At 48.0% G+C, this 57,671-nt stretch carries 42 protein-coding genes and 1 tRNA gene (1 of these 43 only partly in view); 18 read left to right on the top strand and 25 right to left on the bottom strand.

What is annotated here, in order from left to right:
* Positions 1-224 precede the first annotated feature (224 nt).
* On the top strand, positions 225-2,417 hold the full coding sequence (locus BUQ91_RS14600; protein ID WP_074209799.1) for a fibro-slime domain-containing protein: 2,193 nt from the start codon (positions 225-227) through the stop codon (positions 2,415-2,417).
* 94 nt (positions 2,418-2,511) lie between these two features.
* Here BUQ91_RS14600 and BUQ91_RS14595 read toward each other — a convergent pair whose 3' ends face one another.
* From BUQ91_RS14595 to BUQ91_RS14585, 3 genes are all read right to left on the bottom strand, one after another.
* Complete coding sequence (locus tag BUQ91_RS14595) at positions 2,512-3,729, bottom strand: hypothetical protein (protein WP_175566648.1); 1,218 nt, start codon at positions 3,727-3,729, stop codon at positions 2,512-2,514.
* 576 nt (positions 3,730-4,305) lie between these two features.
* Positions 4,306-5,139, bottom strand: a complete 834-nt coding sequence (locus tag BUQ91_RS14590; protein WP_074209797.1) for an aldo/keto reductase — start codon at positions 5,137-5,139, stop codon at positions 4,306-4,308.
* Positions 5,140-5,249: 110 nt separating this feature from the next.
* Complete coding sequence (locus BUQ91_RS14585) at positions 5,250-6,179, bottom strand: cation diffusion facilitator family transporter (RefSeq protein WP_074209796.1); 930 nt, start codon at positions 6,177-6,179, stop codon at positions 5,250-5,252.
* A gap of 93 nt (positions 6,180-6,272) precedes the next feature.
* On the opposite strand from BUQ91_RS14585, the gene BUQ91_RS14580 reads away from it, so the two are divergent.
* Positions 6,273-7,574: an efflux RND transporter periplasmic adaptor subunit gene (locus tag BUQ91_RS14580; protein WP_074209806.1), complete on the top strand. Its 1,302-nt coding sequence runs from the start codon at positions 6,273-6,275 to the stop codon at positions 7,572-7,574.
* A 14-nt stretch (positions 7,575-7,588) separates the two neighbouring features.
* On the opposite strand, the gene BUQ91_RS14575 is transcribed toward BUQ91_RS14580, so the two are convergent.
* A complete protein-coding gene (locus tag BUQ91_RS14575; RefSeq protein ID WP_074209795.1) occupies positions 7,589-8,461 on the bottom strand; it encodes a prepilin peptidase in 873 nt (290 codons plus the stop codon).
* A 71-nt stretch (positions 8,462-8,532) separates the two neighbouring features.
* Between BUQ91_RS14575 and BUQ91_RS14570 the strand changes: the two genes are divergently transcribed.
* The 3 genes from BUQ91_RS14570 (at position 8,533) to BUQ91_RS14560 (ending at position 9,806) form a co-directional block, all read left to right on the top strand.
* Positions 8,533-8,991 carry a DUF6941 family protein gene (locus tag BUQ91_RS14570; protein WP_074209794.1) on the top strand — a complete coding sequence of 153 codons (459 nt, stop codon included), beginning with the start codon at positions 8,533-8,535 and terminating at the stop codon, positions 8,989-8,991.
* A gap of 152 nt (positions 8,992-9,143) precedes the next feature.
* The gene (locus BUQ91_RS14565) at positions 9,144-9,644 is read left to right on the top strand and encodes a hypothetical protein (protein WP_074209793.1); all 501 of its coding nucleotides are present in this window, start codon (positions 9,144-9,146) and stop codon (positions 9,642-9,644) included.
* Positions 9,645-9,732: 88 nt separating this feature from the next.
* Positions 9,733-9,806: transfer RNA gene (locus BUQ91_RS14560), tRNA-Val, on the top strand.
* A gap of 85 nt (positions 9,807-9,891) precedes the next feature.
* Here the strand turns inward: BUQ91_RS14560 and BUQ91_RS14555 are convergent.
* From BUQ91_RS14555 to BUQ91_RS15440, 3 genes are all read right to left on the bottom strand, one after another.
* Positions 9,892-10,932, bottom strand: a complete 1,041-nt coding sequence (locus tag BUQ91_RS14555) for a hypothetical protein (protein WP_072830163.1) — start codon at positions 10,930-10,932, stop codon at positions 9,892-9,894.
* Positions 10,933-11,198: 266 nt separating this feature from the next.
* The gene (locus tag BUQ91_RS14550; RefSeq protein ID WP_074209792.1) at positions 11,199-12,827 is read right to left on the bottom strand and encodes an SLC13 family permease; all 1,629 of its coding nucleotides are present in this window, start codon (positions 12,825-12,827) and stop codon (positions 11,199-11,201) included.
* A gap of 46 nt (positions 12,828-12,873) precedes the next feature.
* Positions 12,874-18,198: a T9SS type A sorting domain-containing protein gene (locus BUQ91_RS15440; RefSeq protein ID WP_083601301.1), complete on the bottom strand. Its 5,325-nt coding sequence runs from the start codon at positions 18,196-18,198 to the stop codon at positions 12,874-12,876.
* Positions 18,199-18,390: 192 nt separating this feature from the next.
* Between BUQ91_RS15440 and BUQ91_RS14535 the strand changes: the two genes are divergently transcribed.
* Positions 18,391-19,221 carry a hypothetical protein gene (locus BUQ91_RS14535; RefSeq protein ID WP_072830157.1) on the top strand — a complete coding sequence of 277 codons (831 nt, stop codon included), beginning with the start codon at positions 18,391-18,393 and terminating at the stop codon, positions 19,219-19,221.
* Between the two features lie 157 nt (positions 19,222-19,378).
* Positions 19,379-20,146 (top strand): hypothetical protein, encoded by a 768-nt coding sequence (locus BUQ91_RS14530; RefSeq protein WP_072830155.1) that lies wholly within the window; start codon positions 19,379-19,381, stop codon positions 20,144-20,146.
* Positions 20,147-20,199: 53 nt separating this feature from the next.
* Here the strand turns inward: BUQ91_RS14530 and BUQ91_RS14525 are convergent, their stop codons facing one another.
* The 9 genes from BUQ91_RS14525 to BUQ91_RS14485 form a co-directional block, all read right to left on the bottom strand.
* Positions 20,200-22,026, bottom strand: a complete 1,827-nt coding sequence (locus tag BUQ91_RS14525; protein WP_074209791.1) for an extracellular solute-binding protein — start codon at positions 22,024-22,026, stop codon at positions 20,200-20,202.
* Between the two features lie 142 nt (positions 22,027-22,168).
* Entirely contained in the window at positions 22,169-22,981 is an 813-nt protein-coding gene (rnc, locus tag BUQ91_RS14520) for a ribonuclease III (RefSeq protein WP_072830150.1), read from the bottom strand.
* Positions 22,982-23,192: 211 nt separating this feature from the next.
* Positions 23,193-23,432, bottom strand: coding sequence for an acyl carrier protein (gene acpP / locus BUQ91_RS14515; protein ID WP_014546672.1), 240 nt, complete (start codon positions 23,430-23,432; stop codon positions 23,193-23,195).
* Between the two features lie 47 nt (positions 23,433-23,479).
* Positions 23,480-24,208, bottom strand: a complete 729-nt coding sequence (gene fabG, locus BUQ91_RS14510) for a 3-oxoacyl-[acyl-carrier-protein] reductase (RefSeq protein WP_014546671.1) — start codon at positions 24,206-24,208, stop codon at positions 23,480-23,482.
* A gap of 194 nt (positions 24,209-24,402) precedes the next feature.
* Positions 24,403-25,386, bottom strand: coding sequence for a phosphate acyltransferase PlsX (gene plsX, locus BUQ91_RS14505; protein ID WP_072830149.1), 984 nt, complete (start codon positions 25,384-25,386; stop codon positions 24,403-24,405).
* A gap of 14 nt (positions 25,387-25,400) precedes the next feature.
* A complete protein-coding gene (gene rpmF / locus BUQ91_RS14500) occupies positions 25,401-25,589 on the bottom strand; it encodes a 50S ribosomal protein L32 (protein ID WP_014546669.1) in 189 nt (62 codons plus the stop codon).
* 2 nt (positions 25,590-25,591) lie between these two features.
* Positions 25,592-26,119: a YceD family protein gene (locus tag BUQ91_RS14495; protein WP_014546668.1), complete on the bottom strand. Its 528-nt coding sequence runs from the start codon at positions 26,117-26,119 to the stop codon at positions 25,592-25,594.
* Between the two features lie 39 nt (positions 26,120-26,158).
* Positions 26,159-26,380 (bottom strand): hypothetical protein, encoded by a 222-nt coding sequence (locus BUQ91_RS14490; RefSeq protein WP_074209790.1) that lies wholly within the window; start codon positions 26,378-26,380, stop codon positions 26,159-26,161.
* Positions 26,370-26,825 carry a PIN domain-containing protein gene (locus BUQ91_RS14485; protein ID WP_074209789.1) on the bottom strand — a complete coding sequence of 152 codons (456 nt, stop codon included), beginning with the start codon at positions 26,823-26,825 and terminating at the stop codon, positions 26,370-26,372. Before BUQ91_RS14485 ends, BUQ91_RS14490 begins: the two co-directional genes overlap by 11 nt.
* A gap of 287 nt (positions 26,826-27,112) precedes the next feature.
* Here BUQ91_RS14485 and BUQ91_RS14480 point away from each other — a divergent pair, with 287 nt between their 5' ends.
* On the top strand, positions 27,113-28,804 hold the full coding sequence (locus tag BUQ91_RS14480) for an Ig-like domain-containing protein (RefSeq protein ID WP_254842388.1): 1,692 nt from the start codon (positions 27,113-27,115) through the stop codon (positions 28,802-28,804).
* Between the two features lie 177 nt (positions 28,805-28,981).
* Here BUQ91_RS14480 and BUQ91_RS14475 read toward each other — a convergent pair whose 3' ends face one another.
* The 5 genes from BUQ91_RS14475 to BUQ91_RS14455 form a co-directional block, all read right to left on the bottom strand.
* Positions 28,982-30,877 carry a glycoside hydrolase family 5 protein gene (locus tag BUQ91_RS14475; protein WP_074209787.1) on the bottom strand — a complete coding sequence of 632 codons (1,896 nt, stop codon included), beginning with the start codon at positions 30,875-30,877 and terminating at the stop codon, positions 28,982-28,984.
* A 27-nt stretch (positions 30,878-30,904) separates the two neighbouring features.
* The gene (locus BUQ91_RS14470; RefSeq protein WP_074209786.1) at positions 30,905-32,131 is read right to left on the bottom strand and encodes a carboxypeptidase-like regulatory domain-containing protein; all 1,227 of its coding nucleotides are present in this window, start codon (positions 32,129-32,131) and stop codon (positions 30,905-30,907) included.
* On the bottom strand, positions 32,131-32,940 hold the full coding sequence (locus tag BUQ91_RS14465; RefSeq protein WP_254842387.1) for a TIGR02147 family protein: 810 nt from the start codon (positions 32,938-32,940) through the stop codon (positions 32,131-32,133). Before BUQ91_RS14465 ends, BUQ91_RS14470 begins: the two co-directional genes overlap by 1 nt.
* 117 nt (positions 32,941-33,057) lie before the next feature.
* On the bottom strand, positions 33,058-34,449 hold the full coding sequence (locus BUQ91_RS14460) for a LamG domain-containing protein (protein ID WP_074209784.1): 1,392 nt from the start codon (positions 34,447-34,449) through the stop codon (positions 33,058-33,060).
* Entirely contained in the window at positions 34,439-35,290 is an 852-nt protein-coding gene (locus BUQ91_RS14455) for a TIGR02147 family protein (RefSeq protein WP_074209783.1), read from the bottom strand. The genes BUQ91_RS14460 and BUQ91_RS14455 overlap by 11 nt, the downstream gene beginning before the upstream one ends.
* A gap of 193 nt (positions 35,291-35,483) precedes the next feature.
* Between BUQ91_RS14455 and BUQ91_RS14450 the strand changes: the two genes are divergently transcribed.
* Positions 35,484-37,874 carry a DUF4859 domain-containing protein gene (locus tag BUQ91_RS14450; protein WP_074209782.1) on the top strand — a complete coding sequence of 797 codons (2,391 nt, stop codon included), beginning with the start codon at positions 35,484-35,486 and terminating at the stop codon, positions 37,872-37,874.
* A 169-nt stretch (positions 37,875-38,043) separates the two neighbouring features.
* The gene (locus BUQ91_RS14445) at positions 38,044-40,278 is read left to right on the top strand and encodes a rhamnogalacturonan lyase family protein (RefSeq protein WP_074209781.1); all 2,235 of its coding nucleotides are present in this window, start codon (positions 38,044-38,046) and stop codon (positions 40,276-40,278) included.
* 66 nt (positions 40,279-40,344) lie between these two features.
* On the opposite strand, the gene BUQ91_RS14440 is transcribed toward BUQ91_RS14445, so the two are convergent.
* Positions 40,345-41,757, bottom strand: coding sequence for a CotH kinase family protein (locus tag BUQ91_RS14440; protein ID WP_074209780.1), 1,413 nt, complete (start codon positions 41,755-41,757; stop codon positions 40,345-40,347).
* A gap of 434 nt (positions 41,758-42,191) precedes the next feature.
* Here BUQ91_RS14440 and BUQ91_RS14435 point away from each other — a divergent pair, with 434 nt between their 5' ends.
* Entirely contained in the window at positions 42,192-44,831 is a 2,640-nt protein-coding gene (locus BUQ91_RS14435; protein ID WP_074209779.1) for a hypothetical protein, read from the top strand.
* A 76-nt stretch (positions 44,832-44,907) separates the two neighbouring features.
* Here the strand turns inward: BUQ91_RS14435 and BUQ91_RS14430 are convergent, their stop codons facing one another.
* Complete coding sequence (locus BUQ91_RS14430; protein WP_074209778.1) at positions 44,908-45,756, bottom strand: TIGR02147 family protein; 849 nt, start codon at positions 45,754-45,756, stop codon at positions 44,908-44,910.
* Between the two features lie 290 nt (positions 45,757-46,046).
* Between BUQ91_RS14430 and BUQ91_RS14425 the strand changes: the two genes are divergently transcribed.
* The 5 genes from BUQ91_RS14425 to BUQ91_RS14400 all read left to right on the top strand — a co-directional run bounded on the left by BUQ91_RS14425 (position 46,047) and on the right by BUQ91_RS14400 (position 55,245).
* The gene (locus BUQ91_RS14425) at positions 46,047-48,416 is read left to right on the top strand and encodes an Ig-like domain-containing protein (RefSeq protein WP_254842386.1); all 2,370 of its coding nucleotides are present in this window, start codon (positions 46,047-46,049) and stop codon (positions 48,414-48,416) included.
* 61 nt (positions 48,417-48,477) lie between these two features.
* Complete coding sequence (locus BUQ91_RS14420; RefSeq protein WP_074209776.1) at positions 48,478-50,148, top strand: LamG-like jellyroll fold domain-containing protein; 1,671 nt, start codon at positions 48,478-48,480, stop codon at positions 50,146-50,148.
* A 129-nt stretch (positions 50,149-50,277) separates the two neighbouring features.
* Positions 50,278-51,408 (top strand): glycosyltransferase, encoded by a 1,131-nt coding sequence (locus tag BUQ91_RS14415; protein WP_074209775.1) that lies wholly within the window; start codon positions 50,278-50,280, stop codon positions 51,406-51,408.
* Positions 51,409-51,410: 2 nt separating this feature from the next.
* Entirely contained in the window at positions 51,411-53,939 is a 2,529-nt protein-coding gene (locus tag BUQ91_RS14410; RefSeq protein WP_074209774.1) for a DNA topoisomerase III, read from the top strand.
* A gap of 13 nt (positions 53,940-53,952) precedes the next feature.
* Entirely contained in the window at positions 53,953-55,245 is a 1,293-nt protein-coding gene (locus tag BUQ91_RS14400) for a glycoside hydrolase family 3 N-terminal domain-containing protein (RefSeq protein ID WP_139299756.1), read from the top strand.
* 106 nt (positions 55,246-55,351) lie between these two features.
* Here the strand turns inward: BUQ91_RS14400 and BUQ91_RS14395 are convergent, their stop codons facing one another.
* Positions 55,352-55,918: a 3'-5' exonuclease gene (locus BUQ91_RS14395; RefSeq protein WP_072830118.1), complete on the bottom strand. Its 567-nt coding sequence runs from the start codon at positions 55,916-55,918 to the stop codon at positions 55,352-55,354.
* A gap of 6 nt (positions 55,919-55,924) precedes the next feature.
* Positions 55,925-56,512: a hypothetical protein gene (locus tag BUQ91_RS14390; protein WP_072830117.1), complete on the bottom strand. Its 588-nt coding sequence runs from the start codon at positions 56,510-56,512 to the stop codon at positions 55,925-55,927.
* 165 nt (positions 56,513-56,677) lie between these two features.
* On the opposite strand from BUQ91_RS14390, the gene BUQ91_RS14385 reads away from it, so the two are divergent.
* Together BUQ91_RS14385 and BUQ91_RS14380 are read left to right on the top strand one after the other, a co-directional pair.
* Positions 56,678-57,547 carry a glutamate--tRNA ligase family protein gene (locus BUQ91_RS14385; RefSeq protein ID WP_074209772.1) on the top strand — a complete coding sequence of 290 codons (870 nt, stop codon included), beginning with the start codon at positions 56,678-56,680 and terminating at the stop codon, positions 57,545-57,547.
* Between the two features lie 94 nt (positions 57,548-57,641).
* A protein-coding gene (locus BUQ91_RS14380) for a hypothetical protein (RefSeq protein ID WP_254842385.1) crosses the window boundary here: on the top strand, positions 57,642-57,671 show its start. 4,044 nt of this gene lie beyond the right edge of the window; only the first 30 of its 4,074 coding nucleotides appear in the window; the start codon lies at positions 57,642-57,644; its stop codon lies off the right edge, out of view.

Below are 57,671 nucleotides of genomic sequence, written 5' to 3'. Positions count from 1 at the left end.
ATCATTCATAAATCCGTGCCTTTGAGAAAAGCGCGGATTTTTTTTCGTCTTAATGCAACGCTATGTTGCATATACTTTATATGATACAGCAATGATACGCGGACCGCCTTTGGCGGTACGTTAATTTTCAATTAACAGAATAAAAACAGATTTTTACAACAAACTAACTTTTTTGAAAGAATTTATTTTCATAGTAAATTATTTATATACAAAGGAGGAAACATATGAGACTAACTAGAATTGTAGGCTCATCAATCATTGCGTTAGGATTATCCACCGTTTGGGCAGAAACAGTCCGTGAACTTCACGTATTCTTGCCCGATAACGCAACTTGGAACAGTTCCACGCCAATGATTTACGAAGACGGGCAAAGCCACGCTTTAACGCCGGACCCCGATCACTGTGGATGGTTCATCCGCAAATACGTCGACGAAGAAATTCCAAACAAAGTTGTATTCCATACCGATGATGACGAAGAACTCAGAAACAGTATCGGCATGGGTGGCGAAAACAGCGACTCTCTACAAGCCATCCCTCTAGCCGACGTCTTTCAAGTTTTCGCTTCTGAAGCCACATTCATTAACGCTCTTTATTTTGTCGCAGACGGAAATCGAGCAAGCGAACTTCCCTCAGCTACAAAAGGTTGGTTCACAGAAAGGCCTATGATTACAGGCACCTGTTCGTTCAACCTTGCAGCCACTATTTACGACACAGACGCAAGCTTGCACCCGTCATTCTCCTGCTACGCTGCAGGCGGCGAAGGTTGTCAAGCTCAATCAGGAATAGCCGCGCAAGACGTCGAAAGAGCCAAAGTCCTCGAAGCCATCAACGCATGCTTAGGCGTTACAACAGGTCTTGTCGACTCCACTTTGGACAAAACAATCAAAAAGCCTAAACTTTCTGCAGCAGGCAAAAAATGCTTCATTGACGACAAGTATTTCAACCAATTGTTTAATTACACCGAAGGCGTAAACGAAGCATCCTGTTTCGACATTCCATTCACCCGCACAAACCACGGCAAATGGGAATTCAATTCAGACAACTTCACAAGTCCAAATCTTAGGATTCCCGTACCCGGAGGATTCTTCCCTGTAGAAGGAAAAACCAACGAGTTGGTCAAATCATACTTTGCAAATCAAGTACCCGCTCCTGCAGCTCGTACAAAGCATTATGCAGAAGGCCCCATTTTCCATGGCGAAAAGCTCCGCAAAATAGATTCCACTGAATTCGTCCCTGTATTCGACCTGACTTGCAATGGCCCCGGTTGGAACAAAGGACACAACTGCAACGGATTATTCGCCGACGCAGCCGAAACCGAAACTTTCTTCAAGAGCATCAATTCCACAATCGATTGCGTTTTCGGTTGGAGCTGCACAGATCAGGCACCTACAAATTGGCCGCTGTTCACCGAAGGCACTGAAACCAAAGCAACCGCAGGCGTTCCCCGTTGGTCATCAAATGTTAGCGTCGCAGAAGGCAATGGAGGCCGCAACCAACATTTCTGCGCCGAAATGCACTCTACATTTAGATTCAAGAACGGTTTAAAATTCAGCATTAGCGGCAGTGACGATATATGGGTTTACATAGACAACAAACTCGCCATCGACATTGGAGGCACTCACCTTGCAGCCCCCGGTTACGTAGATGTAGACAAGTTTATGCCCAACGCAACAATCGGCGAACTTTACGACATCGATATATTCTATTGCAACCGCCGTACTACATCTGGAGACCTAAAAATCAGCACAAGCATGCTATTCCCCAAATTTGCTTCTGGTATTAGAGTTGAAAACAGCCGATATAACACAGACCCACAAAAAGTAAGCAATTTTAACACATATAAAGTCTGCCGCGCCATTAGCGATGGAACTTCTTGCACACCAACGACCATCATTTGCGACACCGCTGACGCGCCGAAAACAATGAAAATCCGTTACCAATTAACTACAGACAAAACTGGAACCGACGCAACAAAGACTCTGATTAGCGAAGCAGAATTCACAGCAAACCCAATTCAGCTCAACGGCATATTCGACGTTTCTAATCCAATGCGCCCCGTAATTAATGAGAACAAGCTGAATGAAACGTTTAATCCAGGAACATATTATTTAATCATCAAGATAGATTCCGATCAATACGTCTTGCAGCTCCAAGTGAAAGGTACCACATCTGTCGCAGAACGCAGAGTTCCTGCCAGCATCACAAACAACTTTAGCATTGCAAAATCTGGCGCTCTCGAAATTACGATTACCACTGAAAAAATGAATATTGCAAAACAATACGCAATTATGGATATTAACGGACATGTAATTTCGACCGGTAAGTTGAACAGCAGTGATACTCGTGTAAAGGTTGCTACCGCAGGTTCTTACATTGTCAAAGTGGGCAACAACTACAAGCGCGTAAACATAAAGTAAAAGAAACTCCAAAAAAAGCCCTTCATAGGGTTCCTTGATGCAAAAAGTGCCGCTCAATAGAGCGGCACTTTTTCACAAATCAAATGAACTTTATTTATTTTAGAATAACGTTCTTGGCGTTCACCATACCGTTCTGTTCAATTTTCACGACATAGCGACCACTCGGCACCATCCCGGCATTCCACTTGATTTGATGGACGCCCGGCTGGAGATTCTTTTCTGTAATATTAGCGACAACAGCACCATTGATTCCGACAATAGAAATCTTTGCGTCACCAACAGACTGGAGCTCAACAGCTACGGCAGAACGGTTCAAGCCCTTGATTGCCGGAGCAAGCGGAGCAGCTGCAACATACGAGTTGTTTACAGAATGGTGCACATCAGCAACTTCGGCAGACTTAGAAAGCATAGCGTTTTCAGGTCCAACCCATCTTGCAACATAATACTCAGTATCTTCATAACCAGTCATAACGTCTTGAGTCAAACTGCGCAAATGGAGGGGAACTCCACTTCTATCCCAAGAATTTTGGTTGCCATTGTTTTCGTCATCAACAAAGACCTTGCTAACAGAAATATTATTTTCGTCACCATAATAAGCACGATTACTTGCAAAAACACCATACTTTTTGGCAAAGGGATATTTGATTGACGAGCCAGCCTTACTCGAGACAAAGCAATATTGCAGTACTGTATGAGCAGGTCCCTTAACTACAGAATTCGGCCATATATAACCCGTATACGAGTCATTATTATTAGAATCTTCCGTATCATGGGTACGAATAATAGGAACTGATCCAGCAGGGCATTCAGAATCAAGCTTCAATACGGCATAGCCAAATCTGGCTTGAGGAAGTTGGCTATAAGAAAGTCCGCAATACTTGAAACGAAGATATGACCCAGCCTTCTGAACTCCTATAGGGCTTCCTGAGGCACCTCCAACATGAGTGATAGAAGTCTGATCATTCGAATCTTCCACATCAAGCGAAATCATACTATAATCAGGACACGTCGATTCGTCCGTCAAAACACCAATTCGCCTTGCTGTTAAAGGAAGAGTTGTCGTACCTTCATCATTCAAATCCGGGCCATACAAAACAGTACCTGACTTTGATCCAATCGCAAAGCCATTCAGTTCATACCCATCAATGCCATAAGAATCCGTCGAAGCGACCCTAATATAAATTCCACCTTCTGTCGGGAAGCGCGTTGACTTTGCTATAGTTACATTACTGTAATTAAGGATGGCCCTATACTGAGTTTCAGACAATTTTTCAATTTGTATACCACTAGGTTGAATAGAATTATCAATCATCACATGAGCACGATCGCTTCGATTTGCATAAAGATAACGATATACTTTTACATTAAATTGTCGTGAAGGAGGTGCCGTAAAATAATAGTAAAGCTTAAATCCGTTAATCGATTGAGATTTATTGTTATGAATCGTATAAGGCTTGCCTTTGCCCGGAGTGTAGCCATCATAGCCCTGAAAAAATTGATTATCGGTGCAGGCATAATCCGTAGAAACGCCAAGGGGACTTCCATAGACATGAGTCCATTGAGGGATACCACAAATAGTGGAATAATCGTACCCTTTTATTTTACAGTTGCCCGTATATGTAGGCATTTCAATTGCGTTTGCAAGTCCAAATGACGCAGCAAGCATCATTGGCAAGTATATTTTTTTCATTACTTTTTCCTTTGTTTTTAAACAGTACATATAATATAACGCAAACAAATTATATTTTCAATACAAGATTGTATAAATTATTATAAACAAAGTTTAATATCAATTAATTTATTTAAGCAAATAAAGTACAAAATTTCTTTAATTTCAAAAAAAAACGCATCATTCTGATGCGTTTTGAATTTTGAGTATAATTTTTATTTACAATCCATCAATTTCAAGGAGAGAGGCCATATCGTTCGAATTAATTTCGAAATCAAGCTTGGCGTTTTGACGGATGCGTTCTTCATGAACTGATTTCGGGAGCGGCAACAGCCCGAGTTGCAGCACAAAGCGGCTTGCAAGTTGCGGCACCGAAACATGGTATTTTTCAGCCATCGCACAAACTTCGGGCACTTTCAAAAGGCGCCCTGTAGCATTCGGCGAATACGCTTCTACCAGAATTCCGATCTGTTCGCAGAAATCAATCAATTCAGTCGGCACATGCCCAATATGAACGCGAATTTGGTTCACAGCGGGAATCACGCGAGCACCTGCCAGCAAACTGTTCAAGTCATCAATTTCAAAATTCGAAACGCCAATGGCTCGGATTTTACCCGCCTCGTAAGCCTCTTCAAGGGCTTTCCAGACTTCAAGATTTTCCTTGAAATAGCGATTCCCAGAAGTCGAACCCATTTCGGCCCATGGTCGAGGAGCATGGATAAGCATCATGTCGATGTGGAACGCATCCAGTCGATCCATCGATTCCTGGATACAGCGAACCGCATCATCATAATTCTTGACTTCGGCAGGGATTTTCGTGGTGATAAAGACGCTTTCGCGGTGAATCCCGGTCGACTTGAGTGCGGCCTTGAGCCCGGCCCCTACACCAGTCTCATTATCGTACGCAATTGCAGTATCGATATGGCGATAACCCGCATCAATAGCCGTTGCAACGGCAGTCGCAGCCACGTCATTTGGGGTTTGCCACGTTCCTAGAGCAATTTTGGGGATTCGCTGACCATTATTCAGCTTGTAAAATTCTTCGAGTACCATATCCTACCTCGCAACTTGTTCTAAACTAATATAAATAGAAACTCGTTTTTAGCGAGGCATAATCGCCAAAGTCCTAATACCACATTGGAATATTTACTGGTGTGAAAGGGCTACTTCTCGATTGTCTTGATGTCGCCTTGGGCAGCACGGTTGGCGTTGTAGGGGTCAATGTGCACGAGGGCATCGACAACGTTTTCGTTAGAATCGATGAGCAACTGCTCAACCTCTTCGGCAACATCATGTGCATCTTTCAAGGTCATCTGGTCATCGACGACAATGTGCACGTCCACATGCAAGTCACTCCCGACATAACGAGAACGGAGCCCATGTAAACTGATGACTTTCGGGTGCGAAAGTGCCAAATCTTTCAATTTCAAAAGAACTTCGGGATTGGCACCGCGGTCAACTAGCTGTCGAAGGCCCGGAGCCGCAATTTCTATCGCAGAATGTAAAATGAAAAAGGCCACAACGAGCGCACCGACAGAGTCGGCGAACCACAATTGCGGAAGCAAAATGGCAAAAATGACCGCTACAAGCACAGGAATCGAACTGAAGGAATCGCTACGGTGGTGCCAAGCGTTCGCCTCAAGCGCCTGACTGCGGATCCGTCGACCCGCATTTCGTGTATAGCGGAAGAGAATCTCTTTTACAAGAATCGAGGCAAGAGCCATAATCGCCACCGACATTTCCGGGTGCGAAGCCTCCCCCGACAACAAGGCTAAAATGGCGTTATAGCCAATACCCACACCCACAGCGGCAACAGCAAGACCAATGCCTATAGTAATTACCGTTTCAAAGCGCCTATGACCATAAGGGTGTTCAGCATCGGGAGGTGAGTTCCAGAAATGGCTCCCCACAATAACCGCGACATCGGTTATAAAATCAGACGCGCTATGAATAGCGTCTGCCACAAGCGCCTGGGAATTCCCGAATACGCCAACGACAAACTTGGCAACGGACAAAGTGGCGTTCCAGCCGAGCCCCACCCAAGTCACTTTACGGACTTCTGCACTATCGTCTTTTTTGCGTACGCGAGTCATGCCCTTTAAGCTAGAAAATTTGCAACCTTATGCGTCCACAATTCATCAAAATTGCTGTAATAAAAAATCAATGTTTCTATTTTTCTAATGCTTATGAAAAAACTTTTGAAAATCATCATCGTTATCGCCGTTTTGGCAGGCGTTGCCCTCGGCGTTAAATCGTACTTCTTCAACACGGACGCTACCAGCCAGGCTGGCGCCCTCATAAGTACCAAGGTGGTTACAGACACCATCAAGACGACAATTTCGGCAACGGGTACGCTTGAACCGGTTGACCAAGTGGAAGTCGGTACGCAGGTTTCTGGCGATATTGCCAAAATTAACGTCGATTTCAACTCCAAGGTCAAAAAAGGCCAGGTCATTGCAGAACTCGATAAGTCCAAGTTGCAGTCGACGTTAAAGCAGACGACTATTTCGTACAAGAGTGCCGAAAACGACTTGAATTACAAACAAAGCACGTACAACCGCGTCAAGAAGCTCGCCGAAAGCAAAAGCGCAAGCGCCGTTGAACTGGAACAGGCCGAATACAACTTGAACGCCGCCAAGCTCTCCGTCGAGCAGCGCAAGAACGAAGTCGCACAAGCCAAACTGAACTTAAGCTACGCGACCATCAAGAGCCCGATTGACGGAGTTGTGTTAAAACGCGCCGTCGATGTAGGTCAGACCGTTGCCGCCTCCATGAGCACTCCGACGTTGTTCGTCATCGCAAAAGACTTGAGCCAAATGAAAGTCATGGCTGCAGTGGACGAAGCGGACATCGGCCAAGTCAAGACCGGTCAACGCGTTACATTTACAGTCGATGCCTTCCAGAATGACACATTCCATGGCACCGTGCAAGAAGTCCGCTTGAATCCGACAACAACGAGCAATGTGGTGACATACACGGTCGTAATTACCGCCGAAAACCCGGAACAAAAACTTTTACCGGGCATGACAGCCACTTGCACCATCGTCACGCAAGAGATTACAGATGCAGTAACCATTCCGATCAAGGCTCTCAAGTTCACCCCGGCTGCAGGCACCCCGATGATGGACCCGAAAGATATGCCGCGTCCGGAACGTCCCAAGACTGCGGATTCCACGGTTGCAAGCGACAACTTCCCGCCCCCGCCTCCAGGCATGGGACCGGGTGGAGCACCGAGTACAGGCGCCAAGAAAAAGCATAAGAAGCCTAGACTTGAAGGCGACCATGTTTGGATAAACATCAACGGCAAGGCCGCGCCGCGCCGCGTGAAGATAGGCCTTAGCGACGGCGTGAACGTACAGATTTTGCGCGGTTTGAGCGTCGGAGATTCCGTGGTCACAAGTCAAGAAACGGTTTCGGCAAAGGGTTCAAGCGAACCAAACGCCAAAAGCCCGTTCATGCCACAGAGACCAGGAAAGAAGAAAAAGTAGTCGGTAGAGCAACGTCATTCCCCAAGCACATACTTTAAATAAGCATCCAAAATCATTGAGCCCCAGAGATAAATAATCGGGGCAGCTATTGCAAGGAACGGGCCAAATGGAATTTGCCCGTTTTCTTCGTTTTCGGGCGCATTTTTATTTTTTGCACCCTTTTCTGCGGCTTTGTTCTTAATCATTCCATACGGAACCATCACAAAAATTCCAAGGAAAGCCGCTACTAAAAGAGTCTCCACCGCACCAGTAATACCCATCAAGGCACCATAACCCGCCAAAAGCTTGACATCACCAAAACCCATTGCATCTTTCTTGAGAACTTTGGTCGCAATCCAGCCAAGCAAATACAGTCCACCGCCCGCAAGAACCGCCCCGAGCAAACTTTGGAGTGGCGTAATACCACCCGGCACAAGCGAAATCAAAAGTCCTGCGACAATCCCGCCCACCGAGATGGAATCAGGAATGAGCTTATACTTGCAATCCACCGCGCATACCGGATAAGCCCCAAGCAAAAGCCAGAACATCGCTGCGGCGTTCGCCCAAATTTCAGGCGCCAACACCGGTCGTGTTAGGTCTGTCCCGAACCCCGCAGCCGAATAAAGAGCAAATGCCCCCAGAAGTCCGCAAAGACTCTCGCCAATCGGGTAAATGATGCTGATAGGCTGTTTGCAACAGGCGCTTTTGCCGCGTAACCAAAGCCAACCGACAATCGGCAAATTGTAGCGGATTGGAATTCTCTTTTTGCAAAGAGGGCAATGCGAAGGAGGGTTCAAAAGCGAAATTCCACGCGGCATACGGTACACAATGACGTTATAGAAGCTTCCGACACAGGCGCCAAGGCCAAAAAATACGATTAACCAATACCAAAGTGGAATTTCTTGCATAAAATCCTCGTCTTTTTTCGAATATAATTATAATTTAGTTAAACATTTATCTAATACTGGGAGATCCCTTAATGAATATTGAAATTGCCGCTATTTGTGATGCCGCCACTGCAAATGATATTGGTGGACGCATGAACATTCTTGGTGCATTTGACCGCATTTTCTCAAAGTTTCCGCTTGTGATTCCGCAGTGCTCTGCTGCATTCCGCTTGCGCTACCAGCGTGCCGAAGCAGGGACGCATCAGTTGAGCTTGTCTATCGAAGATGTCGTTGGCCACCCGATTGTGCCGCCGATGCAGTCCGAAATTGAACTCCAGCCGGTTGCTCCGGGCTTTGACACAGCCGCTGTCAACATGATTTTGAACATGCAGCGTTTGCAGTTCACGCGTCCGGACAAGTACATTGTGCGCCTCGTCGCAGACAACGAAGAACTTGCAGCACTCCCGCTGTACATTCTCGAAGACCCGCGCCTTGCACAGCAGAACCAGCCGCCTCAGGCCAATGATTCTTCCGTTGACGGAAGAGCATAACGGCTTAACCAACAGGCAATAAACTGTAGGAAGGTTCGTATTACTTCTAAAATGCGCCGAGCATCAATGCCCGGCGTTTTTTCTATTTTATACCTTAATGGATAACTTCGCTCGGAATGACGTTTTTAAACAATCATTTTTATCTTAATAAAATGCACTCTACTTTTAAAATTTTCGTCCCGTTCATCGTTGCAGGCCTTACCGCTTGTAGCGGCATCAACGACAGTTGGGAAGTCAAAGGCGGCGGTTATCTCAAGTACAGTATTAACGGTGGCGACGAAATCACGCAGGAACTGGAACGAAACGATGTCGAAATTCCATTCATCAGGAACAGCCACCATTACCTGCTGATTAAAGTTCCCATGGAACGTAGCGAACGCAAAGACCAAATGAACATCATGGTCAACGAGCCCAAGCTCGGGAAAAACGGAATCATAGCAAGCTACACTTGGATACAAATCCAAGCAACGACCAGGGCACCACTCGTCGGCAACGACAATTACGCAACGATTGACCAAAAAGACGATATAAAGTGGACCGCTACATTAAATTTGCAGTTTAAAGACTGCAGACAGGGAGTTTGCAACGACAGTCTCCCTCCAATCACGTTCAAAGGGCGGTTGCAATACTGGATTGCAGAAGATGACCGGTAATACTGACCCGTCTGGGATTTTTTTTGATTTTTATGGCCCGCGCCCTTGACAAACGCCCAATCTTTTTCTAATATTGGGCTACCTTAATGGTCGATTAGCTCAGTTGGTTAGAGCGCTACCTTGACATGGTAGAGGTCACAGATTCGAGTTCTGTATCGACCACTGAAAAATCCTCGCTGAAAAGCGAGGATTTTTTTCTTGCATAGAATTTTATCGCAAAGAAAAAGCCCGCCAAGCGGGCTAAATCTTATTTTTTCCAGTTGTCGTCGTATTCACCGCCATAACGGCCAAGCTTGACCATGCCAACATTTGTAGCGTTAGTCACGTTCTTGACCAAATCATTAGGCGTTACAAACATGGCCTGTTGTTCTCTTGCAACCTTCATCATTTCGGAGAACGAAACTCGGTCGCCCTTCAAGAACGTCACCAAGGCTTGGATTACATCCTTGATGGCATTAATGATATCTATGAGAACAGAAATTGTTTCAGGAGTCAATTCCGGAAGCTTATCGGCACCCTTATTTAAGACAAGCTTTTCCAAATCGGCCAAAATTTCTTTTTTGGAACGGAGCTTCTTTGCAGGTTCAAGCTTTTTAGCCTTGAAGTCCTTTTTACATTCGTCTTCATGCGATGCTACGTAATCGGCATACATATCGAAGAGCGAGAAGGACTTCGACTTGCGACCAATAAGGGGATGATCCTTAAAGCCGACATCACCTCCATCCTTAATCTTCAGCTTAAGAGCCGGATTTTTCTTGGATGCATCCAAGTAGCACTGGTAAACAAACGAAGAGCACACCATCGTATGCTTGCCCGGGGTATTCTTTTCTTCGATGATTTTTTTGAGTTCTGCAGCAACCAAGCACAAGAATTCAACAACAACTCGAGATACAAGCGGTTTTGTAACCTTCTGCTTGAAGATAAGAATCAAACCCAAAAGAATCAAATCAGAAAACGGATAAGGCAAGTCCTGGAGCACATAATTTTTAGCAATCGGCACAACAGGTTCAACGCCCTTTTTACTTGCCTTATTATGACGCATCACATAAGCTTCGCGAGCGCTAGAATCGTCTCTCGTTCGAGTTGCATGAATTCCTTCAAGACCCGCTTCAGCAAGGACGCTTTCTTCATTTTGAACAAAGATTGCTCCATGCGACACATCGGAACCAGTGAACTTCATGATAAGTTTACTAATATCATCGTCAATGTCTCCCTTAAACACTAAAATATCGCCCGGGAGCAAGTCGTTTACAGAGAATTTTCCAGCTTTTTTCAGTTTTTTAGCCATTTTATCTTTCCTTTGTTTAAGTTGTTTAGAAAATACTTACAACAACATTACATTACAATAACCCATTTGGGTTATTTTGAATAAAAAATCACCCCTTCTTGGGATTATACAGACAACATTGGAAGATAATATCTTATTCAAACCACCGGTATTTGTGAAAGACTTTTTACAAATAGATGAAGTGAATACAAAAAAAAGCCCGGGGATTACCCGAGCGAATTTTCGTAGATGGCGCCCCCGGCACGGTGACCGGGGTGACATTTCAATTACTTAGCAGTGGAATCAACCACAACCTTAGCAGCAGAGTCAGCCGGAATAGCGACTGCAGCGCTATCAGCAACTGGTGCGGCCGGTTCAGCGATTGTTTCGGCCGGAGCAGCAACTTCGGCAGGCTTTGCATAAACAGGTGCGGCAGGAGCCGGGGCAGCGGCGGCGGCAGGAGCAACAGCGACGTCAGCCGGATCTTCGAAGAAGTTCACCTTGGAAAGACCGAACATCATGATCCAGGAAAGAACGAGACCGCCGATACCCATCACGATACCCGTGATAGCCATGCCTCGCGTATCCGTGTAACCCGTTGCGTGGGCAAGAGCGTTAGGAGGCGTAGAAATCGGGAGGCACATACCGAGAGAGCTTGCGAATGCGACAGCGACCATCAAGGAGGTCACGCCACCGAGCGGAGCGAGGTTGTCCTTGCAGCTCACAGCCACAACGATGAAGATCGGGACGAGCAAGCTTGCGGTAGAGGTGTGGCTCATGAAGTTTGCCATGAAAAGGCAGATGAAGCCGCAACCGACCATGAGGACGACCGGAGACCAGGTGTTGAACGGAATAGCGTTGATGAGGTCCTTTGCAAGACCTGTCTGCTGCAAACCGAGACCGAGAGCAAAACCACCAGCCACAAGCCAGAGAACGTCCCAGCTCATTTCGTTGAGGTCTTTCTTAGTAATCACACCCGTCAAAGCAAACACAGCCATCGGGATCATAGCAATCACGTTGTCGTTAAGACCGTGAACCTTGCTACCCGTCACCCACAAAATCACGCACACAGCAAAGGTAATGTAAACGATGATAGCGCGCGGGCTCTTGTCAAAACCTTCAGCACCTTCGATATCGAGGTTCATTTCCTTCATCTTGATCGGATAGAGCTTGAGGAGCAAGAACCAAGCAATAACCATCATAACAATCACATACGGAACACCGAATTCCATCCACTGGCCAAACGAGATGTTGAAGCCGCTGGACTGGAGAGCGCCAAGAGCGATGGCGTTAGGAGGCGTACCGATCGGAGTACCCATACCACCGATGTTTGCACCGAGCGGGATGGCAAGAGCAAAAGCAGCTTTACCGCGGTCGTTGGCATCAAAGAGCTTGAGCACCGGGCCGAGGATAGCGAGCATCATTGCAGCAGTAGCGGTGTTGCTCATGAACATGGAGAACACAGCAGTAATGATCATGAGGCCAAGGAGCACCCACTTCGGGTCCTTGCCGAACGGCTTCAAGAGCACACGGGCAAGGTTCTTGTCCATGTTGTACTTGCAAGCGGCAGAAGCAAGGAAGAAGCCACCCAAGAAGAGCATGATGATCGGATTGGCAAACGTTGCCATGATATCCTTGAACTTGAGCGGTTCAACACCTTCCACGCGGAACGGGATAAGTGCCGAGTTCGAAAGCGTGAGAATCATCAACACGATGACGAACATGGAGGTGGACCAGATTGGGAACGGTTGAAGAATCCAGAAAAGGGCTGCCATCACAAAGATTGCGATAACGCGAATTTCGAGAGTGTTCAACGCGTGGTCACCAACGAAGCCGAGGGCTTCGTACGGGACGAAGAGGGCAGCGATGGCAAGCACCGATGCAATAATGAGTTTGATGAGTTTTGCTTTTGTCATAACGAGCGCAAATTTAGTAATTAAACTTGCGTTCGGCTAGACTGATTTATCGGACCATAATGCGGGTAACAGCACTCTGGCTACCAACCTTGAGGCGAACGAAATAGACACCCTGTTTCGGTTTTTTCATCGAAATAGAGTTCGTGCCCTCATGAGCAACTGTTCCGCTCGTAGCAACCATACGGCCATCGATACCCACGACACTCACCTTGACCTTAGCACCGGCAAGATTCGAGACACCTTCAAAGCCGACATTCAAAGCATTCTGCATCTGGTTCACGCGGAATCCCGAAATGAGATTCTTAGCCACCTGAGCAGGTACTGCACTCTTGGTCACTCGAACAGACACATTCTTAGCCTTCGAAGAAAGCTTTACGTTCAACGGGCGGTCATTCACAACTTCAAACGTTTCTTCGCCAATCGTTGCAAAGACATGCATTCCCTTAGCGCGGACACTTTCGAGCCCTTCAAAGTTCAACTTGCCATCACGAGTTGTCGTAGCGCTTGCTTCGAGATTCCATTCGAGTTCATCGCTGTTTTTCTTGACGCTCTTAGCCAAGCGCTGCTTGCCCTCGACAATGGAGAGGTTCACACGGTCGCCCATGCCTGCAGGCGGTTCACTCAACGAGGAGGCTACACTACCCGCAGCCAGTTCGTTCCAATAATCGCGCTTGCCATTTTTATCCGTAAGCACAACGCGGAGGTTCCAACTTTCGGACATAGCGCTCTTGGAGAGCGACTTGGTCTTCTTTTCGCCTTCAAGAACAATTGCAGCCTTCAAAGGAATACGATATTCTCTAGTCTTGCTGGTGTATGCCCAGACAGCTTCATAAGGACCAAGTATACTTACCGTGTCGTAGTCACTTATATCCGCTTTCCACTTCTTGAACACGACATCATCGTTTTGCGGGAGTTTGACATACCAACCATAGGGGTTAGCCACCAAATTCCAACCGGTATACTTGTTTTCCAATTTCCAAACGATTTCATCCTTCATGTTCGGAGTCTGCAAGCTGAGCATGAGCGGTTCATCGTCAACAGAACCGTACCAGTAACCGCGAGTGGAATCGAACTTATCATCGGCATCATATCTGCGATACTGCCAGTAATCGCCAATAGGACTCGATTCATCCCACCAGAACACAGATGTTGCAACTTCGTTTTGCGATTCGATTGCTTCACGGCAGACTTCATCCACGCTTTCACGCAAGTCAGCATCATCCGGCGAACGTGCAAGATCTTCCTTCATTTGGCGACATTCTTCGATGGCCCTAATTTCGGCCTTACGAGCAAAGCGATCCTTCAAGTCGTTCTTGCAATTTTCACCCTTATCATTGCAGAAGGCGTACAGAGAATACGTCTGCCAGGTATTCGAAACCAGATCCACTCGCTTTTCTGTACTGCCAACGAAAATACTATCGTAGGCAACAATGGAATCTTTGCCATTCGTAAGCGTAATGAGCACCTTGTATTCACCTGCAGGGGCCGGATCCAAGCTCCAAGTGCCGTTCTTAACGTCACCCACCGTTTTTCCATCGACCACCGTATCGAGGTAAGTACCTACATCAGACTTCACAATAATGTGGTAATCCACCTTGGCATGCGAATCCGGAAGCGTATCGTTGATTGTCATGCGGAGTGCACTGCCGTCTTGTTTTGCGGTCGGTTTTGCAACAACCGTAAAGATATCGCTTGCGCTAGAGCTAGACTTGTCATTGACAGCACTGCTGCTAGAACCGTTACCAGCGCTAGAAGAACTAGACTTGTCGCCATTTTCTACACTCGAAGAACTCGAGGATTCCGAGGCGTTTTCGCTGCTAGAACTAGAGCTAGAAATAGAAGAACTGGAGCTAGACTGCTGATTAGAGCTACTCGAATTCGGGCAAGCCTTGGTATTAGCCTTGACTTCCAAATCACCTTTGACCTCGCTAAAATCAGTGTTCCAGCCATCAAAGCACAGGTCACCCAACGGTTCTGGCGAATCCGGTGCACTTGCCGGCAATCCTTCCTGAACGTTTTGCGTATTTATTATAGTCGTGCCATCCAGACCATAGAAATTGACCTTAAATACGCACTTTCTCGTATTTGCCTTGACTTCCAAATCACCTTTGACCTCGCTAAAATCAGTGTCCCAGCCATCAAAGCACAGGTCACCCAACTGTTCAGGCGTGGTCGGTGCCCTTGCCGGCAATCCTTCCTGAACGTTTTGCGTTTTTATTACAGTCGTGCCATCCAGACCATAGAAATTGACCTTAAATACGCATTTTTTCGTATTCGGTTTGACTTCCAAATTGCCTTTGACCTTGCTAAAATCAGTGTCCCAGCCAATAAAGCACAAGTCATCCGTCTGCAACGGGTCTGCCGGAGCAACAGCTGCTTCCCCGTAAAGGACTTCCTGCTCCGAGCCTTCAATGACAAATCCTCTAATGTCATAGAACTTTACCGTATATGCACACTTTTTCGTATTCGGTTTGACTTGCAAATTGCCTTTAACCACGCTAAAATCAGTGTTCCAGCCATCAAAGCACAAGCCATCCTTCGGCGATGGGTCTGCCGGAGGAACAGCAGCTTTCCCATCAAGGACTTCTTGTTCCGAGCCTTCAATGAGATTTCCACCAATGTCATAGAACTTGACTGTAAATTTTTCTATCGGGCAATCCCCATATATGGCAGTAATTGTCATCGGGGCAACCACATTCGTAAAGTCCGCCGGATTCCAGCCCGTCAAGCACTTACCTTCCGACTTCAATTCGACATTCTCCGGAACAACGGCAGCATCACCAATTTTGACATTCTGGGTTTTGTTGCCTGCCGCATCCTTGAACACCACCTGGACCTTCGGAGAAACATAGGTCGTTCCCAAAAACGGATAATCATGAGTATCGTCAAAAGACCACACCTGTTCGTCTTCATCCCACGGAGAATTCAAAAAACCCGCAAAGGTCTCAGACTTCATATAAGATTCCGTAACGGTACCGTTCATAGAAGAACCATTTTCTCCATTCTGCAGATCCATAGCAGAACCATTACGGACATTGTTCTTTGCTACAAACTTGTCGAAGGTGACGCCATTCTGAATCTCGTTAAAATACATTACATTGTTATATTCACCATAATTGTAGAAATAGCCTATAGCCTTAACATTATCGCTACCATAATGGAAATTCGAGATAATTTTTGGTTTATTTCCCAAGCCATCACCGGTAAGATGGCCAAAGAGATAACCAGCCTTACCCTTACTTCCGCTCTTATTTAATTTATTTTCAATAGAACCGATAAAGTAGTTATTCTTTATAATATCAATATCAGCCTTAGCATCTACCGTACCAATCAAGCCTCCGACATGGAAATCCTTTTTAGGAGCATCAGTTCCTGAGGAACCCTTGAAATTACCGTCGACTGAACTCTTGCTTATTTCTCTAGGCGACAAGCACATACCGCAAATGCCACCAATCGACGACGATGTACTAGAGCTTTTGGTTTCACCACTATACGACACAATATTATTGTCTTTTTCACTATCACCCTTTACTTGAACATTACTGAATTCAATCTTGGAATTTCCAGACTGAATCATAGGGAATTTTCCAACAATACCGCCAACACGGGCATTAATACCATCATCATTAATATCTAGTAAGCCCTTATAAGATAGCTTAGCCAAGCGAACATAATCAATTGCCGAATTAAAAAGGCTGACAGTGCCAAAAACACCACCGACAAGCACGGAATCCAAATCATCACTTGCAGATCTTTTGGCTTTATATGAAATAGAAACTTTCGATTCATTCTCAGAAATTCCGCCTTCATCAAGAGAAACAATAGCATCACCGACAAGGCCACCCATAGCAGCAGAAGTACGAACCGACAACGACGTCTTCCCGGTTTTACTGTAGCCACCATCCAACTTGATATTACCCGAAGCATTAGATTTTTGAAGCGTTAAATACAAATCATTACGATTGCCTGAATTATTTACATGATCGCATGATGCAAAACCGGCAATTCCACCCATATAATATTGGAAATTTCCACTTTCCTGTATCGATTCTTCAATGTTTGCATTCACGACATTTGATTCAATAATTTTTAGAATACCACCATTGCAAAGATCGGCATTTCCGACAACACCGCCCAAATAAAGCTTTTGCGTTGCATCAACATCACTGATTTTAAACCTGCTTTGCTTTATATCCAAATTCGTCACTGTCGATTGACTAATAGAAAACTCTGTAATCGGTGAATTATTGTTATCAAGCCTTCTTGAAGCCCCCAATATACCACCCATAGCAGTACCACCGGAAATAAAAGCATTAACACCCACATCACTGGAAGAGCCGTGAATATTCACTTCGGTAATTTTAGAATCTCGATTGGTAACCTGCGAGAACTGGTTACTTTTCGGAGCATAAACGTAATGTCCAACAAGGCCGCCCAAAGCCGACATATCTACAGCAGCTTTATTTTCCACTTGGACAGCAAGATCAATATCCTCAAAATTTGTAAAGTATGCCGCACCAGCTAAACCACCCAAAAGAACCTTATACGGATCAAAAACAGCGACATTTTCACCATACTTATAAATCGCTTTTCCGATATAGTCTTCTGTAATTGATATTCCATTCGTTACTTTAATAAACGAGTTATCAATAGTCGAAACTTTTGTAATTGTCGATCCCTCGATAAATCCGGCTAAACCACCTGCAAGCGGAGCTTGAATAACAACATCCTTTAATTTTACATTTGTCACAGTGCTATTAGAAATTCTAGCAGCAAGAGCGCCTGCCGGCTGATAATCACCGCCACTTGTTAATGCAGGTTCCCCGCTTGTAACGGCAAAATAGACATTCGAAATTATCAGGTCTCTTATCGTTTTATTACCATTCGTTTGATTACCGACCACTTCCCCAAACAAGCCTAAATACCGCTTGGTCTGTCCATTGTCAATACAACAAAAGTTCGACATCATGTGGTTATGTCCATTAAAGGAAAGACCAGAGAAAGGCAAAAAGTCAAAATTTTCCGAGCAACTTCCATTTTCAAAAGTATAACCAAAGTCAATGTCTGTAGCAAGATTCAGCTTAATCGATTGCATCTTGGTCGCATCTGGTGTACCTGATATCCATTGCTGACTAATCGCATTAACGAAAGCGGAGCGAACAGTTTGCGCGGGCTTTATTTCATAAGACTTGACACAAGTACCTTCTTCAAAAGAATTTCCGGCAACACAATTTTTTTTGTACAGACCTATATAAAGTTCTTTCGACTTATAGTAGAGATTCAGATATTGTTTTGTGACAGCACCCTGAGCCCAAACGGACATCGGGAGGAACATAGCGGTGAGAACGAGCAAACGGTTTAGATACTTCATATCGACCTTCTGGGAATTTCTATGGTAAAAAATAATTTTTATGAAGAAATTCGCAACCGTGACTGCAAGAAAAAAATATCATTTGTGACCACAAACACGATATAGCCGATTTGCTTACAAATATTTAATTGCCCCGGAGCTATAGGTTTACTAAATTGATTGTAGCCGTTAGGGCGTTTCATAGGAGTTACGATGATTAAAAAGGTTATTCTTCTCGCTGCAGCGATTGCCACATCCAGCTTTGCAACATGGGATTACTTTCCTCTTTTGCAAAACAACCAAGGCTCCATCAAAGCCGGACTTTACTACGACACAGACGATGACTGGTCCCAAATGGGCCTCAAGGTCGGCGCTCGAATGAACCTTATGCCGCAATTGGAACTCTCTTTACAGGGTTTCGGCTACCAGTTCTGGGGTGAAACAGATTGCGATGCCTGCGCTGAAGGCGGTAGCGGTCTGCGTGACCTGGCAATCGGCGTGCGCTACGCCCTGGACCCGGAACTTTACTTCTTCTTGGACTTTAACCTCCCCATCGGCAAGGACAAGGCTAAGGGGCTCGGCACAACGGCTCCGAGCCGCCACGAAATGTCCTTCTATTTTGGCGCTCAGCACAGCCAAAAGATCGAAGCTATCAAGGGAGCGGCTTTTGGTACGGAAGCAGGTTTGTTCTGGGGATTTGAACACCATAACGTCGAAAGAGGCCTCGAACTGCGCTTGGGCGGCGAATTCGACTACACCCTCCCTTCCATGCCTTTAACACTTGCTCTTGGCGGTCAGTTCTGGATGCGCCTTTTCAAGTCTGAATACGACAACGGTAACAAGGATGTGGACTTGCATGACGACTGGTCCAACCAGTTCAAGTTCTGGATCGGCGTTAACTTTGCAGTGAACAGCAACATAACCCTCAACGGCCAAATCATTGCACGTAGCGAAGACATCAAGAAAAAGTCAAAGGATCCGTTCACTATAGGAATGGAAGGTGATGCTATCGGTTTCACCTTTGATGTTGAATTCAAGTTCTAATAGTTTCTTTGCCCTCATTGGCAGAACATGAAAATTACGTGAGCCAGCCCACATCGTGGTTGGCTTTTTTTATTGAGTGAATTTTTTTCGCTCTTTCAAATAACCTTTTTGTAACATTTTTGTTATATTAAAATAAAACTTTACAAGGAGATTTAATATGTTAAAACAAGTCTTGCTGGGCGCAGCCATTCTCGCCACATCCAGTTTTGCAACCTACAGCCAGTTCCCGGTTCCGCAAGCAAATAGCGGTGAAGTCAAGGTCTACACCGACTTCACGATGCAGGACAAGGGCAAGGCATGGGACCTCGGGCTCAAGGGCCGCTTTGTTCCGGTTCAGAACTTGGAACTTTGGTTAGCCCTCCCCTTCACGCTGAAGACCAGCTGGGATGGCCATGATACCGAAGGCGATGGCATGCACAACTTGACTTTCGGTGGCCGTTACCAGATTGCCCCGAACTTCGCCGCCTTCCTTGACCTTACCTTCCCGACCGGCAAGGACAGAATCAGCGATGACGGTTTTGGCTTCTATCTTGGTGGCCAGTACTCTCAGAAATTCGGAACCCTTGACTTTGGTTCTGAAATCGGACTCGGTTTCAATACCGAAGGCGATGACAAGTTCAAAGGCCCGCTGCAGTTGACACTCATTGGAGAATTGGATCCGGAAGTTTCCCAGGTCGTTTCTCCGTATGTCGGCATCATTCTCAAAATTGCTTTGGGCGACCCGAAGTATGATGGTCACAAGTCTGGCGATACAAGCGGTGACGTAGGTGTATTCCCGTACGTTGGCGCAACATTTGCCATCAACAACATGTTCTCGTTTGACGTGAGCGCAACGTTCGGCTTTGGCGAAGATTACCTCTTGCACTTCTACGGCAACGACAAGGTGCCTATAACAATCGAAGCTGCATTCGCCGCAAGTTTCTAATAGAACACTTAAAACAACAAAAAGTCCCGGCCTAAGGCTGGGACTTTTCTTTTTTATCTAATGTCATACTCCGGAATTGGGAGGCTTTCGCCGGACTTCATCGCCTTGTCGAGAGCGGCGGACTTGACCGGGTCGACCCACCAGTAAACCGGGATTGCATCTTCGCGATTGAACTGGTCAAGCACCTTTTCGGGCGTGCCGTAGCGGTTCCAGTAGAGGATGCGATGGTGGTCGCATTGCCACATGAGCACGTACGGGACGATTTCGGCGAGGCGGTTGTCCAGCGCCTTGAGGATTTCGTTGCGCTTCGCGAGGTCGAATTCCGTCTTCTGCAAATTGATGAGGCTATCGACAACGGGGTCTTGAACACCAGCGAGGTTGTTCGTGCCCTTCTGCATGGCAGTCGTAGAAATCCAGCTAGCTTCCGGGTCGCGGAGGCGGCCTGCGCCCCAGTTCACCCAGTAAAGGTCAAAGTCAGCATCGTCCAAGCGCTTGCGGAGCGTGCTCTGGCTCATCTGTTCGATGGTCGCCACAACGCCCACCTTCTTCAAGTCTTCCTGGAAAAGCGTGAGGTGGCGCAAGTCTTCCTGGCTCGTGATGAAGTTAATCGCAAACGGCTTGCCGTCCTTTTCAAGAACGCCTTCACCATTCACCTTGTAGCCCGCTTCGGCAAAGAGGGCGCGAGCCTTTTCCGGATTGTAGCTGTAGACAGGCGCCGTCGGGTTCTGGTTATTTGCCCACAGATCCGGATAGTAGCTGTTGAGGAGGAAGTACTGGCCGTACATGTACTTCTCGTTCATCGCTTCGCGGTTCAAGAGGTACGAAAGAGCCTTGCGAACGCGTACATCTTGGAACTGCGGCTTGCGGAGGTTGATGGCCATGCCCTGGAATCCAATCGGTTCCTTGTTGTAGATGCGCTGCTTGACAGCCCAACCTTTCTTGATGGCATCAAAGTCGGTCTGTTTCATCCAAATGCTGCTCGTGTAAATGGCATAGGCATTGAAGTCCTGCTTCTTGAACGCTTCGAGCGCCTTCGTCTGGTCGTTCATGAAGCGGTAGCGGATTTTCTGGAAGTTGTACTTGCCATGGTTCCAGTTCTTTTTGAAGCCCCACCAATCGGCACGGCGACCAAGTTCCACATAGCGGTCCTCACGGAACGTCTTGATGATATACGGGCCAGAAACCACCGGGAACTCGTAACGGATTTTGTTGAAGTCCTTGCCTGCCCACACGTGCTTCGGGAACGCCAACATGCCGGCCGCTTCCCAGAAGTTACCCCAATGCGGTTCCTTGGCAGTCATACGGACAGTCAAGCTATCAACAACTTCAGGGCGGTCAAAGCGTTTGAGGCCAACCTTGAAAATCGGCGTGAGGTTCTTTTCGTCCATGATGACATCGTAATAGAACTGCACGTCTTCGGCGGTGATGGACTTGCCATCGCTCCACTTGGCACGCGGGTCCACATGGAACGTGAACGTCTTGCCGTCTTCGGAAACTTCCCATTTGTCAGCGAGGATACCGACTTCACGATCTTCGGTGGTATGCAAGCTCACGAGTGGTTCGAACATCATATTCATGAGTTCAGCGGAGAAGCTATTGTAGTCTTCCCACATGTTGAAAGACTTCGGCATGGCGGAGCCCCAAAGCGTGATGGAGCCGCAAGCGCGGGCGTCCTTGGAAGCAATCGGGTCAAATTCGCCGGTCGCCGTAGAATCAAGCGGGAGAATCGGGCAATCGGCTTCGGAAACGGCGGTGCCTTTTTTAGACTTCGCGGCTTGACCGGATTTGGAATCGCCGGATTCATTGCAGGCGGCAAGAGCAAAAGCGAGAGCTGCCGCCATCGGGACGGCAAACAAAGTACGGAAGGAGAAAGTTTTCATGTGGGATAAGATAGATAAAATTAGGGATTAGGTTTTAGGGGTTAGGTTTTAGGATTATAATCATGGCTTCGCCATCTTTTTTTGATGCACGAAGTGCACATATTATTCCTACGACCTACTACCTACTACCTAACACCTTTTTCTACGGCAATCCGACGTGGTGTGCGGGTTGCTTGACTTTGGGGGCAGCGGCTTTTTTAGCATCGGCTTCGGCAGCTTCGGCCTTGAGCGTTTCAAGCGACAAGCGGGAGGCTTCCTGTTCGGCCTTCTTCTTGTTCGGGCCTTGACCGCGGGCATACGATTTGCCATTCACGACGACTTCGACCGTAAACACCTTCTGGTGTTCCGGACCTTCTTCACCGACAATCACGTACTCCGGAGAGCAGCGCAACTTGCCCTGGCAAAATTCCAGAAGTTCGCTTTTGTAGTTCACAAAGTCGGTTGCACTGATGATTTCTTGTACGCGCGGGAAATGGAACTTGTTCAAAATGGCACGGACTTCTTCGAGGCCGCCATCGAGATACACGGCGCCAAGCACTGCTTCGTAGGCATCGGCGAGGATGCTTTCCTTGCCGCGACCGCCCATCTTGGCCTCGGACTTTCCAATTTTCACGTATTCGCTCAAGTTCCATTCCTTGGACGACTGGGCGCAGGCGTGTCCCGAAACAATCGCGCTCTTGCGCTTGGAGAGTTCGCCTTCCGGATCGCTCGGATACGTCCTGTACAAATATTCCGTCGTAAGCATGTTGAGAACGGAATCGCCGAGGAACTCCAGACGTTCGTTGTTGCTTGCGTACGGAACATCCTTGCCAACAAGGAACGAGCGGTGGACGAGTGCATGAGCCAGCAGTTCTGGATCGCGGAACCTATACCCAAGCTTAGCCTCAAGCCCGTCACCGGACTTCTGGCGAAACCAGAGTTTTAGGATTTTGTGGAGCAGATTTTGATCTTCCAACAGATTCTCCTTAATAGTTTAAAATGCAAGATGAAATGTAGTATTTGGTTATTAGTCATTGGTCAATGGTTATTAGCAACAACTAAGAACGAACAACAAGCAACTAATGACTACTGACTAACTACTAATGACCAAAAAAAGAATCCCCGGCAGAACCGGGGACCCAAAGCTCATTCTTTGCCCAACGGATGCGGGCTAAAGTAAAACTAGATTACTTCTTGTGTGCTTCGAGGAAAGCAACAACGTCAGAAACCTTCTGGAACTTTTCAGCGTCGGAATCGAGGATTTCGACATCGAATTCGTCTTCGAGAGCCATCACGAGTTCAACACGGTCCAGGGAGTCTGCACCGAGGTCATTACCGAATTCAGATTCGGGCTTGACATCTTCAGCCTTGACTTCCAACTTAGCAACGATCACGTCCGTGACCTTCTTGAAAATTTCTTCGTTCATTTTTTTCTCCATGGGAAAAAGTTTTGTCCAAATTTAATAAAATGTTGTTAAGCGTTCAAGCCCCCATCGACACCAATTACCTGTCCGGTAATGTATTTGGCATCGTCGGAGGCCAAAAATGCGACTGCCTTGGCAACATCTTCCGGCTGACCGAGACGACCAAGCGGAATCTGGGCGGCATATTTTGCACGAGTTTCTTCACTCATGGCGGCGGTCATATCCGTATCGATGAATCCCGGAGCGACAGCGTTCACCGTAATGCCGCGAGAGCCGAATTCCATGGAGTTGGACTTGGTCATACCGATGACGCCAGCCTTAGCAGCAGCATAGTTGGCCTGGCCAGCCTGAGTTCTGATACCGTTCAAACTTGCAATGTTCACGATGCTGCCTTTGCGAGCGCCCATCATCGTCCTGAGGACGGCTCTGGTGCAAAGGAACGTCGAGCGGAGGTCCGTTGCGATAACGTTATCGAAATCTTCGTCCTTCATGCGAAGTACGAGACCGTCACGGGTGATGCCAGCGTTGTTCACGAGGCAGTCCACGCCACCCAGTGCGTCGATAGCTTGTTTGAAAGCGTCCTTCACAGAGTCGGAGTTGCTCACGTCACATGCGAACGTGAACGTCTTGACGCCGAATTCCTTGGCAATAGCTTCGGCCTGTTCCGGGCAGCCACCGCGAGAAATAAGAACAACGTCAGAGCCGCGAGCAGCAAGTTCCCTTGCAATGGCAAGACCGATACCGCGAGATGCGCCAGTCACAATAGACTTCGTAGGCATTATAAATTGACCTCCTGTATGACATTAAGTGTCATGGGTGAATACAAATGATTTAAGCTTAGAATAGCCGTCACACCACCAGTGCCAGACGGTTCGTCCAAAGCATATTTATTTGTTACTCAAGATAAAAAAAAACGGACCTAGCGTTCACTAGATCCGTCTAATTGCAACTAAAGTCTTAATGCAGACAAAAGCTATGCTTTAGGAGCTTCCTCGGACTTGATTGCAGCAAGGCGAGCGTTGACCTTATTGGCAACGTCGGCTTCGGCATACTTGGCAGCCACTTCAACAGCCTTTTCGATAGCGAGAGCGTCAGAACGGCCGTGAGCGATGATGCCAATGCCATTGAGGCCAAGCAACAAGGCGCCACCCGTAGCGCGGTAGTCCCACATTTCGGCAAAGCGCTTGCCAGCCGGAGTGTCGATTGTGCCGAACATTTCCTGGTGCATTTCGAAGAAGCCTTCCAGGAGCTTGAGCACAACGTTACCCGTATAGCCAGAAGTCGCGACAACGTCGGCCTTACCTGCGATGAGGTCGCGGCCTTCGATGTTACCCATAAAGTTAACCGGAGCGGACTTGAGGAGCTGGTAAGCTTCCTGGAGAACAGCCGGGCCCTTATGTTCTTCTTCGCCCATGTTCAAGAGGCCAACCTTCGGATTTTCGATTCCGAGGAAAGCTTCGGCGAATGCAGAACCTGCAATGGCAAAGTCAACGAGAGTGGAAGCGCGTTCATCAACGTTTGCACCGCCATCGACCAACACAATGCGGCGATCCTTTGTCGGAAGTGCAACCCCGATAGGCGGACGAGAGAACTCGTCGCAAGTCTTACCGAGGATCATGAGGCAGCTAGCCATCATAGCGCCAGAGTTACCGGCACTGACGGAAGCGTCCACAAGACCTTTCTTCTGCAAGGCAACGCAAGTCACCAAGCCAGAATGTTGCTTCTTCTTGACCACCATGACAGGATGTTCATCCATTGCCACGAGGTCCGGAGCATCAACTACGGAAATCTGATTGCCGGTGTAACCAAGCTTCTCGAGAGAAGCCTTGACCTCGGCCTCCGGTCCGCAGAGAACCACATGAATATTGGGGTTTTTCTTGACTGCGCTAACGGCGCCTTCAATGCAAACACTCGGGGCGTAATCGCCTCCCATGGCATCCAGTGCAACTTTGATCACGGATTCCTCCTAGATTAAGCTTCGGCACCCTTCATGTCAACAACTTCCACACCGTTGTAGAAGCCGCAAACCGGGCACACGCGATGCGGACGCTTCACGGAACCGCAATGATCGCAGGTAGCCATAGCCGGCACTTCCATCTTCCAGTGGGTGCGGCGCTTGTCACGACGAGCGGTCGAAGTTTTTCTCTTAGGTACTGCCATTTTTAACTCCTGTTTTCCATTTTGCTCTTAAGAGCTTTGAGTTTTTCCCAGCGGGGGTCGAGCGGCTTTTCAGCATCGGCACCGTCGCCAGCTTGATTGTTTGTTACAAAGATAAAATCTTCGTCAGGATTTTTCACGGGCGCAATGGGTTCCTGTAGGGTCACCAGCTGTCGGACGCACTCGGAAACATCTACGAAGTCCTGTGTCTGCGGAATCGTATAGGCGAAAACATCATCGTCGTCGTCATGAAGTTCCTGTGCAGCGCATGCTCCGCGCTCCACCTCGACAACAATCTCGGTTTCGAACGGACGGTCAAAAAGATCCAGGCTGCGGACACAAGTGAGTGTTTGCACTCCAGAGATAGTACCGGTCACAAGGCACTTGCCGTTGCCTTCGGGGCTAACCAGCACCTCGGCTACCAGATCGCCCTTGAGGTGCAGTTCGTCGAAGATTTCAGGAGCGTCGGCATGGGACCAGACCACTCGTTGGTCTTCGGAATCAGTAAGTTTTTGTGCGATATTTATTCTCAAAGTGGCACAAATGTAGTAAAACGCAAGAAAGGGGTCAAGTTATTTCCCGTTTTCCTCAGCAAAAGAGGAGGCTTTATCTACGAAAGCGCGCAAATCAGCTTTGTCAAAATGCTCGCGTTGCCACTTGGTATAGTCGAAACGTTCCCTTTGCACAGCGGCTATGAAATACTCCGCCTCGACAATTCCCATTTCGCGTATTAAACATTCCATTCCCCTATTTAATAATTCAATAGTAGCTGGTGGTGTAATTTCAGTTATCATTTTCAAAACCTCCACTCACTAAATCTATGAACTCTATAGGGTTTAACAATTCTATGGATTCACTTTTGTATTTCAACATCCGCTTGTCCGTACTTAAAAGATAATCACAATTCATCATTTCTGCACATGCTATATGGCAAGCATCTTTCATTTTTACACCCGTCGCCATAATTTTTTTTGCATTTAAAACGACCTGGTCCGACAGATTTCGCCCCACATAGTCCACCACATTTTCATCTAAAAATTGTTGAATAGCAGCCTTTCTATCGGGATATGGATTGCAGAAATTTTCATATTCAAGGATAAAAGACGATGCTAACATCAACTTTTCCGCTTTTATAAGCGCCTGAATTTGCAATTTAGCCAGAGTCTCTATGGATATAGTCAAATAACTTTGATTGTCGTAAGGACGATTAAAGCAGCAATTATCTAGATATACTTTCATACTGCTATAATTGCAAATTCTATGCCAATGCAAAAATTGGCGTTTTAAGGCCAAAAAACGGCAATTTAAACTTAGTGCAAAAAGTGATTAATCGATTTAATCACTGATTAATCAGCTATTTTGAAGGGCGCAAGTAGCCGTTGTCTATAGACAACTATTTATTATAATGGTAGATTGTTTTCTTCAAAACAATGGTATTTTTTCAGTATATTGCAATATAAGGGTTGTTTATGGGATATTCTTTTGGTTTTAAGCGAAATTTTGCGGTTTCGGCACTTTGCGGGTCTTTGTTTTGGTGTATATACGCAAGTGCCGAGCCGCTTGCGTTTCCTGAGGCGCTTGGTTTCGGCGCAAACGTAACGGGTGGCCGCGCGGGTACAGTTTACCATGTAACAAACTTGAACGATGACGGCGCAGGCTCATTCCGCGATGCGGTTAGCCAAGGGAACCGCATTGTCGTTTTTGATGTAGGCGGCATCATCAACATCAAGACCGCCGTTTCCATCAAATCGAACATCACCATTGCCGGGCAGACCGCCCCAGGCGAGGGCATTGCCATCCACGGTGGAAAACTTTCGACCGGAAAGCAGAACAACATCATTATCCGCTACTTGCGTATCCGCCCAGGCGAAAACACGGCCAGCACCAAGGATGATGCGCTCAACCTCTACGATGCCAAAAATGTCATCGTGGACCATTGCTCGGTGGAACTTGCTCCGTGGAATAACTTCGGAGGCTCTTCGGACAACGCCGATCACCGTGTCACTGGCATCACGGTACAGAATTCGCTCATTGCAAACCCGATTGGCCAGCAGTTCGGCGCACACATCGAATCCATTGACGGCACATGGGCTTGGTACTACAACGCGTTCGTGAACACGCACAACAGAAATCCGCTTGACAAAATCAACGACATTTTCGTCAACAACATTCTTTACAATTTCGAAGCCGGTTTCACGACACACACTAGCGCCAAATTCAAGCACGACATCATCAACAACTACTTTGTCTATGGTCCAGAAGGCAAAAACGAGTGGTTTCAGGTCGATAAAAACCAGAGCATTTACGCAAACGGAAACCTAATCGACAAGAACCGCGACGGAGTGCTCAATGGCGGCCCGACAAGCATTTATTACTACCAGGGACCTGGCGAAGAACTGAAAAATCCGTGGAACGAGCTCACGACAAAGGGCCCGATGATGAGTGCGGCAAGCGCCTGGCGCTACGTGACCTCGCAAAGCGGAGTCCTCCCCTACGACGACATCGATTCGCTCATTTGGCACCAGGTCGGCACGCTCGGCAAGGAAGGCGCACTCGTAAAATCCGTAGGCGCCATGGGTTTCAAGACCAACAACGGCTGGGGTGAAGTCATCGCCGGGAAAGCAGCCACAGATGGCGACAAAGACGGTATGCCCGACTACTTCGAAAATGCGATGGGCTACGATGTCGCCAAAGACGACGCCATGGTCAAGGAAAGCGACGGCTATGTGCGCATTGAAAAGTACATCAACTGGCTCGGCGCCATGCATGCACAAGTCGCAGGCAACGGGACGCTCGATTTTGACCTGCGTACAATCACTCGCGGATTCCAAGAAGTAAAACCGTCTTACACCGTATCGGCTGCAGAAAACGGCTCGGTTGAATTGCAGAAAGATGGCTACACCGCAAGATTCACCCCCGACAAGAATTACAAGGGACTTGCCTCGTTCAAGTACACGGTCAAAGGGAACGACAACACCGAATACACAGGCCGCATAGAAATACTCGTCGAAAAGTCCGCAAACGCAAGCGAGCCGCCGGAACAGCCGCGAGACTCCAGCGAAACGGCACAAGACTCTAGCAAGACAGCGCAAGATTCAACAACAGCGATCAAAAATGCGCGCGCAATCCGCAACGTGCCTCAAATGCGCAAGAACACGTTCCACGACCTCAAAGGCCGCCGCTTCGAAAAACAAATTCCGTACAGGGTTTTATTTTAACTGTTCTCATCGATTCAAATAATCAAGCACCTCAGGAAATACCGGGGTGCTTTTTATTGACAAAGTCAATTCTAAGCACTGCGCCTCGGTCATGGGCAAGCAAGCTTGCCCGCGACTCTCGGCTTGGGTGCTTTTTATTGACAAAGTCAATTCTAAGATTTAATAGAAAGATGAATATTACTTTACCGTTACCGGATAGACAGAATTTCCAATGCGGAGAATGTAGCGACCAGCACGCGGCGCAGTCATCGAGAAATTGCCCGCTTTCGCCACGCCCACACGCAAAGTTTGTCCAAGAACATTGGAGAGCGAATAATGGCTTCCATTCTTAACGCCCGTCGCAACGATATTCAAGCCGTCAGTATTCACGCGAACAAAATTGCGAGCAGCCATTCTCGCCGTCGGGATACTTAAAACGTCCGGGATTTCCATAACCGTGTAATTGGACACATCTTCGACGCACTTGAGACTATCAATCCAGAGATAATCGCCAAACGCAACGTTGGTAACGCTAAAGCGGAGCGCCGTCGTCAACTTTGTAGAGAAAATTGTCGGTACATCAGCCTGCCAGCCATTATTGACCATCCAGCCAAAATCCACATAAGCGGTTGTCCATTCCGGAGAATAAGGCATCCCGACAAACGGATAATCCCAAAGTCCCTGACCGAGAATTTCGGTAGACGTATTCCAATCGCTATAGGCTACAAATTGATGGTTCGTACCTTTATAGCGGTAGCTGAACATTTTGCACTTGGAAATATCAAAATTGAAAGTAAAATCGGCATTCACATAAGGTGCATAGTCAAAAGCCGTGCCGACCGTATCAAGCTTGATTTTATCCATCTTGACCATTCCGTTTTCGGAGTTATCTTCGAAACTAGAATTACCGTGGTCTCCCTGTTCATCGCTACCGCTCACATCCGTAATAAAGCTCCATTCTCCGGTAGCATCTGTCGATGTCGTCTTGAGAGCAAACGGGAGATCATCGTTAATTTGCGAAGCCCAATCAAGGTTCTTTGTGTAAGTCGTCTTTTGCGGAAGAACGTTCGCCTTGATATAGTTGTCGTCATCATTATCTTCAAGATACGGTTTTTCGACATCCCATTTGGCGGTAGAAAGTTTCTTTTCGTCAACCCATTTCAGGAACGCATCGGCATTCGCCTTGGTCTTGGCATCGTTGATATCTTTTTCGACCCAGCCCCATTCGGTCACGAAAACACTGAGACCCGCAGCAATAGCCTTGTTCGGGCTTGCATTCTGGCTAGTCGATGTTTCATTGATGTTATGCATATTGGCATAAAAATGATGCGTGTAAGCAACATTCTTGTCAACGACGGGATTTGCAACAGCATCGCCAGCCGCAGAAGACCACATCGGCGTCCCTACAACAATTAAGTTATCCGAATATTTACGAATTTCCTGAACAACTGTATCAGCATAAGCCTTGAGGTCATTCCAACTTTCACTCACAGGTTCATTGTAAATTTCAAAAATCACATGCGGGTATTTGCCATAACGCTGAGCCATGGTTCCAAAGAATTTCGCGGCATCACTTGCCGTAAAGCAAGCCTTATTATCGTTAAATTCGTACTTCGGTTTTACACCCTTGTGAATGCAATTATAATAGCCACCTTCACTGTGCCAGTCCACCAAAACATAAACATCGTTTCTGATAGCCGCCTGTACGACCGTGTCCATTTGTGCGGAATAATATTCAGGACGAGTCTTGTAATTCCCTTGTCCCCAATTTCCAACGGAACCCATTGCAGAGCGAACAAGTTCAACATTCCACTCGCCTACAAGCGAATCAATAAAGGAATTGCCGTAGAACGACATTCCGTTTGGCCAAAAGATACTCCAGGTAAGGCTCATTCCGCGCACCTGAACTTCGGCTCCATCTTTGACGCCTTGCACGCTTCCATAAATGCGGCCTTCGCCAGCGGAATTCTTGCCGGCTTGCAAAGCACCGTATTGACTTACGGGGCCTACGCGCGTGGGCTGAATTGTTGCAAATGCGCTACCCACAAAGGCAAACGCACACAAGGCGACAATCGCCATTTTTGACTTTTTCATACTCTCTCCTATACGTGAAAAAGAATTTTAAAAACGCATCCCGAGACTCGGCCACATACTGGGCGAAATACCGTCAAAGCGGATATTGTCAAGGTAAATTTCGGTATCGTCAATAACGAGAATGTTGATTGCATTGACTGCAATAAGTTCTGTATCGAAATCATCTGCCGTAAACGTGAAATGTTCCCATTTTTCCGTGAGCGTCACAAAGTACGATTCGTGATATTCACGTTCGCCTTTATCGCTGCGTTTAGCAATCTGCAACGAGATTTTTCCAGAACCTCTGGCATCAAACGAAATTGCAGTCGCCTTACGCAAATCATAGAACGCAAACATTTCTGCCTTATCAAAATCGTCACCAATCGTAAAACCGATAACTCCATAATGCCCCGGAGTTTTCTCATCTATATCAAATGAGACGTGCAAGCTTTTTCCACTTTTGGCGCTATCGCCAGAAACAAAAAGATTTTCACTATCGACACCCGCGCTTGCACGGCTTCCGCCACCCTGCAACGAGTCTGTGCAAATAAACCACCAGCCCTGTCCAAAACTTTTTCCGATAAATGTCTGTTTTTTCCAGTTTTCAAAATCTTCGACAACCGTAAAAATGCTATCTGCGAGATTAATGTTGTTCGTTGTCGCACCTTCATTCAATCCGGTTTCCATCTGGTACGAGAACTTTCCAAAATAGCCTTCGACAAAAGCATAATGCACGCCCGCAGGCAAATCATTAAATTCAAAGTTTCCGTTTACATCTGTAACGACGGACTTGTCCAAAATGGAAACAGTTGCACCTTCTACAGCAACACCGTTATTCGTTATCGAACCCTTAAGAGTCTCACTTGCCGCAATAGAAAGGGTTTGTTCGGGACTACGTTCGAGATTGACCCAGCGCATTGTAGATAACGAGTCGCCCGAACGCGTTTCCAAAAGCTGGACAGGCGCTTTTTCACCAAGAACAGCGGACCTAATTTCAAGAACACCATTGTTATCCAAAGAATCTTCATACGCCACATGCATGGAGTCTTCGTCCAAAATCCACACACGGGCAAGTGCATTCACCAAAGGTTTCCCATGATTTGTCGCCGTGATAATCCCTGCAATTTCAGTTTCACCAGCATTACTACCCGTGCCGTTTGCGATGTCAGAATTTCCGCTACAGCCAACAAGCGAAATACAAAGGATTGCGACAAAAGTCACAACACCCAAAGGGAATACCCAAACCAGTTTTCGTAAAACATTACGGAGGTACATTACTTTACCTCCTTGACTTTGGCGCGGTTCACCAACTGAAACCCTACATGGCAAACACGGTCTGGATTTTTCTCTTCACGAGATAACGCAAGAATTTTTTCGCGAAGTTTCGCAATTTCTTCGCGGACTTTTTCAAAGCTTTCTTTAGACAAGCTGCACGTAACACTCGTAACGCTGCGGTCATCACTTGTGAACAGATCATAAACTTCACTATTCACTTCAAGATTTTTCAGATGGTATTTGCGTAAAATCGTAGAACGCACGCGAGGCGGAGTTGAAACAATAGGCTGTTCCACACGATATACACCATTTTCATCTAACGTAACGAATCCCGATTCCATCAAATAGCGAATACCACTTTCCACCTGAGGTGCACGAAGCACTGGCGTAAACATGCGTCCAATTTTTTCCGCCGGCATATTTGGCGGAAGCAGAGGGAGCAAGTCGCGCAACACGGGATAGTACCATTTCGAGAAAAACTTGAGCGAAGAATCCTGCAGAGCAAATTCCTGATTGTTCGCACGGACCGCAAGGAGCTTTCGCAACAATTCTTCGCGTACATCTACATTCTTTTCGTTACCGAAGCGCACCAAATCGAGAAAGTAATCCGATTCATCATCGGGAAGTCCCCAAGACTTGGCGATATTTTTCGCATTCGCAATGGACAGCGGGCGCGAGCCATCTAGGATTCGGCTGAAAAACGCAGAACCGGAAACACCCGCATTTTCTTGAATAGCACGGAGCGAAAGCCCCTTTGACTGCATAGTTTCCAAAACAGCGCGAATAAAATCGCGGTAATCAAAATACATAAATACACTAATTTTGGAAACATCTATCATACTTCCAAATATAAGCAATTATCATCAATTTTTCAATGTAAATTTTTATATATAATTTACAAAATACATAATTTTTGGAAACACATTTTAAGGCTTCAGTTGCTTGTACATGACCTCAATCCACTCGGGACTGCGGGCGATTGATTCAACGCGAACTTCGTCAATCACACCATTCCAAGTTTCAGTCTCGATTTCATCGCCACCGATGCGGAAGGGGACATTACGATTCAGCTCGTTCGGCACAAATTCCCCTACAAATTCAGTTCCATCGGAACCCGCAATTGCTACCGCTTTACCGTTCACATACATGCTCACCTTGTGATTCTTGGAAACGAGCACAAGGAAAGTCCACTCCCCGACAGGCACGGAAGCTGAATCCCCGAAATACACCGCCCCAGGGTAGTCCGGCATACCCTTCATTACGGCAAACGTTCCGCTCTTCACCTCATAATGCCACTGGAATCGCGATGTAGAATCACTCCAATAAGCTCGCTGGCAAAACAACACCTGGTGTTCGCCGTTGGGGCCATTCCACTTGGTCCAAAGCGAAAGTGTAAAGTCGCCGCCCGTTGGATTAAGCGTATCCAAGTCGATAAATTGTCCCGGTTCCAAAAGCACCGCCTTGCCACTCAAACCATCTACATAGTTTACGTTTTCCGCAACAGAAGAATCATGGTTGAGCACATTGATATCGCGGTTCATGCCGAGATAAACTTCAATTTCCGGGTCGCCATACCCATTCGGGAGATAATAATAATCCGGAAGGTAATAATGGAAACTATAGTATTCCGCAATAACAGGCATATCGTTGCTCGTAAGCCATTCCCCATTGACCGAAAGTTCAGGCAACTTAAGCGAATCCTTCGATTCCAGTGCCGTGAATTCGAACTGAGCGATAGCCGAATCATTCTGCATGTACACAAGGTCCATTCTAAAGCCCGCCGGAATGGAATCGAACGCAAATGAGCCATCTTCACTAACAGGCGAGCGCAAATGCGTTCCCTGAATGCGCATATAACCAGAAGTCGCCCCGGCAATTTTTCCGCTTACAGTCTTATGCGGACCAATACAAATCGTATCCTTCCTTACAGAAGAAAGTCCATCGCCACGCAAACCGGACAGCCCTTTGGATTCCGCATAGAAACGCGGAGAACCTTTCGCCGAGATCCTTGAAATCGGACCTAGCTTAAAGAACCCTGTAGAATCAGCGACCGTTTCAAGCGAATCCACAATTTCTTTCGAATTATCCAAGTAGGCAACGACACGCGCAGCAGGAACAGCACGTCCCTGCAAGTCCTGCACTACACCGGAATACCTCAGCGTATCAGACAAATCCGCAATTGAATTTCCGATATCGGTCACTCCACCGGCCACATCATCGCTATCCGAGCAAGCTAGGAACGACAACGAAAACGCAAGCGACATCACGCACGCAACGCAATTACGCGACAACTTTAGATAAACTTGTCTATTTTTCATTTTCCGCCTCCTTCCCTATTTTCTTGCTCATCGGGAACGCCACAAGCATCATTTCGTAAACGCGTTCCACTTCCGAATCATTTGCCGCACGGGCAATAATTTTCTTGCGGGCTTCTTCCAGCACCTCTACCGCATAATTGTAGGATTTTTCGCTCATCGCAAGAGTCGTGAACGCCGCAAAGCGTTCGTTTTTGGGCATAGATTCCACGGCGCCCATCGCATGCTGCATATATTCATGACGGATGCGTCGCAACGCCATTGACGGGATTTCCGAAGCATCGAGCATTTGCGATGTTTCAACATAGCGTTCACCCTCTTTTTTCAAGAGTCCCCATTCCAGCAGCTTTTTCACCGCATCGCGAGCCTCATCCGTCGTTATCTGCGGCACAACCGAACGCGCAAGCACACGGAAGTCACCTTTCCAATCCGACGATACCGCCAATTCGCGTACAATCGGGTAATACCACTTTTCAAAATACCCCTGTTCACGCGTCGTGACATGCGTAAATTCTATCTGCTTGCGAATTTGGACAATCTGGTTCCAAGCGTGTTCGCGTTCGGCAACTTGTTGAGCCTGGTTGTACTGCACCAGCGCCTCAAAATACGTCTTTTGCAACGGTTCAAATTCCATCGCCTTTGAAATTTTCTCGATGGATTTCGGAGTCAAATTGAAACGGCCACGGATAACATTCAGACAATAAGAAGAGCTACTGAAGCCAGCCTTTGCTGCAAAAAATCGATGCGAAAACACCGACCGCATTTTCTTCTGTTCCTCAAAATAGTCTTGCAGGAACTTGCGGAAGTCGTCATAGTCAAACAGATGTTCAAGCGCAATGCACATGGTTTTAAACTAGAATATTTTTACACAAAAATCAAGAAAATAAGCAAAATTACAATTAAATCAATATATTTCATTAATTATTCTTACACATTTACACACTTCTAACACGGAAAAACATTCCATTTTTCTTAAAAACTTGCATGAGAGCGCACCAAAAATTATTTCTCTGAATAGCATAAAACAGGAGTGTGTTATGGGAAAATGTTGTTTGGGATGGATTCCGGGCACGGCATTGACGTTCGCCCTAAGCATTAACGTTTACGCGGCACCTGGCGATGCCTACACTTGGCCCAGCTATCGTTCAGATTTGGATTACGATACCAAATCGAACCTAGGCGAAATCAAGCCGCCGACCAAGTTCAACAACAATTGTTCGGGCGTTACCGGAAAGAAGGCCGGTAAGTGGTGGGCGTTTTATTGGGGCAAGGATCGCGACAGCCGCATTACCGATGTGACGATTGATTCGATTCTTAAGAAGTACGATACCGATTTTGAGTATTTGTACAATGAGATGGGATGGGCGCCGGACGCCCAGGCGCAAGAAGGCCAGTACAGCGCCATTTATTACTACGGTTCGGGGACATGTGCCGGTGGCGCAAAGACGGATACTACGGGCGGTTGGCAAACGTGGGTCGCGGGCTACACGGCCGTGGCGGCCTCGTTTTACCCGCTTTACAGTTTTAACACAAGTTGCCCTTACCGCGATCGCGTGGCGCAGATGGATGCGATGATTCACGAGGGAATACACTCGATGACGAACGGTTACCCCGGCGCAAAGGATGCGCACTGGTTCCAAGAAGCGGGCAACACCTGGATTCAGCAAGATATGTTCAGCCACCGCGACGGTGTTTACAGCGGTATGGGATTCTTGAACGCGGCGACGGTCATTGCGCCGTTTATGCCTATTGAAACTTATTCGGGCTGGCTGATTGACGGTACTTTCGGTGGCCCTGGTGGCGGCGCCGATGGCGGTGGAGTGACCGGTAAGAATCAGCGTTACCTGCTGGGCGGCTCGCAGTACAGCAACATTTTCCCGACGTTTATCGGCACGTGGATCGGCACGGGTGCGGTGCGCTGGATTTACGGAAACGCTTACGGCAAGACCAAATACCTGCTCGAAACCTACGGCCTCGACAAGGGCCTTGGCGATGCGGGCGTGCGCAGGCTCATTACCGAATTCCGCGCAAGGCTTGCGATGCTTGACATGAAAAAATGGTCCGGCGAAATCAAGAATTTGCTGAACCAGCATTTTGGAAGCGACACCTACTGGGAACAGGACATGTGGGACAACAATAGGAAAAGCTACACCTGGACCATGACGCCTTACCAGACGGTGACGGAAAGCAACGGTTACCTTGTTCCGAATCAGGAAACGACTCCGGGATGGTCGGGCTCGAACGTGGTTCCGCTGAAGCTGCAAAACGGCGCTAAAGAAGTGACGGTGAGTTTCTACCCGAACGGCGCGAATTCCAATAACAAGAACATGAACTTCTTGCTGTGCTACCGCGCAACTGACGGTACACCTGTGTACAGCGAACCCATTACGGGCGAAGGTTCCGCGACGCTTCGCCTGGACAAGACGCCTTCTTCGACGAACGGCACGCCGATGGTCTTTGCGGTGATCGTGAATACCGATTACCAGTACACCGGCAACACGGGAATTCGCAAGCTGCATTACGATTATAAGTTGAAGCCCGAAGCAGGCGTAAGCGGCGCAGGAGCGGCAAACGTCAAGTATTACAACGACTTTAAACTGGATTACAAGTGGCCTGAAATCGGAGACGCACCGACAAGTTCGAGCAGTTCCGTATCGTCGGAATCTTCGAGCAGCAGTGAAAAGCCCGCGAATTCCAGCAGTTCCGCAAAAATCATCACGGACGGCGCAACCACATACAACATCACAGCGACACTCCCGATTGACGACAACTACGCCACCGTTTCTGCAAAATTCAACGCTAGCGAAGTCGCGAAGAAGCTCGGTCTTACCACAACAACGCTCACACAGGCACAATTCTTCGCACTAGAAAGCGATGGAAACATCGTCACCAACAGCACCGCAAAAGAACCTGGTCACTGGTTTAGCAAAGATGGCAAAGTCGTTGAATGGGGCGAAACCGCCTATGTATTCAGCGAAGCTGATTTATCAAGCGGTACACTCGCAATAGGCCACTATCCCAACCGAGTCAGCAACGGCGAAAAACACAGCTTTACGCAGGGACTTGCTTACAACGGGAAAACGGTTCTTTTCAAAGTCACGATTAGCATCACCAACGAAACTGGAAGCGACGAAAGCGGAAAGACCACGGCACTGATGTACGGACTCAACAAAGTCTCGACACACATGAACCTAGCGCTCCATCACGGGTATCTCGAAATCAGCTATACGCTTCCGCATCGCGACAATGTAAAGATAAGCCTATTCAATGGATTCGGAGCATTGCTCGCACAAGAAATCACGGGAATGCAAAACGCAGGCACGCACACGCGCTCGCTCAACATGAGTCAAATGCCGCGCGGCACCTACATCGTAAAAATCACAACGGGTAGCTACCGCGAAGCAAGACCAATTAACATCACAAGATAAACGAGCAAAAAGCACAGCACCTCGGCGTTTTCGCCGGGGTGCTTTTTTACGTAGTTGTCCGCAGACAACGAGAAATCGAGCTCATTAGGCACACCACCAATATCCAGGTTTATATTAATCTTGCCGGATTATTGTTGTTTGGTTTTTCGGCTAATAAAAGGGATAGGATATGAACAAAATTTGGTGTTTGGGATTGTCCCTAGCGCTTGGGCTAGGGAGTGCGCAGGCGGCTCGCCAGATGGAATGGCTGAATCGCGGCTTGGTCGCCGTAAAGACGACTAACGGAGTTTTCCTCAGTTGGCGAGTTCTCGGAACAGACGGCAATACGACCGGTTTTAACCTGTACCGCGATGGCGAGAAAATCGCTAGTTTTACGGGTTCACAGGCAAGCAACTACACAGATACAAAAGGAACAGCATCGAGCAAATACTCCGTGAAGGCTGTTGTCGGCGGCAAAGAAATAGCGGCTGACGCTGCAGTTTCTGTTTGGAGTAATCAGTATCTGACCGTAAATCTTGACCGTCCGAATGGTGGGAGCGATTACACCTACAGCCCGAACGATATCGCGGTAGGCGATGTAGACGGCGATGGAGAATTTGAGCTGATTCTCAAGTGGGATCCGAGTAATTCCAAGGACAATTCGCAGAAGGGAAAAACAGGCAAAGTCATCATTGATTGTTACAAAATAAACGGCAAAAAACTTTGGCGCATCGATCTCGGCGTAAACATTCGCGCAGGAGCTCACTACACGCAGATGCTCGTGGGCGACTATGATGGCGACGGCAAGGCAGAATTTGCCGTAAAAACAGCGCCCGGAACAAAGGACGGTAGCGGCAATTATTTGTCACTCGGTTCTGCAAAAGGCGCCGACCACAGCAAGGATTACAGAAACTCGAACGGCTATATTCTTTCGGGACCTGAATGGCTCACGATTTTCAACGGCGAAACCGGCAAGGAAATGGCGACGGTCGATTACAACCCCGGCCGTGGCACCGTCAAAAACTGGGGCGATAGCTACGGCAACCGCGTGGATCGATTCCTCGCAACAAACGCCTACCTTGACGGCAAAAAGCCAAGCATGGTTTTCCAGCGCGGTTACTACACCCGAATGGCAATTACCGCCTACGATTGGGATGGCAAGACACTTTCACAACGCTGGTATTACAACGCAGCGACAAGCGGACAGGAATGTTACGGGCAAGGCAATCACAACATTTCCGCAGGCGACGTGGATGGCGACGGCTTTGATGAAATCATTGAAGGAAGTTGCGCCGTTGACCACAACGGGAAATTCATGTACCGCACAGGCAAGGGCCACGGCGATGCCATGCACTTGAGCGATCTCGACCCCGATAATCCCGGTCTTGAAGTTTGGCAAGTTCACGAAGAAAAACCCTACGGCTACGATTTGCACGATGCCCGCACCGGCAAGTTGCTTTTTAGCGAAACGAGCTCCGGGGACAACGGGCGCGGCGTCGCAGGTGACGTAGATTCACTAAACCGCGGACACGAACTTTGGTCTGCCGCCAACTGGAACACCTATACCGTAAAAGGAAAAATTTGGAAAGCAGACAAGCGCCCCGCTTATAACTTCCGCATTTATTGGGACAGTGACTTACTTGATGAACTGTTGGACAACACGACTATCAGCAAGTGGGACCACGCCAAACAACAAAGCAATACGCTTTTTCAGATGCAGGGCAACAGTTGCAACACCACCAAGGCTACGCCGAACTTTAGCGGTGATATTTTAGGCGACTGGCGCGAAGAAGTCATTTTGCATGATGGAGCTTCCAAGCTCTACATCTACACGACCACCATTCCGACGGAACACCGTATGTACACGCTTGCGCACGACCCGATTTACCGTCTCGGCATGAGCTGGCAAAACACAGCCTACAACCAGCCTCCACATTTGGGATTCTGGCTGTACGGTAACAAGGACAAGTTCCCGACGCCCGATATTACGCTTGTCGGCGATCATACACCGAAACCCGCCGCGATTATCAAGCAAGGCGCAGGATCCAGCAGTCAAACTATCGCACTCGGTGATTCGATTGTCCCGTTCACTTTTGCAATTCAGAATGCCGATGGTGCAACAGTCAAAAACCTCCCTGCAGGCGTAAGCGCAAAATGGAACGCACAGACAAATTCGCTATACTTCAGCGGAACGCCAACCGTCAGCGGAGAGTACACCTACACGATTACGACTAAGGGTGGCGATGCGGAATACGGCGAAGCAACCCGCAGCGGGAAATTTACCATTGACGATCCGAATGCTAAAACAACTTCGCTAAAGCCTCGTGCGAAAAGAGCTTTGCTGAACGGTTCTGAACACGTTTATGATTTGCGAGGACGTCTTGTGAAACAACGTAAACATCGTGGTTTTTATCTAACAAGATAACGAAAGCTAATCCAACACCCAACCCATCCTCCCCCCGGCGAATGTCGAGGGGAGAACTTTTGTTAACTAGTATTTTTGCAAAGCCGACTCGTAACGGTTCACGCGTTCAGTAAGCCAGCTTTTGAGGCTTTGAACTTCGTCAATGTAACTGCGGACAGGTGTCCATTTTATCGCATCATTTTCAAGAGCCTTTTGTGCTTGCAACATATAATCGTCTAGCTTTGAAAATACATCAGCCAGAATACTTGTTTTAAGCTGACCCCAGCGAGCCTTGTAATCAGCTAGGAAATTTTCATTTGCAAACAAGTTTATAAAGAATCCGGAAACCGCCCGATTTCTATGTAAAATCCAGTCCTGATCAACAAAGTATTTCTTGGTATCTTCATCCCAGCTATAAGCAAACCCACCATCAAAATCCCATACAGGCCCCATGTGATACAAACCCGAAGAATCCTTATACAAATACATACTGCGCGGGGCTTCTAATTCAACATTGTGCGTCAATTCCTGCAAGATTAGAAAATCCATAAAGCTGCTGATATCCATGAGTTTTTGAACGCTGTCATAGTCGGAATTTGCAATGGCCTGTTCCAAAACTGCAAGGTTCGCAGATATGGTATCGATTTGCGTTGCGGTCACATTTTTAGGGTACTTGACGGCAACAGGCAACTTGTAAATTTTGCTATAGAAATTATTCGTGGCACTCGGCGAAAGTTCCGGTCCATCATCCTTGTCAAGACTCAGCAATACCCCTCCATTACCCGTATTGACTCTCGATACCCCATGTTCAATTTGCTCGGTAAGTTGATAGATGCCCATATACTCGCCATTGATTTCAACTTCGACAAATCGGTTGGCGTTCACAAAAGCGAAGCTCCCCATGTAACGCGCCATATCAAAAGCAACCGCATTCATGAATTTGCTTTGATCGCGATAATTCGCAAGCAACACCCAATCTTTATTGGCAGGGAGTCCGAGAACAGAAGTCTTTGCATCAAGTTTGACGCGGTAAGGCTTTTTAGGATACCAGAGGCGCGTAGAATTTCCACGAGTTCGGATTTTACCACTTGCAGGGGCTAAATCCTCATAAATTCCGTTCCCAGCAATTTCAACAGAACAAAGAGCGTAGGCGCTATCGACATTTGCAGAATCATAAGTTATAATACGAATGTAAGGGACTCCGTTATTGGGAGGCGATGGGAGAACCGAAGATGAGGATTGTACGGGAACCCGCGAAGATGACGATTGCGCGATTACCGATGAGGAGGACGACTGCGTGATTATTGACGAGGACTGTATAATCGTCAAAGAAGATGAACTTTGCAAAAGTTCACTGGACGAACTCTGGGCTTCGCCGCCAAACGAAACGAGCGATTCGTTCGGCGAAATGAAATTCACCGATTCAGAGTTTCCACAAGCAAAAAGAAATAGCGGGAAAAGAAGGGCAACGCCCTTCGCAAAGTTACAAACATATCCCATAAACAACACCTCTAAAGGAAAATAGATTTTTTGTTGATTAAAACAAGGAATCTTGAAATTTTCCGTGTAAAAGGTGTTTAAATGGGCTTTCCTGCTTCTAATATACCTTCGCTTATTCCCTGTTGATGCGGAATGTCTTTTGCACGTTTTTGCCGTGGATGCGAACTAGATAAGTTCCGCGAGCAAGTCCCTTTGTTTCTAAGGTGTGGTTGCCGCTTGCGAAGATTCCGTTTCGCTTTCGCCGCAATAAACGACGCAACATCCTTGGTGGATTTTTTGGAATTACAAGCCGTTACAATCTGCTCCGCACCCTTAACAGAATCGGGAACCTCCGTAAAAGTAAGGTAGCGTAGTCCACGGACAACCTTAATTTTCAAGAGCTCTACCCTCGATGTTGAATCAAAGATATTTTTATATGCAACAGGGAGTATGTTATGGGATATTTTAAATCAATGTTGGTTTTGGGACTCGCTGCGCATGCCTTCGCGGGTTCGCCAATCGTCAAAGTTGATTTTGACATGAGTGGCCGCAATTCGAGCGAGGTCACGGAGCCGAATTATGTGCCGTGGGTGGTTTCGGGCGTCACATTCAAAGATACGACACTTTCGGGCGTAAAAATCAAGGTCGCCGGTAGCGGAAATCTCAAGGCAAACTGGTACAAGGCAGGAGTACAATCACCTTCCTATGCAAAACTAGTGTGCGATGGTGTGATGGTCGAAGGCGGCGGAAACATTACTCTCACGTTCTCGAATCTTGCAGCAGGGACGCACAGCCTCCTTTTGTACCTGAACAATGTCGATGGCGTTGCGGCAAGTAACAGCATTGATGTCTATGTGAACAATTTGAAGCAAGCCTCGGTCAAACCAACAAATCGAGCGCTTTCGACTTCCGAATCAGCAATCGCGTATGTAACTTTTTCCGTGAGCGGCGCAAGCGCATCGACTGCCATAAAGCTAAACACGAGTACGATTACCCTGAATGGTTTTGAATTGAATGTTCCCAATGTGACAGCACAGGCAACAAGTCCTTCTCCGACGGATTTGGATTACCACGTTCCACACGACAATGGCGCTTTGACACTTTCATGGACTGCAGCGAAATCCGCAAAAAAACATCAGGTTTATTTTGGTACGGATTCTGCAACGGTTTTAAAGGCGACAGCCTCGACAGCCGACGTTTACAAAGGCGAGCAGACGGCGACGACATACAAGGTTTCAGACACAAATCCATTGCAGACCTACTATTGGCGCGTGGATGAAGTTGATGCGAACGGAACGGTTACAGCAGGAAATATCTGGTCATTCAAACCAGGGCGTTTAGCGTTTGAAGGAGCCGAGGGCTATGGTCGTAACGCGGTCGGTGGCCGTGGCGGAAAAGTCGTGTACGTAACAAATCTGAACGACGATGGCGCCGGCAGTTTGCGCGAAGCGTGTACAGCAGATATCGGTCCACGAACCATCATGTTCAAAGTCGCAGGCGTAATACAACTCAAAAGTCGTTTGGTCTGCAATCAGGACTATGTGACGATTGCTGGGCAGACAGCTCCGGGTAAAGGAATTACAATCAAAAGCGCTCCCATCGGCTTTACGGGCAAGGATATGGTTATCCGCTTTATGCGCGTGCGCTTAGGTTACGGCACAACTTACGATGGCATGGGCCTTACAGGTGGCGACCACAGCATTCTTGATCACGCAAGTATCAGCTGGACAATTGACGAAGCTTTTTCTAGTCGCGGCGGCAAAAACCTGACGCTACAGCGCACTTTGATTTCGGAAGCCTTGGATGTCGCAGACCACCAAAATTATGCAGCAGGAACAGGGCATGGATACGCAGCAACAATCGGCGGCGACATCGGGAGTTTTCACCACAACTTGCTGGCGCACAACGCAGGGCGCAACTGGAGTCTTGGCGGCGGACTAGACGGTAACGGCTATTATGCAGGTCGCTTGGACATTTTCAACAACGTGGTCTATAACTGGAAAAGCCGCGTGACCGATGGCGGAGCGCACGAAGTGAACTTTGTCGGAAACTACTACAAGGAAGGCGCAGGCACAACTCTTCACGGCTATACGTTGCGCGCCCAATTTGAAGGAACTGGCAAAGGTTCGCAAGCTTACTATTACCACAACAACATTTTGCAAGCCGCAAACGGTTCATTCACTTGCAATGGGAACAACGACAACTGCGGACGCGAATACACACTGAGCGGCGGGCAAGTTCTCGATTGGGAACCATGGAATAGCAAACCTTTCTTTGATTCTTACGCCACAGTGCAGAGCGCATCGGCAGCATACAAGGACGTGCTGAGCGATGTAGGCCAAACAATGCCTATTCTCGATAATCATGACCAACGCATGATTCGGGAAACCAAAAACGGAACTTACAGCGTCGTGGGTTCTGTCGGCAAAACCAAAGGAATTCCCGACCGCGAAACGGACGCAGTTGACACAGCGAATATCAAGGGCTGGGAACCATATCCGAGCACAAGCTGGGCAAACGATTACGACTCCGATTTCGATGGTCTCCCGGACTGGTGGGAAAATATGTACGGTTACAATCCGAAATCCAAGAGCGGTGACTTTAGCGACGCAAACAAAGACCGATTGGGTGACGGCTGGACTGAACTCGAACGTTATCTTGAATGGATGGCTCGCGCCCACTATACTTTTGCAAAAGGTGAAACCCAAGTCATTGACCTTGCTCAATTTACCAAGGGCTACGACAACGGCTCCTATACCGTGAACGCCCCGACAGGCGTGACTGCGACCGTGAGCGGATCCAAACTCACCATAAAACTCGCCAACAACTTCGGTGGCGTGGGCTACATCAAATTTACGCTCAAGGACAATGCAGGCGACACCTTTAGCCGCAACATCGGCGTGACGCAACAGCTCGCAATATCATCTATTGTTGCAGGAGACTCCACAGAAGTCGGTGATTCAACAACTACTTCAATTCAGAACCATCGCGCAAAGTTCCGCAATGATTTGCGATTGCCAATCCGCAAGCAAGGTTTCCACGACTTGAAAGGCCGCCGTTTCGAAAAGCAAATTCCATACAGAGTAATGTTTTAAATATTCTCATCAACCTAACCAAAACACCTCGGCGAACGCCGAGGTGTTTCGTTGTAGGATTTGATAGAGAGAAAAATTACTTTCCGCCAACAGGGAACAGCGCAAATTGCAACTGAAAAACTTTATCTGAATTCTTATCTTCTTCGGCGATGAGCGCAATTTCCTTGCGGAAGGCGTTGATGCGCTCCACGATGCGCTCGTAGCCTTCTTGGCTGATGCCAAGCGTAAGCCCAGAAACGTGACGCGAGCCCGGCGGGTCGCGATCAATAGAATCCGCAGCAAGCTTTAAACAATGCTGGTGGAAACCGCGCAGCGCAAGTTTTGACGTGCGGTCCCCCGTGCTAATCGCGCTCTCGGTGAGCACGTATTTGCCGTCGTCCCCTTTCTTGATAAGTTCACAGTCTTCGAGCAACTTGACCGATTTTTTGGCCTCGTCCGCCGTCACATGCGGGTGGACCATTTTCGCAAGCGCTTCATAATCGCCGTCAAAACCGAACATGCCGATAAGACTGCGAATAATCAAGTGCCGCCAATGCGAATACACCATGTACTGCGCATGCCCGAGAATATGCTGTTTCTCGGAAAAGCGCACCACCTTGAGCGCCGCCTGCATTTCTTCAAACGCAGCATTGCGCTCGTCCATCGTTTCCGCCTGATTGAACTTCACAAGCCCAATAAAAAACTCGGTCTCGTGCTTGCCCAGGCGCAGCCCAGAAGCCACTTTCGGGATGCTCGCGCTCGAAAGATTCTTGTCTCCGTTCATCACGCGACTGATGAAATCTTTTGCCTTGAACCCGATTTTATCCGAGAAAACGCGGAGCGAAAAGGCAGGGTTCGCCTCCTTCTTTGCGCTATAATAATCCTTCAAAAACTCCCGGTAGTCCAGGTATTCGAAGATTTTTTTCCCTAGTTTCTTTTCGCCCATGCCATAAATGTAAGAAAATTATGTTTTGCGGAGTATAAAAAAGCGACTTTAGCGTTGTCCAGAAACAACGAGAAATCAGCTTTCACGAGAAAAGCGCTTTGAAGTGCGCGCCGCAAGATATAGATTATGGGTATGGGGGAATAATCCCCCTAATTGCAGCCCGCTTCGCGGTCTTCCATTACCCCCAATGCGGGCTTCAGACGCCAGCCCGCAACGCCTGGCTTAATTGCTATAAAGGGATGGAACAAGCCAAAAGTTGGGTAATCGCAAAAAAGTGAGGAACAATGGGTATGAAAGGTTTTGGTCAAATAGCGCTTGCAAGCGTTGTCTCAATTTTCGGAATTTCCGCAGTACACGCGGCAGATGCGGCTGCAAAAATTCAAGCCTCTGAAGTCGTTACGCTCCCGTCCGACGCCGCTTACGGCGGTGGCGACAAAGTCGGTTCACAGCTGATTGCCGCCACTTACAATGCAGGGAATGGTCCCGGCATTTGGATTGTCGCCGATGGCGGTTACAGGCTCTACCACAACGGTTCACTCCTCGCCGAAGATAACCAGGCAGGCCGAGTGCGCTTTATCCCGATGACATTCCTGCCCGGCGAAAACGCCATTTCTGTCGTGAGCGTGAACGGCAAAGGCGCCCCGGGCGTTCTCGTGCAAATCGACGACCTCGACAAATCTTACTATTCCGGCAGTGGCTGGAAGTCAAAGCCCGTTGTCAGCAACAACTCCTGGAAAAACAAGGGCCGCGACCTCTCGCAATGGGGAGGCGCCACAACGCTTTCTTACGCAAACAACAAGCTCCCGAGTGGCGGTGCGCTCGAAAATTTCGCCCCGAATACGCAAGCTAAATGGATTTGGACGAGTGACGAATCTGACCCAACCGCAGTTTTACTTTTCACTTTCAACGTGAAAGCCGAGGGCTTCGGTGTCACCACAACGGGTGGCGATGCAGGCAAAGTCGTCATTGCAAGCGATTCCGCAAGCATCCGCAAGTACTTGCAGAGCAACGACGCCGTTACAATCCTCGTGCCCGAAGGCACTTACGACTTTAGGCAAATGCGCAATGCGGTGACCGAAGCCAAAAGCAAAGGCCGCACCTGGTGCAAGACGACATGTACCGAAAAGAATCGCGTGACCGGCAAGACCAACACGTTCTACCGCATCACTTTCAAGGCGAACAGCTGCAGCGACCTCACCGAAGCCGGCGTGCAGATTGTGCAAGAAAGCGAAAATCTGCAGGCGTGGAGCAACTGGATTACCACCAAGCCGAACAAGAGTCTCGTGGGCATGGGCCGTGGCGCAAATCTCCGCGGAGCATCCATCGCCGTGCGCAGTAACGAAGGTTCAGGGAACCACATCTACCGCAACCTCGCGATTTACGATGTGAACCCGCACTTGATCGAAGGCGGCGACGGCCTTGAAACCGTAGGCACCGCCAGCAAACACGTAAACAAATTCTGGGCCGACCATATCAGCTACAAATGGATTTCCGATGGCATGGATATGGAATTTGTCGACAACGCCACCATCAGTTATCTCGATTTTGACGGAGCCAACGAATACAACTGCTGGGGTACCGACCCTTACATGGCTCTCGTTGAAGACGCCCATTTAACTTACGCCAACAACTACTGGCACAACACTTACGGTCGCGTCCCGAAAGTCACCGGTGAAAACAACGGCTCGCAGGTGCATCTGTACAACCAGTATGTAGATTACAACCGCTTCTTTGTAGCGGGGGCGAATGGTCACAGCGCAAATGCGAAGGCCTACGTGCGCTACGAGAATAGCTATATCGACAACGGCCAAGGCTATTTGGCCGAATGGGGCGATAACGGCTACGTTTACTTTAGCGGAGTTACGTTCGGGAACGGCACCAAGCAACAACACCGCTACAATGGCACCGTGAAAAGCGGAGTTCCGCAAGCCGAAACATTCAACCCGAGCTACAGTTTTGAAAAGCGCAATGTCGCAGACCTCCCGAAAGAAATTCCGAACCTCTCGGGCGTCGGCGGACGCTACGGCAAAATGCCCGAATACAACCAGGGCTTCGGTCAAAGCAACAAGGCTGCAAGCGTAACGCTCACCGCACCTGCCGCTGGCGCAAAAATCACAGCAAGCGCAGACGTGACCTTAAAAGCCGACGCCAAGGATAACGACGGCTCCGTGAAAAGCGTTGCATTCTACGTCGGCAACACGCTCGTCGGAACATCAACCGCCGCGCCGTACCAGGTTACCGCCAAGAATCTCGCCGCAGGCACACATTCCGCAGTCGCCGTCGTGACGGACAATTCCGGACTCACGTGGATGTCTGAATACGTGACGTTCACCGTCGAAGGCGCGGCAGAATCTAGTTCCAGTGCGGCTCCCGCAAGCAGCTCTGCGGTCGCGGAATCTAGCTCTAGCGAAGTTTCTTCATCGAGCGTCGCGGAATCCAGCAGTTCAGCAATCACAGCAGAATCGAGCAGCGGAACCATCGGCATCGCCTCCCCCATGCAGCGCGCGACCGAAGCCGAAGCAGGCTTCTACCGCATCTTTGACATTCAAGGACGCCCGCTGTACTCCGGCAATCGCAAGCCCGCCAAGATGCCCGCTGCGCACGTCATCGTGATTGAATACTCCAAAACAGGCAAAACATTACGCCACTATATCCAATAACGATTACTATAGCGATTAATAGCCCTCCCGCTTTTAGCAAATCTTATATATATTGGTATCAATGAAGTTCTGCAAAAACATATTGGCTGTTTCGATTGCGTCCACCGCAATTTTTGGAGGTTGCTCCTCCGACAGCCATATTGCAGGCAACAGCGCCGAGACGGGTTCTCCGGAACTCGCCGGTATTTTCCTTTTGGATAACGGCAACCCCGCCGCATTTGCACGTGTGCACTGCGTCCCTAGCGACTTTGACGCGGCCTCAGGCGAGCTCCCCGCCGCCTACACCACGGAAACGGATTCCACAGGCTACTACAGCCTCGATTCCATTCCTGCAGGCACTTACGCCGTCGAAGCATTCCACGAAGAATCCGGCAAACGGTTCCTCGTACAGAACGTAAGCGTCACCGAAGACGATTCCATCGCCGTTAGCGATACGCTCCGCGCGCCAGGCTCTGTCGAAATAGCGTTCAACAGCCTCATTGAAGACGGCACGTCCGCCATGGTCACAATCCCCGGAACGACCATCTTACGCAAAGTGATCGTTCACGCGCAAAAGGCCATTATCGACAGCTTGCCCACCGACACGCTCGGTCTCAGAATTTATATAGAAAACGACACGTTGGATTACGGGGATGTCTTCGTCAAATCAGATACGACCGTCCAGACGCTCGTCAACTATCCCCACATCGAATACACGTTCGTCGCCCCGCTTGCACTCCCCGAAGGCGAAGACACGCTCTCGTCTTTTGTGAGCGACATTCCGCTTGCGCTCCGCCTGACCGCAGAAAACAGCGACATCGATACACTCGCTCGCTTGCAAGGTCGCTGGGAAGTTGTACGCATTTCAAAAGATGGCAAGCGTAGCAAAAAGCTCCCGATTGTGAATTCAGTCTTTGACGAAAAAGAAGCTATTTTCTGGGTAAGCGTGGATTCATTAAACGTCTCTGACTCGCTAGAGCTTTCATTCAACAACGCACTTGAATCGGGTTACGCTCACGACGTGTTCCCGACCAACCGCAGCTATTCGCTCGTGTACCATTTTGATAGCGGAACCGACATCAAGGACGATGCCGAAAAAAGCTACTTTGAAGGCTCGTTAAGTTCCGCAAAAGCGCTCGCCGAATCAACCGCAAATCGCGACTCGGACGGAGTTCTCGGCACATCTATTGCACTTGACGCAGCAACATCTATCACAGCAACTAATTCCGCCAAGATAGATTCCTCCCGCAAGGTTAATTTGTCCTTTGACGGCATGCAATTTTGTTTTTCGCTGTGGGTCAACCTCGAATCGCTAAAGCAACAGTCCCTCTTTGAAAAAGCAGATGAATACGCACTCCGCTACTCACCTGAACAAGGCTTTGTCGTAGAATTCTATCACATCGCCACAGAAAATGCCGCCGATGAAGGTGCCACAGACACCGCAAGTTACAAACAAACGTGGGCGTCAGGCACAAAAGGAATCGAAGCTGGCAAATGGATTTTCATTGCATTCAGCAAGCATTCCATACCGCAAATAAGTTTCTTTATCAACGGTGCTCCAATCGAAGCCGAAGAAACTCGCACAGATTGGGACGGCAGCCGCAAGTTTGCAGACTTTAAAATCGGCGGATTTACCGGGAAAATGGACGAGTTCATGCTCGGTAGCGCATTCCGCGACGATTCCTGGACACGCCTTACATACCTCAACCAAAAGCCCGAAAATTCCTGGCCAAAACTTTCCGCGAGAAAATAACTCGGTTACTGCCCACGCGTTCAGCACTCAGTTACTTACTATTATATTATATACGCAAAAATGCCCCGCGATTTTGAGAGTGCGTTTTAAACACTCAAAAAAACGTTATTACATTTTGCCCAAGAAAAAATGTTCCTAACGATTTTGACATACGTGGCCATCGGGCTTTTGGCTATCTTAGCGATCTTCTATCTCGGTTTAGAAGTGCGGTTCTACCGTGCACTCGGACGAGTACGCGAAGGCTATGCCGACCCGGAACCGCTACCAAAGGTGAGCATCCTGATTGCGGCACGTAATGAATCCGAAGGAATCCGCGAAACGCTAGACTCCGTTTTAGCACAAGACTATGCTGGCGATTGGGAAGTCTGGGTGGCAGACGACCGCTCCACGGACGACACCCCGAAGATTCTTGCCGAATACGCCGCCAAATTCAGCAAGTTGCATATCCTTACAATCGATTCCATTCCCGAAGGTGTAAGCCCCAAAAAACAGGCGCTTTCCAAGCTCATTGACGCCTGCAACGGAGAAATTCTCTGCCTTACGGATGCCGACTGCATCGTGCAGCCTTCCTGGATCAAGGGAATCATCAAGGAATTCGAACCGGGGATTGAACTTGTCGCCGGGCACTCCTATATTCCGACCGACAGCCAATCACCATTTATCATTTGCATGCAGGCTGTCGAAACGCTCATTTACCGCATAGCCGGGACCGCAGGGCTCGCCATGCACCTTCCGCTCACAAGTACAGGCAACAACCTCGCCTACCGCAAAAGCTTTTTCAAGAGCGTAAACGGCTTTACGGGCGTTATCAAAATACAGAGCGGCGACGACGACCTGCTGATGCAAAAACTGGCAGCCGACCGCCCCTGGGCCATGCGTTACTGCATTACCCCTTCGACGTTCGTCACCACTAGCGGCAAGGAAACGCTCAAAGCACTTTGGGAACAGCGCAAACGCTGGGCATCAAAGACCATCTACTACACGCCCAAAATCGTCTTTGTGCTCTCGATGGTATTTATGTTCCTCGTAATGCTCTGTGTAACCGCTTTTCTTTCGATTTTCAGCTTTAAAATATTCGTCGCCACCTTAATTGCATTCTTGTTAAAAAGTGTCGGCGACATGGTACTTATTATTCGCGGGCTCAAAATATTCAAGCAGGAACACCTCCTCAAATGGTGCATCCCGGTTGAATTCATACACGCCCCCTTTACCGTTCTGGCCGTATTGTTCGGACTGTTCGGACGATTCAAGTGGAAATAAAAATGGCAACGACTAAAACTACAACTAAGGCGACAACCAAAACCACTACAAAGAAAACCGCCACCAAGACAGCTACAAAAGCTGCAAAACCGGTTGCAGAGGGTAAGACCCTTATTATCGCAGAAAAACCGAGCGTAGCAGCAGACTTGGTCAAAGTACTCGGCGCCAAAACATTCAAAAAAGAAACCGCCTATTACGAAAGCGACACGACCATCGTAAGCCATGCGATAGGTCACCTCGTAGGTATCGCGGACCCAAAAGATATTGACGAACGTTACAAGGCATGGGACATGAAAACGCTCCCCATGCTCCCGGAAAAATTCCCACTCGTCGCCCTCCCCACGACCAGAAGCCACCTCAGCGCACTCGGCAAACTCATCAAACGCAAGGACGTCACGACAATTATAAATGCGTGCGATGCGGGCCGCGAAGGTGAACTGATTTTCTATTACATCGTAGATTACATTCTCAAGGGGAACTTCAAGGGCAAGACATTCAAGAGACTTTGGATGCAGAGCATGACGCCAGCCGCCATCAAGGACGCCTTTGAGCACCTCCGCACCGAAGAAGACATGGTGAACCTGCGAAACGCCGCCCTCTGCCGTAGCGAAGCCGACTGGCTTGTAGGCATGAACGGAAGTCGCGGCCTCACCGCGTACAACAGTTCCATGGGCGGGTTCCAGATTACGCCGTGCGGCCGCGTGCAGACCCCGACGCTCGCCATCATCGTAAAGCGCGAAGAAGAACGCAACCGCTTTGTACCGCAAAAATTCTGGACAATCGAAGCCTCGTTCGACAACTCCGGAGCCGGTTACCAAGGCAAGTGGTTCACCGTCGATAAAGAAAACGGCAAGGACCGCGTCAAGCAAATTTTTGACGAAGCCCGCGCTCAGGAAATTCTCGCCAAGTGCAAGGGGAAGAAAGGCTCCATCGAAGAGACTACCGCCCCGAGCCAGCAGAAGTGCGGTCAGCTCTATGACCTCACCACGCTCCAGCGCGAAGCAAACAACCGCTTTGGATTCAGCGCCAAGACGACGCTTTCCATAGCCCAGTCGCTTTACGAACATTACAAGGCAACGACCTATCCGCGTACCGATAGCCGTTGCTTGCCCGAAGACTACGTGGCCCCGGTAAAGGCAACGCTCGGCAAAATCGAAGGCCCGCTCGCCAAGTTCGCCCAAGAAGCGCTCGACAAGAATTACGTGAAGCGCACACCGAAGGTCTTCGACAACTCGAAGATTTCGGACCACTTCGCCATTATCCCGACAGGTGTCGTGCCGAAGGGTCTCTCCGAAGCCGAAGAAAAAATCTACACGATGATTTGCCAGCGCTTTATCGCGGTTTTCTTCCCGCCAGCGCAGTACTTGAACACGACACGCATCACGACAGTCGAAAACGAAACGTTCATTACCGAAGGCAAGATTCTTGTGGATCCGGGCTTCAAGGCAATTTACGGCAAGGAATCCGACGAAGAATCGAACATTCCACAGCTCAATGGCAACACCGCCAAGATGCTTGAAATTGACGCCAAGGAAGACTTTACCAAGCCGCCAGCACACTACACCGAAAGCACGCTCCTTTCGATGATGGAAAGTGCCGGTAAGCTCGTCGAAGATGATGAACTGCGCGACGCCATGAAGGAGCGCGGCCTTGGAACGCCGGCTACACGAGCAGCCATTATCGAAAAGCTCGTGAGCGACAAGTACGTTATCCGCGACGGCAAGGAAATGATTCCGACAGCAAAGGCATTCGACCTCATCAAGGTCCTTTCTGCTATGAACTGCGAAGCCCTCACCAGCCCGGAACTCACCGGCGAATGGGAATACAAGATGGACCTCATCTCGAAGGGCAAGGAATCTCGCGAAGCATTCATGAGCGGCATCGTCGAAATGACCAAGACCATGGTGAAAAACATCAAGGGATTCAAGGAAGACGATACCGAAAACGAAGCTAGCTTTAGCCCCGTGAATGGCAAGAAGGTTTTTGAAACCGTCAGCCGTTACAGAACTGAAGATGGCATCGTAATCCGCAAGATTGTCGGCGGAAAGCACCTCACCGAAAGCGAAATCATCGAACTTTTGACAAAGCGAAAGATTGGTCCTCTGACCGGTTTCCGCAGCAAGAAAGGTGCCGAATTTTCTGCCGTTCTTACCATAAACGACGAAAACAAAATCGAATTTGTCTTTGACGAAAAGCCAGAAGAAATTGAACTCGGTGAAGTTATCGGCAAATCGCCTGTTGACGGTTCCGACGTTTATGAAACGCTCACGGGCTACGTCTCCGAAAGCTATGTGAAGAAGGAACCAAGCGGCATCACGCTCCCGAAGATTCTTTTAGGCAAGGAACTCCCGCTAGACGACATCAAGAAACTGCTCGCTGGTGAAAAGACCTCGCTTATCAAGGGTTTCCGCAGCAACAAGACTCGTCGCCTGTTCGACGCCTACCTCACACTCGTGAAAGGCAAGCTCAAGTTCGAGTTCCCTCCGCGTGAATTCAAACCGCGCCGTTTTGCAAAGAAGACTAGTGGTTAGCAGTTTTTACCGCATGTACAAAAATATTCTGTTAGTAATTACAATTTTGGGAGCTTTTTCAGCAGCCTTTTCCGACGACATGTCCGATCGCCGCTTTACCCCAATAAATTCATTAACAGAATCCCTTCTGCCCAAAAACGAGTCGCAAATTTGTTCCATAAAAGACTCTGTAAGTTTTGTGCAGTCTTCGTCATCAATTGCGCAATCGTCTTCAGCAATCGCACAATCTTCTTCCGCTGCAAAGTCCGGCAAAAACCCTTATGGTTTACCAGACGCTCTTATGCCCTTATGGGAATCCATGACACTCCGCCAAAAGGCGGCGCAAATGATTATGGTATTCCTTACAACGTCTGAATTTGCAATCGAGAACGAAATCGGAGGATTGCTCATTACCGGCAAGCACCTCAAGGAAACGGATAATTACCTGCACAAAGTTGAAGAAATCAACTCGAACTTAAAAATTCCAGTATTCACCGCTATCGACCAAGAAGGCGGCCTTGTCAATCGTTTGGCATCGTATTCCGATCATTGGCACAATACCCCAAGCGCACGCGAAATGCGCCGCATGGATTCCACAAAAATTCACACGCTTGCAAAGAAAATCGGACGCGCGCTTAAAGACATCAAAATCAACATGAATTTGGCACCCGTTTTGGACCCGTCTAAGGACCATCGCGAGTCCAATTCATTCATGGAAGAAAGCCGCCGTTCGTGGGGAAACGACACAACAAATGCTTATAAAGTAAGAGCATTCGTCAATGGCATGCGTGACAACGGCATCATCTGCGTTTCAAAGCACTTCCCCGGTTATGATTCCTGGACAAACAGCGACCATCAAATTGCCATCAGCGCATCGCCCAAAGAAAAAATCGACCAGAACATAAGCTTTTTCAGGACTCTTTCCAAAGACATCCCCGTCACGATGATGTCGAGCGTCCACTTTTTGCGCATTTCCAGCCGCCCCGCCGTCTTTGACGCCAACATCGTCAAGATTGCCCGCAAGTATTCCCCAGACATGATTATGCTTACCGATGACCTCTGGGGCACATCGCTTCGCGCCTGGGCAAGCGGCAAAACGCAAATTCCACCGCGCAAAAACTACCCCGATAAAGACTTCAAGCGACTCATCACCGCCATCATCGATGCAGGCAACGATATGCTCATGATTTCTTACACGTCCAAAGCCAAGGACATGCTCAACATCATGATGGAACTTTCCGAAAAGAACTCAAAATACAAGAAGCGCATCGAAGAATCCGCCGCTCGTATCTTGAAGCTGAAATATAAAGCCGGAATTTTGAAGTAGAAAAAAGGAGATTCCCGGTCAAGCCGGGATTCCGCACGCAGTTGGCTGAGCATAGAACTTATCGCCACTCAGGATGGCGAAGGGGGCAATAGCAAACGACCAACAACTACTTATTAATTGCCTGTTTCTTGGCAACAGACAAATTCACTACATTTTTAAACACCCCAGCCTCGCCCACTTTTTTCAAAGCAGCTTTCAAAATAGCAGCCGCAGCCAACGTGTCGTCCAAAGCGCGGTGATGATTAAAATCCGGAAGTCCTAACGATTCCGTGAGTTTGTGCAAACTGTAGCTCGGTTGTCCCGGAAATATTTTCCTCGCAAGTTTAACCGTACAAAGTCTCGGAGGATTAAACTTGATGCAGCAGCGCTTCAATTCAGCAGTCATGAATTTGTTATCGAACTGCACATTATGCGCCACGAATATGCGGTCCTGCAAAAGTTCCGCCACATGTTCTGCAATCTCACCAAATTGCGGTTGGCCGTTGACCATGTCGTCAGTGATGCCAGTAAGTTCCCGAACAAACGGTGTAATCGGCTGCCCGGGGTCCACAAGCGAGTGGAACGTACCAACAATTTCGGAACCGTCCATCAGGGCGATTCCGATTTCCATTATTCGATTATCTTCACCATGTCCGCCGGTCGTTTCTAGATCGACTACCGCAAATTTTAGCAATGCAAATTACCTAATGGGGATATCGATATCAAGCGTCTCCATCCCGTCACGAGCCTCGACACGAGCCAACATAACGTTGGACTTGGGGTGCCCATACACAGGAACGACGAGCAAATTCGATATTCCTCTCTGTTCGCTCGGGACCGCTTCGGTATCAGAAACCGTTTTCTTAAATATAGGTTTCTTGCTGCCATCGAACAAGGAGTAAGTCAACTTGCGAGGCATTCCCTTCTTGATTTGTGAAGTCTTTACCTGAAAATAAATGTAACCGCCCTTCGGTACATTTCTCAAACTGTCACGAATTTCTTCTTCAGTCGCAAAAGCAGCCTCCATGGCAAGTCGCACGTTCTTACGCACCATTTCGGGCTTTTCGTATTCGACAATCACATTGAACTTCGCATCTTCGGGAATTGCACTCTCGCGCACATCACGAATTTTGCTGTTGTTCTGATGATATTCCCAACGACCATTGTCATGCAAGATAACAGTCGAGCCGTTAGAAGCCATTGCAACAACATCTTCTGCAAATGCACTTGCTGCAAAAGCAAAGAAAAGAGCCACACAGGCTCTCGAAAGAATTCTCATTCCACCCATAATTACTCCGTCTTCCAAGGATACACATCCCTTTAATGACAATAATATATATAACAAAATCGCTTTTTACGAAAAAAACAAAATATTTATGTTTTTTCATAAAAAATATGTGACTTTAGTAACAATTTTACAACTTATATTTGTGATGTGTCATACAAAAGCAATATGTCAGGAAAAATTCGATTCGCACCAAGCCCCACGGGCTATCTCCACGAAGGCCATCTACTTTCGGCACTTTATGTGTGGGCTGCTGCAAAAAAATGGAACTTAAAGATCCACTTAAGAATAGAAGATCACGATCAAAGTCGTGCGCGCCCCGCCTACATCGAAGGAATCCGTGAAGATTTAGCTTGGTTGGGATTCAAGCATGATTCAGAAAGTATTCAGAGCGCACGAAATGATGTTTATAATGTAGCACTCCAAAAGCTCGAAGAAAAATCGTTAGTTTACCCGTGCTATTGCAGTCGCAAACAACTCCTTGCCGATAATCCGCAAAGCGAAACAGGCGAAATCGTTTATCAAGGAAAATGCTTGCACGAACCGCACAGCCTCCCCCTTCCGCACAATTTGCGCTTTATCGTTCCAAATAAAGTTATCGACTGGCACGATCTCCGTTTGGGAGACTTTCATGAAAATCCGAAACTTCAATGTGGTGACTTCCCTATCCGCGATAGGGACAACCAATGGACATACCAATTTGCAGTCTGTGTCGATGATATCGACGAAAACATCACGCATATCGTGAGAGGCGAAGACATCCGCAATTCTACAGCTCGACAAATCGCCTTAATGGAAGCCCTTGGACGCACAGACCGCCCCATTTACCTACACCACCCCTTAATCGTCGATGCCAACAATAAAAAACTTTCCAAGCGTGAGCTCGCACACAGTTTAAGGCAAGACAAAGAGGCCGGCATTACTCCCGAAATGCTTTTCGGACGAGTCTGCTTCAAGGCGCATCTCACCCAAAACAATGCCCCCCTTTCGCTACAAGACGCCATCACACTCGTCGCAAACACGCTCCCACCCCTGTAACGAAAGCATTGACGCTATATCCATACATACGGGCTACAACTAGTATTCACATGGGTTAAAAAAAATTTATATTCATGGTATGGCATCAACGTCTGTGTCTACTACCATAGAAAGAATTCGCGAA

The sequence above is a fragment of the Fibrobacter sp. UWB11 genome (assembly GCF_900143015.1).
Taxonomy (GTDB): Bacteria; Fibrobacterota; Fibrobacteria; order Fibrobacterales; family Fibrobacteraceae; genus Fibrobacter.
The sequence above is the reverse complement of the archived record's forward strand: the minus strand, read 5'-3'. Positions and strand labels throughout refer to the sequence as shown.

Bases quoted from the DNA above. Each gene is read 5' to 3' on its own strand.
- BUQ91_RS14430 (WP_074209778.1), bottom strand. From the start codon at position 45,756: ATGGGCGAAAAGAAACTAGGGAAAAAAATCTTCGAATACCTGGACTAC.
- fabG (WP_014546671.1), bottom strand. From the start codon at position 24,208: ATGCCTACGAAGTCTATTGTGACTGGCGCATCTCGCGGTATCGGTCTT.
- BUQ91_RS14415 (WP_074209775.1), top strand. From the start codon at position 50,278: ATGTTCCTAACGATTTTGACATACGTGGCCATCGGGCTTTTGGCTATC.
- rpmF (WP_014546669.1), bottom strand. From the start codon at position 25,589: ATGGCAGTACCTAAGAGAAAAACTTCGACCGCTCGTCGTGACAAGCGC.
- BUQ91_RS14550 (WP_074209792.1), bottom strand. From the start codon at position 12,827: ATGACAAAAGCAAAACTCATCAAACTCATTATTGCATCGGTGCTTGCC.
- BUQ91_RS14385 (WP_074209772.1), top strand. From the start codon at position 56,678: ATGTCAGGAAAAATTCGATTCGCACCAAGCCCCACGGGCTATCTCCAC.
- BUQ91_RS14485 (WP_074209789.1), bottom strand. From the start codon at position 26,825: ATGAAAGTATATCTAGATAATTGCTGCTTTAATCGTCCTTACGACAAT.
- BUQ91_RS14580 (WP_074209806.1), top strand. From the start codon at position 6,273: ATGAAAAAACTTTTGAAAATCATCATCGTTATCGCCGTTTTGGCAGGC.
- BUQ91_RS14475 (WP_074209787.1), bottom strand. From the start codon at position 30,877: ATGAAAAAGTCAAAAATGGCGATTGTCGCCTTGTGTGCGTTTGCCTTT.
- BUQ91_RS14425 (WP_254842386.1), top strand. From the start codon at position 46,047: ATGAAAGGTTTTGGTCAAATAGCGCTTGCAAGCGTTGTCTCAATTTTC.
- BUQ91_RS14570 (WP_074209794.1), top strand. From the start codon at position 8,533: ATGAATATTGAAATTGCCGCTATTTGTGATGCCGCCACTGCAAATGAT.
- BUQ91_RS14400 (WP_139299756.1), top strand. From the start codon at position 53,953: ATGTACAAAAATATTCTGTTAGTAATTACAATTTTGGGAGCTTTTTCA.
- BUQ91_RS14390 (WP_072830117.1), bottom strand. From the start codon at position 56,512: ATGGGTGGAATGAGAATTCTTTCGAGAGCCTGTGTGGCTCTTTTCTTT.
- BUQ91_RS14595 (WP_175566648.1), bottom strand. From the start codon at position 3,729: ATGATTGATAATTCTATTCAACCTAGTGGTATACAAATTGAAAAATTG.
- BUQ91_RS14565 (WP_074209793.1), top strand. From the start codon at position 9,144: ATGCACTCTACTTTTAAAATTTTCGTCCCGTTCATCGTTGCAGGCCTT.
- BUQ91_RS14440 (WP_074209780.1), bottom strand. From the start codon at position 41,757: ATGGGATATGTTTGTAACTTTGCGAAGGGCGTTGCCCTTCTTTTCCCG.
- BUQ91_RS14465 (WP_254842387.1), bottom strand. From the start codon at position 32,940: ATGTATTTTGATTACCGCGATTTTATTCGCGCTGTTTTGGAAACTATG.
- BUQ91_RS14450 (WP_074209782.1), top strand. From the start codon at position 35,484: ATGGGAAAATGTTGTTTGGGATGGATTCCGGGCACGGCATTGACGTTC.
- BUQ91_RS14445 (WP_074209781.1), top strand. From the start codon at position 38,044: ATGAACAAAATTTGGTGTTTGGGATTGTCCCTAGCGCTTGGGCTAGGG.
- BUQ91_RS14460 (WP_074209784.1), bottom strand. From the start codon at position 34,449: ATGAAAAATAGACAAGTTTATCTAAAGTTGTCGCGTAATTGCGTTGCG.
- BUQ91_RS14470 (WP_074209786.1), bottom strand. From the start codon at position 32,131: ATGTACCTCCGTAATGTTTTACGAAAACTGGTTTGGGTATTCCCTTTG.
- BUQ91_RS14420 (WP_074209776.1), top strand. From the start codon at position 48,478: ATGAAGTTCTGCAAAAACATATTGGCTGTTTCGATTGCGTCCACCGCA.
- BUQ91_RS14590 (WP_074209797.1), bottom strand. From the start codon at position 5,139: ATGGTACTCGAAGAATTTTACAAGCTGAATAATGGTCAGCGAATCCCC.
- BUQ91_RS14555 (WP_072830163.1), bottom strand. From the start codon at position 10,932: ATGGCTAAAAAACTGAAAAAAGCTGGAAAATTCTCTGTAAACGACTTG.
- BUQ91_RS14490 (WP_074209790.1), bottom strand. From the start codon at position 26,380: ATGATAACTGAAATTACACCACCAGCTACTATTGAATTATTAAATAGG.
- BUQ91_RS14575 (WP_074209795.1), bottom strand. From the start codon at position 8,461: ATGCAAGAAATTCCACTTTGGTATTGGTTAATCGTATTTTTTGGCCTT.
- BUQ91_RS14455 (WP_074209783.1), bottom strand. From the start codon at position 35,290: ATGTGCATTGCGCTTGAACATCTGTTTGACTATGACGACTTCCGCAAG.
- BUQ91_RS14435 (WP_074209779.1), top strand. From the start codon at position 42,192: ATGGGATATTTTAAATCAATGTTGGTTTTGGGACTCGCTGCGCATGCC.
- BUQ91_RS14410 (WP_074209774.1), top strand. From the start codon at position 51,411: ATGGCAACGACTAAAACTACAACTAAGGCGACAACCAAAACCACTACA.
- acpP (WP_014546672.1), bottom strand. From the start codon at position 23,432: ATGAACGAAGAAATTTTCAAGAAGGTCACGGACGTGATCGTTGCTAAG.
- BUQ91_RS14585 (WP_074209796.1), bottom strand. From the start codon at position 6,179: ATGACTCGCGTACGCAAAAAAGACGATAGTGCAGAAGTCCGTAAAGTG.
- BUQ91_RS14600 (WP_074209799.1), top strand. From the start codon at position 225: ATGAGACTAACTAGAATTGTAGGCTCATCAATCATTGCGTTAGGATTA.
- BUQ91_RS15440 (WP_083601301.1), bottom strand. From the start codon at position 18,198: ATGAAGTATCTAAACCGTTTGCTCGTTCTCACCGCTATGTTCCTCCCG.
- BUQ91_RS14525 (WP_074209791.1), bottom strand. From the start codon at position 22,026: ATGAAAACTTTCTCCTTCCGTACTTTGTTTGCCGTCCCGATGGCGGCA.
- BUQ91_RS14535 (WP_072830157.1), top strand. From the start codon at position 18,391: ATGATTAAAAAGGTTATTCTTCTCGCTGCAGCGATTGCCACATCCAGC.
- BUQ91_RS14530 (WP_072830155.1), top strand. From the start codon at position 19,379: ATGTTAAAACAAGTCTTGCTGGGCGCAGCCATTCTCGCCACATCCAGT.